The 54,857-nt window shown below is 38.6% G+C and carries 62 protein-coding genes and 2 tRNA genes (2 of these 64 cut by a window edge); 28 read left to right on the forward strand and 36 right to left on the reverse strand.

Annotated elements, in window-relative coordinates:
• The 3 genes in view from LEP1GSC202_RS00690 to LEP1GSC202_RS00700 are tightly spaced (at most 57 nt apart) and all read right to left on the reverse strand, a layout consistent with a single transcriptional unit that may run on beyond the window.
• Nucleotides 1–618 carry the 5' portion of a PilZ domain-containing protein gene (locus LEP1GSC202_RS00690; RefSeq protein WP_015676024.1) on the reverse strand. The gene continues 477 nt to the left of window position 1, outside the view, so 618 of the gene's 1,095 nt are visible here — the first part of the coding sequence; it begins with the start codon at nt 616–618; its stop codon lies off the left edge, out of view.
• Between the two features lie 57 nt (nt 619–675).
• Nucleotides 676–1,221 (reverse strand): Crp/Fnr family transcriptional regulator, encoded by a 546-nt coding sequence (locus tag LEP1GSC202_RS00695; RefSeq protein WP_015676003.1) that lies wholly within the window; start codon nt 1,219–1,221, stop codon nt 676–678.
• Nucleotides 1,218–1,640: a cyclic nucleotide-binding domain-containing protein gene (locus LEP1GSC202_RS00700; protein ID WP_015676026.1), complete on the reverse strand. Its 423-nt coding sequence runs from the start codon at nt 1,638–1,640 to the stop codon at nt 1,218–1,220. Before LEP1GSC202_RS00700 ends, LEP1GSC202_RS00695 begins: the two co-directional genes overlap by 4 nt.
• Nucleotides 1,641–1,758: 118 nt before the next feature.
• Here LEP1GSC202_RS00700 and LEP1GSC202_RS00705 point away from each other — a divergent pair.
• The 6 genes from LEP1GSC202_RS00705 to LEP1GSC202_RS00740 all read left to right on the forward strand — a co-directional run bounded on the left by LEP1GSC202_RS00705 (nt 1,759) and on the right by LEP1GSC202_RS00740 (nt 7,406).
• Nucleotides 1,759–1,840: transfer RNA gene (locus LEP1GSC202_RS00705), tRNA-Leu, on the forward strand.
• Nucleotides 1,841–2,534: 694 nt separating this feature from the next.
• Entirely contained in the window at nt 2,535–2,771 is a 237-nt protein-coding gene (locus LEP1GSC202_RS20100; protein WP_039927776.1) for a hypothetical protein, read from the forward strand.
• Nucleotides 2,772–3,113: 342 nt separating this feature from the next.
• A complete protein-coding gene (locus LEP1GSC202_RS00720; RefSeq protein ID WP_015675982.1) occupies nt 3,114–4,829 on the forward strand; it encodes a S41 family peptidase in 1,716 nt (571 codons plus the stop codon).
• Between the two features lie 344 nt (nt 4,830–5,173).
• Nucleotides 5,174–5,836, forward strand: coding sequence for a hypothetical protein (locus tag LEP1GSC202_RS00730; protein ID WP_244147600.1), 663 nt, complete (start codon nt 5,174–5,176; stop codon nt 5,834–5,836).
• Nucleotides 5,837–5,999: 163 nt separating this feature from the next.
• Nucleotides 6,000–6,821, forward strand: a complete 822-nt coding sequence (locus LEP1GSC202_RS00735; RefSeq protein ID WP_015675881.1) for an AraC family transcriptional regulator — start codon at nt 6,000–6,002, stop codon at nt 6,819–6,821.
• 69 nt (nt 6,822–6,890) lie between these two features.
• Nucleotides 6,891–7,406: a VOC family protein gene (locus LEP1GSC202_RS00740; protein ID WP_015675750.1), complete on the forward strand. Its 516-nt coding sequence runs from the start codon at nt 6,891–6,893 to the stop codon at nt 7,404–7,406.
• Here the strand turns inward: LEP1GSC202_RS00740 and LEP1GSC202_RS00745 are convergent.
• Nucleotides 7,395–7,748, reverse strand: a complete 354-nt coding sequence (locus LEP1GSC202_RS00745; RefSeq protein ID WP_156825320.1) for a hypothetical protein — start codon at nt 7,746–7,748, stop codon at nt 7,395–7,397. The genes LEP1GSC202_RS00740 and LEP1GSC202_RS00745 overlap by 12 nt on opposite strands.
• 257 nt (nt 7,749–8,005) lie before the next feature.
• Here LEP1GSC202_RS00745 and LEP1GSC202_RS00750 point away from each other — a divergent pair, with 257 nt between their 5' ends.
• On the forward strand, nt 8,006–8,407 hold the full coding sequence (locus LEP1GSC202_RS00750; RefSeq protein WP_015675872.1) for a YidB family protein: 402 nt from the start codon (nt 8,006–8,008) through the stop codon (nt 8,405–8,407).
• A gap of 106 nt (nt 8,408–8,513) precedes the next feature.
• On the forward strand, nt 8,514–9,272 hold the full coding sequence (locus tag LEP1GSC202_RS00755) for an SH3 domain-containing protein (RefSeq protein ID WP_015675981.1): 759 nt from the start codon (nt 8,514–8,516) through the stop codon (nt 9,270–9,272).
• Here the strand turns inward: LEP1GSC202_RS00755 and LEP1GSC202_RS00760 are convergent.
• From LEP1GSC202_RS00760 to LEP1GSC202_RS00785, 6 genes are all read right to left on the reverse strand, one after another.
• Nucleotides 9,247–10,713 (reverse strand): hypothetical protein, encoded by a 1,467-nt coding sequence (locus LEP1GSC202_RS00760; protein WP_015675847.1) that lies wholly within the window; start codon nt 10,711–10,713, stop codon nt 9,247–9,249. The genes LEP1GSC202_RS00755 and LEP1GSC202_RS00760 overlap by 26 nt on opposite strands.
• Nucleotides 10,697–11,407, reverse strand: a complete 711-nt coding sequence (locus LEP1GSC202_RS00765; RefSeq protein WP_015675906.1) for a VanW family protein — start codon at nt 11,405–11,407, stop codon at nt 10,697–10,699. Before LEP1GSC202_RS00765 ends, LEP1GSC202_RS00760 begins: the two co-directional genes overlap by 17 nt.
• Nucleotides 11,404–11,826, reverse strand: a complete 423-nt coding sequence (locus LEP1GSC202_RS00770) for a DUF2452 domain-containing protein (RefSeq protein ID WP_039927782.1) — start codon at nt 11,824–11,826, stop codon at nt 11,404–11,406. The genes LEP1GSC202_RS00765 and LEP1GSC202_RS00770 overlap by 4 nt, the downstream gene beginning before the upstream one ends.
• 100 nt (nt 11,827–11,926) lie before the next feature.
• On the reverse strand, nt 11,927–12,727 hold the full coding sequence (locus tag LEP1GSC202_RS00775) for an SPOR domain-containing protein (RefSeq protein WP_015675742.1): 801 nt from the start codon (nt 12,725–12,727) through the stop codon (nt 11,927–11,929).
• Complete coding sequence (gene coaE / locus LEP1GSC202_RS00780; protein WP_015675997.1) at nt 12,724–13,365, reverse strand: dephospho-CoA kinase; 642 nt, start codon at nt 13,363–13,365, stop codon at nt 12,724–12,726. Before coaE ends, LEP1GSC202_RS00775 begins: the two co-directional genes overlap by 4 nt.
• Before the next feature lie 64 nt (nt 13,366–13,429).
• Nucleotides 13,430–14,362 carry an alpha/beta fold hydrolase gene (locus LEP1GSC202_RS00785; RefSeq protein ID WP_015675935.1) on the reverse strand — a complete coding sequence of 311 codons (933 nt, stop codon included), beginning with the start codon at nt 14,360–14,362 and terminating at the stop codon, nt 13,430–13,432.
• A 70-nt stretch (nt 14,363–14,432) separates the two neighbouring features.
• Between LEP1GSC202_RS00785 and LEP1GSC202_RS00790 the strand changes: the two genes are divergently transcribed.
• A tRNA-Phe gene (locus LEP1GSC202_RS00790) sits at nt 14,433–14,505 on the forward strand.
• A gap of 7 nt (nt 14,506–14,512) precedes the next feature.
• Here LEP1GSC202_RS00790 and LEP1GSC202_RS00795 read toward each other — a convergent pair.
• Together LEP1GSC202_RS00795 and LEP1GSC202_RS00800 are read right to left on the reverse strand one after the other, a co-directional pair.
• Entirely contained in the window at nt 14,513–14,770 is a 258-nt protein-coding gene (locus LEP1GSC202_RS00795; protein ID WP_015675987.1) for a hypothetical protein, read from the reverse strand.
• Between the two features lie 35 nt (nt 14,771–14,805).
• Complete coding sequence (locus tag LEP1GSC202_RS00800; protein ID WP_015675854.1) at nt 14,806–16,230, reverse strand: aminotransferase-like domain-containing protein; 1,425 nt, start codon at nt 16,228–16,230, stop codon at nt 14,806–14,808.
• A 66-nt stretch (nt 16,231–16,296) separates the two neighbouring features.
• On the opposite strand from LEP1GSC202_RS00800, the gene LEP1GSC202_RS00805 reads away from it, so the two are divergent.
• The 3 genes from LEP1GSC202_RS00805 to LEP1GSC202_RS00810 are packed head-to-tail and all read left to right on the forward strand — an operon-like array spanning nt 16,297 to nt 18,180.
• A complete protein-coding gene (locus LEP1GSC202_RS00805) occupies nt 16,297–17,490 on the forward strand; it encodes an aminotransferase-like domain-containing protein (protein ID WP_015675951.1) in 1,194 nt (397 codons plus the stop codon).
• 56 nt (nt 17,491–17,546) lie between these two features.
• Nucleotides 17,547–17,702: a hypothetical protein gene (locus LEP1GSC202_RS19990; protein ID WP_167321688.1), complete on the forward strand. Its 156-nt coding sequence runs from the start codon at nt 17,547–17,549 to the stop codon at nt 17,700–17,702.
• 49 nt (nt 17,703–17,751) lie between these two features.
• Complete coding sequence (locus LEP1GSC202_RS00810; protein WP_015675945.1) at nt 17,752–18,180, forward strand: hypothetical protein; 429 nt, start codon at nt 17,752–17,754, stop codon at nt 18,178–18,180.
• A 49-nt stretch (nt 18,181–18,229) separates the two neighbouring features.
• Here LEP1GSC202_RS00810 and LEP1GSC202_RS00815 read toward each other — a convergent pair whose 3' ends face one another.
• Both LEP1GSC202_RS00815 and LEP1GSC202_RS00820 read right to left on the reverse strand, forming a co-directional pair.
• Nucleotides 18,230–20,305 (reverse strand): PP2C family protein-serine/threonine phosphatase, encoded by a 2,076-nt coding sequence (locus tag LEP1GSC202_RS00815; RefSeq protein WP_039927785.1) that lies wholly within the window; start codon nt 20,303–20,305, stop codon nt 18,230–18,232.
• Between the two features lie 36 nt (nt 20,306–20,341).
• The gene (locus LEP1GSC202_RS00820; protein ID WP_015675775.1) at nt 20,342–21,664 is read right to left on the reverse strand and encodes a radical SAM protein; all 1,323 of its coding nucleotides are present in this window, start codon (nt 21,662–21,664) and stop codon (nt 20,342–20,344) included.
• A 258-nt stretch (nt 21,665–21,922) separates the two neighbouring features.
• Here LEP1GSC202_RS00820 and LEP1GSC202_RS00825 point away from each other — a divergent pair, with 258 nt between their 5' ends.
• Nucleotides 21,923–23,107, forward strand: a complete 1,185-nt coding sequence (locus tag LEP1GSC202_RS00825) for a lipoprotein LipL45 (protein WP_015675830.1) — start codon at nt 21,923–21,925, stop codon at nt 23,105–23,107.
• A 57-nt stretch (nt 23,108–23,164) separates the two neighbouring features.
• On the opposite strand, the gene LEP1GSC202_RS00830 is transcribed toward LEP1GSC202_RS00825, so the two are convergent.
• Both LEP1GSC202_RS00830 and lipA read right to left on the reverse strand, forming a co-directional pair.
• Nucleotides 23,165–23,461: a hypothetical protein gene (locus LEP1GSC202_RS00830; RefSeq protein WP_015675728.1), complete on the reverse strand. Its 297-nt coding sequence runs from the start codon at nt 23,459–23,461 to the stop codon at nt 23,165–23,167.
• Nucleotides 23,462–23,463: 2 nt separating this feature from the next.
• On the reverse strand, nt 23,464–24,384 hold the full coding sequence (lipA, locus tag LEP1GSC202_RS00835; protein ID WP_039927857.1) for a lipoyl synthase: 921 nt from the start codon (nt 24,382–24,384) through the stop codon (nt 23,464–23,466).
• 49 nt (nt 24,385–24,433) lie between these two features.
• On the opposite strand from lipA, the gene LEP1GSC202_RS00840 reads away from it, so the two are divergent.
• The 3 genes from LEP1GSC202_RS00840 (at nt 24,434) to LEP1GSC202_RS00850 (ending at nt 26,773) form a co-directional block, all read left to right on the forward strand.
• On the forward strand, nt 24,434–25,177 hold the full coding sequence (locus tag LEP1GSC202_RS00840) for a pseudouridine synthase (protein WP_015675878.1): 744 nt from the start codon (nt 24,434–24,436) through the stop codon (nt 25,175–25,177).
• 56 nt (nt 25,178–25,233) lie between these two features.
• Entirely contained in the window at nt 25,234–26,259 is a 1,026-nt protein-coding gene (locus LEP1GSC202_RS00845; protein ID WP_015676029.1) for a DUF1574 domain-containing protein, read from the forward strand.
• A gap of 112 nt (nt 26,260–26,371) precedes the next feature.
• Nucleotides 26,372–26,773, forward strand: coding sequence for an HPP family protein (locus LEP1GSC202_RS00850; RefSeq protein WP_425256006.1), 402 nt, complete (start codon nt 26,372–26,374; stop codon nt 26,771–26,773).
• 1 nt (nt 26,774) lies between these two features.
• On the opposite strand, the gene fsa is transcribed toward LEP1GSC202_RS00850, so the two are convergent.
• From fsa to purN, 5 genes are read right to left on the reverse strand one after another with little or no spacing between them, the layout of a single operon-like run.
• Entirely contained in the window at nt 26,775–27,419 is a 645-nt protein-coding gene (fsa, locus tag LEP1GSC202_RS00855) for a fructose-6-phosphate aldolase (protein WP_015675796.1), read from the reverse strand.
• Between the two features lie 50 nt (nt 27,420–27,469).
• Nucleotides 27,470–28,141: a hypothetical protein gene (locus LEP1GSC202_RS00860; RefSeq protein WP_015675740.1), complete on the reverse strand. Its 672-nt coding sequence runs from the start codon at nt 28,139–28,141 to the stop codon at nt 27,470–27,472.
• A 43-nt stretch (nt 28,142–28,184) separates the two neighbouring features.
• Nucleotides 28,185–28,895 (reverse strand): hypothetical protein, encoded by a 711-nt coding sequence (locus LEP1GSC202_RS00865; RefSeq protein WP_015675977.1) that lies wholly within the window; start codon nt 28,893–28,895, stop codon nt 28,185–28,187.
• Nucleotides 28,895–30,436: a bifunctional phosphoribosylaminoimidazolecarboxamide formyltransferase/IMP cyclohydrolase gene (gene purH, locus LEP1GSC202_RS00870; protein WP_015675955.1), complete on the reverse strand. Its 1,542-nt coding sequence runs from the start codon at nt 30,434–30,436 to the stop codon at nt 28,895–28,897. Before purH ends, LEP1GSC202_RS00865 begins: the two co-directional genes overlap by 1 nt.
• Nucleotides 30,433–31,047: a phosphoribosylglycinamide formyltransferase gene (gene purN / locus LEP1GSC202_RS00875; RefSeq protein WP_015675727.1), complete on the reverse strand. Its 615-nt coding sequence runs from the start codon at nt 31,045–31,047 to the stop codon at nt 30,433–30,435. The genes purH and purN overlap by 4 nt, the downstream gene beginning before the upstream one ends.
• Nucleotides 31,048–31,124: 77 nt before the next feature.
• Between purN and fliS the strand changes: the two genes are divergently transcribed.
• From fliS to LEP1GSC202_RS00890, 3 genes are read left to right on the forward strand one after another with little or no spacing between them, the layout of a single operon-like run.
• Complete coding sequence (fliS, locus tag LEP1GSC202_RS00880; protein WP_015675765.1) at nt 31,125–31,571, forward strand: flagellar export chaperone FliS; 447 nt, start codon at nt 31,125–31,127, stop codon at nt 31,569–31,571.
• A 28-nt stretch (nt 31,572–31,599) separates the two neighbouring features.
• Nucleotides 31,600–32,007 carry a flagellar protein FlgN gene (locus tag LEP1GSC202_RS00885; protein ID WP_015675876.1) on the forward strand — a complete coding sequence of 136 codons (408 nt, stop codon included), beginning with the start codon at nt 31,600–31,602 and terminating at the stop codon, nt 32,005–32,007.
• On the forward strand, nt 31,986–32,570 hold the full coding sequence (locus LEP1GSC202_RS00890) for a DnaJ domain-containing protein (RefSeq protein ID WP_015675961.1): 585 nt from the start codon (nt 31,986–31,988) through the stop codon (nt 32,568–32,570). Before LEP1GSC202_RS00885 ends, LEP1GSC202_RS00890 begins: the two co-directional genes overlap by 22 nt.
• Before the next feature lie 120 nt (nt 32,571–32,690).
• Here the strand turns inward: LEP1GSC202_RS00890 and LEP1GSC202_RS00895 are convergent, their stop codons facing one another.
• The 6 genes from LEP1GSC202_RS00895 to LEP1GSC202_RS00920 form a co-directional block, all read right to left on the reverse strand.
• On the reverse strand, nt 32,691–33,992 hold the full coding sequence (locus LEP1GSC202_RS00895; RefSeq protein ID WP_015675979.1) for a TRAP transporter large permease: 1,302 nt from the start codon (nt 33,990–33,992) through the stop codon (nt 32,691–32,693).
• Nucleotides 33,992–34,687: a TRAP transporter small permease gene (locus LEP1GSC202_RS00900; RefSeq protein ID WP_015675948.1), complete on the reverse strand. Its 696-nt coding sequence runs from the start codon at nt 34,685–34,687 to the stop codon at nt 33,992–33,994. Before LEP1GSC202_RS00900 ends, LEP1GSC202_RS00895 begins: the two co-directional genes overlap by 1 nt.
• Nucleotides 34,688–34,708: 21 nt before the next feature.
• A complete protein-coding gene (dctP, locus tag LEP1GSC202_RS00905) occupies nt 34,709–35,716 on the reverse strand; it encodes a TRAP transporter substrate-binding protein DctP (RefSeq protein ID WP_015675791.1) in 1,008 nt (335 codons plus the stop codon).
• 20 nt (nt 35,717–35,736) lie between these two features.
• Nucleotides 35,737–36,639, reverse strand: coding sequence for a TRAP transporter TatT component family protein (locus tag LEP1GSC202_RS00910; protein WP_015676007.1), 903 nt, complete (start codon nt 36,637–36,639; stop codon nt 35,737–35,739).
• A 167-nt stretch (nt 36,640–36,806) separates the two neighbouring features.
• Complete coding sequence (locus LEP1GSC202_RS00915) at nt 36,807–37,292, reverse strand: LIC11661 family lipoprotein (RefSeq protein ID WP_015675877.1); 486 nt, start codon at nt 37,290–37,292, stop codon at nt 36,807–36,809.
• Entirely contained in the window at nt 37,289–37,909 is a 621-nt protein-coding gene (locus LEP1GSC202_RS00920; protein WP_015675780.1) for a DedA family protein, read from the reverse strand. The genes LEP1GSC202_RS00915 and LEP1GSC202_RS00920 overlap by 4 nt, the downstream gene beginning before the upstream one ends.
• 49 nt (nt 37,910–37,958) lie before the next feature.
• Here LEP1GSC202_RS00920 and LEP1GSC202_RS00925 point away from each other — a divergent pair, with 49 nt between their 5' ends.
• Both LEP1GSC202_RS00925 and LEP1GSC202_RS00930 read left to right on the forward strand, forming a co-directional pair.
• On the forward strand, nt 37,959–39,128 hold the full coding sequence (locus LEP1GSC202_RS00925; protein ID WP_015675795.1) for a deoxyguanosinetriphosphate triphosphohydrolase: 1,170 nt from the start codon (nt 37,959–37,961) through the stop codon (nt 39,126–39,128).
• A 74-nt stretch (nt 39,129–39,202) separates the two neighbouring features.
• The gene (locus tag LEP1GSC202_RS00930; protein ID WP_015675744.1) at nt 39,203–39,811 is read left to right on the forward strand and encodes a glutathione S-transferase family protein; all 609 of its coding nucleotides are present in this window, start codon (nt 39,203–39,205) and stop codon (nt 39,809–39,811) included.
• Nucleotides 39,812–39,832: 21 nt separating this feature from the next.
• Here the strand turns inward: LEP1GSC202_RS00930 and LEP1GSC202_RS00935 are convergent, their stop codons facing one another.
• Together LEP1GSC202_RS00935 and argC are read right to left on the reverse strand one after the other, a co-directional pair.
• Entirely contained in the window at nt 39,833–40,432 is a 600-nt protein-coding gene (locus tag LEP1GSC202_RS00935) for a hypothetical protein (RefSeq protein WP_015675789.1), read from the reverse strand.
• Nucleotides 40,425–41,441, reverse strand: coding sequence for an N-acetyl-gamma-glutamyl-phosphate reductase (gene argC, locus LEP1GSC202_RS00940; RefSeq protein ID WP_015676028.1), 1,017 nt, complete (start codon nt 41,439–41,441; stop codon nt 40,425–40,427). Before argC ends, LEP1GSC202_RS00935 begins: the two co-directional genes overlap by 8 nt.
• Nucleotides 41,442–41,549: 108 nt before the next feature.
• Between argC and LEP1GSC202_RS00945 the strand changes: the two genes are divergently transcribed.
• Genes LEP1GSC202_RS00945 through LEP1GSC202_RS00955 form a run of 3 tightly spaced genes read left to right on the forward strand, consistent with a single transcriptional unit; the run spans nt 41,550 to nt 46,111 of the window.
• Complete coding sequence (locus LEP1GSC202_RS00945) at nt 41,550–43,163, forward strand: sensor histidine kinase (RefSeq protein ID WP_015675784.1); 1,614 nt, start codon at nt 41,550–41,552, stop codon at nt 43,161–43,163.
• A gap of 7 nt (nt 43,164–43,170) precedes the next feature.
• Nucleotides 43,171–43,716, forward strand: a complete 546-nt coding sequence (locus tag LEP1GSC202_RS00950; RefSeq protein ID WP_015675719.1) for a Tll0287-like domain-containing protein — start codon at nt 43,171–43,173, stop codon at nt 43,714–43,716.
• Between the two features lie 13 nt (nt 43,717–43,729).
• Nucleotides 43,730–46,111, forward strand: coding sequence for a hybrid sensor histidine kinase/response regulator (locus LEP1GSC202_RS00955; protein WP_015675958.1), 2,382 nt, complete (start codon nt 43,730–43,732; stop codon nt 46,109–46,111).
• Here LEP1GSC202_RS00955 and LEP1GSC202_RS00960 read toward each other — a convergent pair.
• On the reverse strand, nt 46,082–47,662 hold the full coding sequence (locus tag LEP1GSC202_RS00960; RefSeq protein WP_015675957.1) for a hypothetical protein: 1,581 nt from the start codon (nt 47,660–47,662) through the stop codon (nt 46,082–46,084). The genes LEP1GSC202_RS00955 and LEP1GSC202_RS00960 overlap by 30 nt on opposite strands.
• Nucleotides 47,663–47,772: 110 nt before the next feature.
• Between LEP1GSC202_RS00960 and LEP1GSC202_RS00965 the strand changes: the two genes are divergently transcribed.
• Entirely contained in the window at nt 47,773–49,818 is a 2,046-nt protein-coding gene (locus LEP1GSC202_RS00965; RefSeq protein ID WP_015676001.1) for a methyl-accepting chemotaxis protein, read from the forward strand.
• A 359-nt stretch (nt 49,819–50,177) separates the two neighbouring features.
• Nucleotides 50,178–50,666, forward strand: coding sequence for a YbjN domain-containing protein (locus LEP1GSC202_RS00970; RefSeq protein ID WP_015675991.1), 489 nt, complete (start codon nt 50,178–50,180; stop codon nt 50,664–50,666).
• 246 nt (nt 50,667–50,912) lie between these two features.
• Here the strand turns inward: LEP1GSC202_RS00970 and LEP1GSC202_RS00975 are convergent, their stop codons facing one another.
• The 4 genes from LEP1GSC202_RS00975 to LEP1GSC202_RS00990 form a co-directional block, all read right to left on the reverse strand.
• On the reverse strand, nt 50,913–51,248 hold the full coding sequence (locus LEP1GSC202_RS00975; RefSeq protein WP_039927795.1) for a TRL domain-containing protein: 336 nt from the start codon (nt 51,246–51,248) through the stop codon (nt 50,913–50,915).
• Entirely contained in the window at nt 51,248–51,565 is a 318-nt protein-coding gene (locus LEP1GSC202_RS00980) for a TRL-like family protein (RefSeq protein ID WP_015675723.1), read from the reverse strand. Before LEP1GSC202_RS00980 ends, LEP1GSC202_RS00975 begins: the two co-directional genes overlap by 1 nt.
• A gap of 12 nt (nt 51,566–51,577) precedes the next feature.
• On the reverse strand, nt 51,578–51,967 hold the full coding sequence (gene lsa14 / locus LEP1GSC202_RS00985; protein WP_015675899.1) for an adhesin Lsa14: 390 nt from the start codon (nt 51,965–51,967) through the stop codon (nt 51,578–51,580).
• Nucleotides 51,968–52,086: 119 nt separating this feature from the next.
• Nucleotides 52,087–52,341 carry a hypothetical protein gene (locus tag LEP1GSC202_RS00990; protein ID WP_039927797.1) on the reverse strand — a complete coding sequence of 85 codons (255 nt, stop codon included), beginning with the start codon at nt 52,339–52,341 and terminating at the stop codon, nt 52,087–52,089.
• Nucleotides 52,342–52,558: 217 nt separating this feature from the next.
• Between LEP1GSC202_RS00990 and LEP1GSC202_RS00995 the strand changes: the two genes are divergently transcribed.
• Together LEP1GSC202_RS00995 and LEP1GSC202_RS01000 are read left to right on the forward strand one after the other, a co-directional pair.
• Entirely contained in the window at nt 52,559–52,978 is a 420-nt protein-coding gene (locus LEP1GSC202_RS00995; RefSeq protein WP_167321689.1) for a hypothetical protein, read from the forward strand.
• A gap of 62 nt (nt 52,979–53,040) precedes the next feature.
• On the forward strand, nt 53,041–53,502 hold the full coding sequence (locus tag LEP1GSC202_RS01000; RefSeq protein WP_015675927.1) for a VOC family protein: 462 nt from the start codon (nt 53,041–53,043) through the stop codon (nt 53,500–53,502).
• A gap of 11 nt (nt 53,503–53,513) precedes the next feature.
• On the opposite strand, the gene LEP1GSC202_RS01005 is transcribed toward LEP1GSC202_RS01000, so the two are convergent.
• Complete coding sequence (locus LEP1GSC202_RS01005; protein WP_015675856.1) at nt 53,514–54,131, reverse strand: lipocalin family protein; 618 nt, start codon at nt 54,129–54,131, stop codon at nt 53,514–53,516.
• A gap of 46 nt (nt 54,132–54,177) precedes the next feature.
• Nucleotides 54,178–54,857, reverse strand: partial view of a lysylphosphatidylglycerol synthase transmembrane domain-containing protein gene (locus LEP1GSC202_RS01010; RefSeq protein ID WP_015675909.1) — the 3' portion only. The gene runs 280 nt beyond the window's last position; 680 of the gene's 960 nt are visible here — the last part of the coding sequence; its start codon lies beyond the right edge, outside the window; it ends in the stop codon at nt 54,178–54,180.

Consider the following 54,857-nt stretch of genomic DNA (forward strand, 5'->3'; position numbering starts at 1 on the left):
TTTTTCTAATTTTAGGAGCAAATTGATAGGGTCACCAGGTTTTAAAAAATGGTGTTTGGTGAGTGGGAGTAAGACTCCATTCTTCGATATATTGATGGTGAGACCATCTCCTTCTCGTTCCCCATCGGCATTGGTCCAATGGAAGGGAATGGGGTGTGTTTCCCTGTATTTTGTACGCCAACCTCTGCGTGTAGGACTCAAGTAGGGAGCTGCAATCTCTCGTCTTAAAAAGTAAAATGCAATTCCAAGTAAAACCGTTGTGATCGCCATATTCCAAACGATGTCTGTGGTTTTGATCCGAATCCCTGCGAGGAAAAATTTTTTGCCGAGGGATACTGAAAACACCATCCAGATATTATAGGTGAGGATGAGAAATGTGAAACATAAAAAGAGATAATAACCAAACTTCCTTTTGGTGATTAGGCTATAGGCAATGATGGCACTGAGGAAGGAAAAAACATACTGCCATGGTTGGATCCGAGTGAGGATCATCCCAACATGGTTGAAATCCAAATCATAAAGAGAAGCAATGGCAAAGAAGACAACAAATGGTACGGCTAAAAAACCAAGTGTTACGAGTAAGACTGGAATAGGGTAGTTGAAGAACCGAAAAGTCACCCGAAAATCAAACTGCTTTTTTGGCCTTTAGTCAACTTATTTTTGAAAGTTCTAAAGTTAAACCTGGGAACTCGGTTCTTTTTCTGATTCCGGATCTGATTCTTGGTTGCCTGTACCTTGTGTGTTCTCCTCACTCTTTGTGACAGATTCTGTGTTGGATGAGTCACCTGATTTTTCGTGGATCTCATTGATTAGAATATGCAATAGTTTTTGTTTTTCCGAAATTTGATCTTCTACGGCTGTTAGGCGGTTTATGATGCTATGCAAAATTGCAGATAAAAAGCCAGGGCTTTCTTTCCCCATTCCTAAAAAAATATCTTTGGTGATGATCCCCACTTTTGTATCTTCTGAATTGGCAATGACGGTGGCTGCCCTCGGAGAAGGGAAAACTAATGCCATTTCTCCAAAAAATTCGCCTGGTTTGATATCCCTTACATATTGGTCTTCCCCCGTAGCTTTTCGTTTGAAGACTTGTAAGTTTCCTGAAAAAACAAAGTACATTTTCCCATTACACTCTTCTCCTTCGGAGAATACCTTGGTCCCTTGGGCAAAATGGTCGATGCGAACTTCCGTAATGTATTTTTTAAGGTGTTCTACATTCATTTGGTTTCTTCCTTCTGGATTTCTTCGATCATTTTGTCGAGTTCGGCTAACCTTGCTTCTGCTCTATGGAGTTTTTCCACCGTACTTTTGGTGAGTTGGAATAAAAAATGGGTATTGATACGAGCTAATTTTTCAAATTGGTCATGCCTTAAAATACCAACTCGAGCATTGGCAGACACAACACTGATGGTCATGGCACGTGGCCTTCTTGTGATGAGGGAAAGTTCACCAAAAAATTCTCCAGGTCCTAACCCTTTGATCACTTCTTGAGTACCGTCTGGCATCCGTTTGGTGACAGCAAACATTCCACTCATGATACAGTACATACTTCCATCATGAGAATCACCTTCTTTAAAAATCACATCTCCCCTAAGGTACACTTGTGTGGAGATGTTTTGCATGAATTCCAGTATGTTCATCGGACTTATCCTATTGGTATCTGACATTCATATAAAATTCCAAAACAATGGCAAGTGAATCATAAAATCTCACTAGACAGAATTCCCTAGTACAAAAACCTGCTTATACAACCACAATGCGGGCGTGGCGAAATTGGCAGACGCACCAGATTTAGGTTCTGGCGCCGTGAGGCGTGGGGGTTCAAGTCCCTCCGCCCGCAAAACAAAACTTTCTTACTCATCCCAAACATTCAAATGGAGCACCAAACCCGGAGGGGCTTGAACAGTTCCCTGAGCCGAAATGGTTGCGACCCATAGGGAGCAATCAATTCGGACGAGCATGCCTGGATGGCATGCGACGAAGGGAACCGTGCCTCGAAGCGTAGCAAACACACGAAGTGTTTGCAGCGGAGAGGTCAAGTCCCGAAGCAGAACCGTTTGTCAATAGAGCTTGGTTGATCACGAGAAATAAAACTAACTCTAGTTAATAATTATTTAATAAAAAATCAATCAAAGTGACCCCATAGGGAGTCATAGTTTCTGCAAGTTTGCCAGGAAGGCAAACGTCGAGCGACGCCGTGCCTCGAAGCGGGCAAACACAGGAAGTGTTTGCAGCGAAAGAGGTCAAGTCCCGAAGCAGAACTGATTTCACAAAAGAGTCCTATCGTAAGCCAATAAACTAATCCTAGTTAAATATAAAATCCTTGGAAATAATTCCAATAAAACAAAACGCCAAGGGAATAATCCTTTCGGACAAACATGCCAGGAAGGCAAACGTCGAGCGACGCCGTGCCTCGAAGCGTAGCAAACACACGAAGTGTTTGCAGCGAAAGAGACAAGTCCCGAAGCAGAACTGATTTCACAAAAGAGTCCTATCGTAAGCCAATAAACTAATCCTAGTTAAATATAAAATCCTTGGAAATAATTCCAATAAAACAAAACGCCAAGGGAATAATCCTTTCGGACAAACATGCCTGGAAAGCAAATGTCGATCGACGCCGTGCCTCGAGCGGGCAAACACAGGAAGTGTTTGCAGCGAAAGAGGCAAGTCCGACAGCAGGGTCAATTGACAATTTAGCTTGGATGATCTCGAGAAATCAAAGTAAGTCTAGTTTACCATTCTTTCTTAAAAAAATGCCAACACCTCTCTGAACCATTGGAACATTGATTTTTTCCAGTTAAAACCCAATCGCCATACACCAACCGTAACGAAGTCGTCAAACGGACAAAGTGACGAGTAACGAAAAAAGTAAAATTGACTGTTTTGGAAGGCCTAAGAGAAAGAAAGATTCTTATTTGTCTGAGAGTCTTCGCAATCATAAAATAACTCTCTGGGTTTCAAATTAGGAATGCATAAAAAAGGGTTTCGTTCAATTTCTTGTTCGGCCGTAGAAATAAAAAAGTTTGAACTTGTTCATCCAGTTTTTGTATTTGATCGACGATCTAGAAAACTGACAAAACATATGGCTAATGAAGTGGAAACCTCTACGGATAATGATTCTTTTCATTTGTTTATCCTTGTCATTGGATTCTGAAACAAATATTTTTAATGTAAAAAAGGATCTTTTCTCATTTTCCGATTATTTGGAATTGGTAAACAATGTAAAACAATCCTACTTATATCGTAATCAATTTAATGAATCCAACGGTTACGTTTATTCAGCTTTTTTTGCATGTCAATTTTTAGACAATAAATTGTTTCTTATGCCAGAAACATATTTTGATAGCCATCAAATAGAATTTTTGAAAATTAAGAAAGTCTACAAGCTTTTACCAAATGATCCTTTCGTGATCGTATTATTTGACAAAAATTTACAGAATACGACCGATCGGAATCAATATTTGGAAATAAAGAATTGGTATTCGAAGAAAAGAAGGGAAGTGATGGATGCTCTTTGGAATGGTAAATTCAATTTAGAAGATTATAAACGTGTTTTGTCATTCATTGAAGAGAATTTAGATTGGTATATCTTGCAGCAAAGTAAAGAAATTACAATGTCAGATTTGCATTTTACGGCAGCTATGGGTTTTATGTATTCATTAGACGGTAATTCTAAAATATATAAAAAGAGGAAGTTCGAAGTCCAAATTGAAGTAAATGAACATCAAATTGCAGGTGTCGGAATGATTTTAAGGTTAGGTCCAAATCAGGAAGTGATCGTAGAGAATCCTCTGGAAGCAAGTCCGGCAATGAAGGCTGGATTATTAAGTGGTGATATTATAGTAAAGATCAACGATATTGATGTTCGTGATATGGAATTCGAGGAAGTAATACGACATCAAAAAGGGAAACCTGGATCAATAGTTCAATTTGAGATCAAAAGGGGACGGAATCGTAAAAGCATACCGATACTTGTAAAACGAGAAATCCTTTCGTTTGATACAGTAAAAGGTGAATTCATTCGTTTTGATCCCGATCTTGCTTTGATTCGAGTATTTAGATGGGATGATCAAAATATCTCGGTTGCAAAAGAAATAAATTCTGAGTATGTACGGCTTAGCAAACTAGCGAAGGATCAAAATAAAAAACTAAAAGGTTTACTTTTAGATTTCCGTTATCTTCGTGGTGGTACAATGGATTCGATTGCGGAAACGATAAATTTATTTATGAAAAAGGGTTTATTGTTCAGTATTCAGAATGGAAAAGGAGAGGTTACCGAAAGATATGCGAAAGCGAATGAACCTATAGAATTGCCAGTTGCCATTTTAGTGGATCGTTATACATCTTCTGGCGGTGAGGTGATTGCAGGTAGTTTACAATTTCACAAACGAGCCATTGTAATTGGAGAAAGAACTTCTGGAAATGCTGCTTTGGTTTCAACATTTCACTTTTCAAATAATGAAAATTATGGAATGGAAATTCTGGATTCACTCTACTTTTTACCTTCTAAAAAGTCCTTTCAAGAAAAAGGAATCATTCCAGACATCCAATTCACCTCTGAATTTGACGGAGGTAATCTTTTTTTTAAGAAAGAAAATTATGATCTCAATCATTTTCCTTTCGTGGAGGAAGCAGAAAACAAGAATTCTCAATTTCCGATTGGCGAAATTCAAAGTTGGGTGAAAGAGAATGGTAAAGCGAATGTGGAAATTGAAAGAAGAAAAAATGATCCTATTCGTCCTGATGTTTTTTTGTTTCACGCAGTAGATGCATTCAATGGGTATTTACAAACTCATACCTCTGGGAAATCGAATGGAGAAATCAAATGAAAAGGAATTGAAGTTTATTTTTTTTCGTAACCAAGGGAACAAATCCCACCCCGCGCCAGCGATTGTAGCGGAAATCCTTTCCGAAAGGAAAGATTGGAGCGAAAAGCGCGTTCGTATATCAATTCTATCAACATCATCTAACGAATTCGAGGCGCCCCATTTCTTGATCAATAAAAATTGATACCTTAGTTCATAAAAATGTTTCGACATTCTTTTGTAAGGTGATTCCAATAGGAAATTATGCGATCTATCAGGCACTACAACAGTAACAACCAGTGGAGTGGAGTCGTTTATTCGTGTGGGATGATGTGAGTCAATTTCCAAGGTTTCTAAATGGTGTTGGAATGCGATGGTTTCCATTGGTTTTGGGACTTAGTATATTTACCTGTACCTCACCTTACTATTTGACATTGGTTTCCCCAGGGATCACATCCGAAACCAGGCTCACCAAACAAACAGATGTTAGAATGGAAGAAGCGTCCTTTTATGGATTATGGGCTTATTCCCATACAGCATTTTATATCGACAAATCAGAATTGCCGAAAGTATTGGAGGATCCTAACAACACTGTTTTCCAACCCCAGGAGATGTTTCATTCCAAAAACAATCATGACTCACATTTGCACATCTTATTTGAATATTGTTATGACAAAACGAAACAGATCAATATTGAGAGTGATTTGAGTCAGTATCAGTTTCAATTGAATGGAAGGGATTCCGTCGATACATTAGTATTCCTTTATCCCTATTCATATAGCAAAAAAGGCAAACTATTTCGGAAACGATTTCCTTTTTACGAAAGATTAACCTATCCAAATGAAAAGATTCTGATTACAACTGGCTTTGACCAACTTTTTTGTGTAAGGACTCTTTTAAGTTTTGATCAAACAATAGAAAATCAAGGTCTCAATCGATTTACTGTCACCACACCTCGAAATCAGCATTTATTTTATGTATACGAGATGAGAGAAAAATTTGTGAAATTTAAAGAAGAGGAGATCAATTGAATCAGTTCAAGTCTATTTGTTTGGACCTATTTTTATGTTTTAAGATAAGCATCTTTTTTTTGGAGGTGAGGGAGTGATCCGCGGTGAAAAAGAAATCCGATTTCCAGAAAATGCAAATTCGGATTACAGAGATCATGTGATCGTCCGTGAATTACCTTAAACGATGAAATACCAAACCTATCCACCTCATCAAGATTTGAGTTCTATGATTCAGTGTTATTGGACATTGGAAGTGGAATCATCAGAAAGCAAGGAAAAACAACAAATTGTGCCCGATGGTTGTATGGAGATGGCATTTTTGTTAGGAGATGGAATCAAACGATATGTGAGTGAAACTGAATTTGTAATGCAACCAGATGCAATGGTCATTGGGCAAATTACAAAACCATATACAATTGAACCGGAAGGTTATGTAAATACTATCGCTGTACGATTTTATCCATATGGATTTTCCATGATACACAATGTACCAATGTTCGAATTGTCTGATCGGGAAACCGATTTGAGAATTTTATTTGGTGAAGAGAAAGTGGCAAACATTTTGAAGGACCTAAAAAACTCCAAATCAACTGAAGATAGGATTCAATGTATCGAATCCTTTTTGTTTTCAGTTTTAAAGCAAAAGTCCAATTTGGAACGAGTGGTTCATTTGGTGATAGAGAGTTTGACAGAAACACGTGGTTCCACTTCAATTGTATCTTTTTTGGATCACGATCCTGCGAAAATCCGAGACTTGGAACGTAAGTTTTTAAAACGAGTTGGTGTTTCTCCCAAAACTTTGGGAAAAGTGATTCGCTTGCAAACGGCATTAAAATTGATGTTGGAGGATGAGCCTAACTCACTTACACAAATTGCATACGATTCTAATTATTATGACCAATCTCATTTCATCAAAGATTTCCGTAGTCTTACCGGACTGAATCCAAAACAATTTTGGCAGGACAAACGATTTCAGTTATCAACTTTATTTTATCAAAAAAAGTGATTTGTCGAATTTTTACAATGCAAGTAGGTCAAAATGATTTATGATTGTTACCAATGAAAGGAGTGATTTATGAAAAGGTTTCTTAGTCAAATTCGTTTAAAACGAATTTTTTATATCATTCCATTACTTGTTTTGTCTTTGGTCGTAGTCTGCAAAGATAAAGAAGAGGAGAAATTGACTAACCTAACATTGAATTCAGTAGGAGAGGGCAACCCCATGAACCCAACCATATCGATCGTTGAGATTCCGATGACGCAAGTCGAAAAATCGATTTTGTTTTATGAGAAAACCTTCCAAGTAAAAATAGAGCGAATGCGAATGGGGGAAACCGAACTTGGAGTGTTTCCATCCGATGGTAAATCAGTAAGCATCGTTTTGACAAAAGGTACGGGATACAAACCAAACCGAGAGGGCGTTTTAATTTACTTCAGTGCAGGTGAGGATTTACAACCAATCCTTAGTTTGGTGGAGAAAAATGGTGGGAAGGTTGTATTAGAAAAAACAGAAATTAGCCCTGATATGGGATATTTTGCTTTGTTTGTTGATCCAGAAGGAAATCGCATTGGGCTTCATTCATCGAAGTAAAATGGATTGATTGAAATCCTCTCCATTGAATGTCTCCAAAACTGAAATAGGAACCAAGTTGGTTCCTTTCCGTACGAGGATTACAGCTTTTGCCTGTAGAGGGGCGCGCCAACTGCCGTTGATAACGGGAACTTGAAAAGGTAAATCAGAATCAAATCCAAAGTTCACATAACTCATATCAGATGGATCTGTTCCAACTACAAAACCAGTTTCCATAATGGAATGGTTTGTTACATTGGATTTGGTAACCCATGAATCTTGTAAAAGGAGTAAATAAATGCCTGGTGAATATTGATTGAGTAAGTTACCTTCGGGACAAAGAAAGTTATTCAATTGCATCATACATTCGAGAGGAAGGTGAGTGAGGGGATTGGTCCAACAATGAGCAAATCATGACAATATCATGAGAGTCAATGAAAAATGAATTAAATAGTTTCCCAGTAGATGATTCTTCTTGATTTTTGCAACTAACAATGAGTTGGTGTTTTGATTTGGAGATGAGAAAGGCAATGAAATATTGCTTTTTTGAAATTAAAATTTAAAGAAAAAAAGCAAAAAATACCTTTCCTTTTCCTTTCACTCCAGGCAAAATAACTGCCATGAGTTTTTTTGAAAGTTTAAAGGCCGTCGCAGCTCAGGCAGTAGAGCTAGTCCAAAACAATCCACAAGTGGTTTCCGGGATCCAAAAGATCATCGAAGAAAATGGTGGGGTTTCAGGAATTGTTGCAAAATTTAAGGAAAAAGGTTTTGCCGAAGCCGCTTCTTCTTGGGTGGGCACTGGGGAAAATGTAAACATCGGTGCAGATGATGTATTAAAAGTATTAGGAAATGACTCGGTAAAGGAACTTGCCAGTAAAGTTGGTCTTGATACAAATGCTACGGCAGGTCTCGTCGGAAATTTATTGCCTATTGTCATTGATAAACTTTCACCAGATGGAAAAGAACCAGGTGGAGACATTACATCCCAACTTTCTTCCCTAGCTTCATTGTTTACAAAATAGAATTTCGAGATGAAAGCACCACCTATGTAAAATTAGGTGGTATTTTCTGGCAGTTTTCTGTTAATTTGTCTTGCCAAAAATTCTTAAAGTTCACATTCTTCCTTCCATGAAACAATTATTCCTAATCTCTTTTGTTTTTCTGTTTTTCTTGGGCTGTAAAAAAACTCCTGTCATCGAAGTTGGTCAATCTGTTTACATTTCAGCAACTGTGCTAAACGCGCGAAAATCTCCAAACCTTGATGGAGAAAAAGTGGGAAAGGTAAAACTAGGAGATGTGGTCAAAGTTTTAGAACGATCCGAAAAAGAAATGGAAATCGATGGAATTTCTAATTATTGGTTTCGCATACAATCTCCAACCGTAACAGGTTGGGTGTTTGGTGGTTATTTATCCATTAACAAAGTAGAATCAAGGGATGCAATGATTGCAGCTTTACAAGGTGATTTTGTGTATTGTACATTACCCGAACGATTGGACTGTAGCAATACGTTTAGCTTTGATGGAGAAAGTTTTGTTTTCCGTGCCTATGATCAGTATACAGGGATCACAGAAAAATTAGAAGGAAAATACGATGTGTTTTCCGATCATTTGGTACTCGACACAAAAGTTCGTTTGGTACGTCCTTCAGTTTTCATCCTCTACCCACAAACAGATGAAGAAAGAACTGCTTATTACAGTGCATATTTTGGATATTCAAATTCCGACGAACATCTGACTTCTCTAAGCACATTTCCTGTCGAAGGAAAAAGGGATTTATTTTTCTTTGTTTGTAATGACAAACTTTTGTTAATGGATAAAAAGCAGGAATTAGAAGAAGCGTGTAAGACAAGTTATGCGTATACTAAATCGAGTTATTCTTCGCCTTAAATGTTTCATTCCGTAACATCGTCTCTGTGCGGTGTTTATTCGGATTTCTCCAATCTAAGATTCGGTCCTTCGAATCATCTGGCAGGTTTTGTAAAAATTCCTGCCATGTTTTCTCTTCTAATACAGAATAAAAACCAGGTAAATATTGGATTTTTCTTTCTTTCGGCAAATACAAATTGTATTCAGTTGCGGAAACTCCATATGCAATTCGATAAATTGGTCTATCTTTATGTTTCTCTTCTGGTAAAAAGTGAAATGCATCACCAGCTTTGTTGAAACAAATAAAATAATCAAAACCTTGGTGGACAATGATCAGTGTATTTTTTGGAAATTGGAAAAGGGGAAGGATTATGGAATAGAGTTTGTAGTCTTGGTTATTGAATTCTTTCCCCCGCACCATTGTATAAATTTGATATGGAAATAACAACAAACAGAGGAAACTTAACTTCCATTGGGATTGTATTTTAGAGACAAAAGGAAGGTAAAGGAAACATCCTGGGATAAAAATTAATAGGAAAATGCGAAAGGGAAAACTAAAAGCAGTATAAGAAAAAATCGGAAGGGATAAAAAGATATAAAGAACCAACATCTGATCATAAAAAGTTTTTTGTTTTTGATTTAAATCGTTTCGATTGATTAAATAACAAATGGGTGAAAGGAAAAATAAGAATTGTTCTATTAGAAATTCTGGATACAGTTTGGAGTATTGGTAAAATGGAGATAGGAATTGAAATTCTAAATTTTCTCCGATCACAACTTTTAGATCATTCCAGTGTAAGGTATTGGGAAATAAGAAACTGAAACCAATGATCGTAACTAGAGTCCCAAAAGCTAAGAAAAAACTCAAATATTGATTCCAATGGATTTGTTTCAGAATCCACGGAATCAAAAAGCAGATGGCGATTCCCGCCGTGATTTTATGACTAAAAAAAACCAAAACAAAGAAGACAAAAATTCTGAGGTACTGTTTCCACTTCCTTTTTGTATCCAAAGGATCAAACGTAAACAATTCGGTAAGAAATAATATAAAAAAGAATAAACCTCCCAAATTTTTAATAAAATTAAAACTAAAGTGTGGGATATACGAAGAAGAAACGAAAAGGACACCAAAACAAATAGATAAAACAAATTGATTGGTCAAATGGTATGCCAACCTTGTTGCCACAAGAAACAAGGAACCCACTAAGATAGAAACAAAGATTTTATTTGTGAGTACAATATCGGATCCAAACTTAGAAAAGGCTACGAGTCCATACAAAATGGGTGAGGAATCTGGACTAAAAAACCTACCTTTCGTTATGTAAGAATTTACTTGCGCCGCATAATAATACCCATCTGCTCCAAATGCAAATCGAGAGCTCATTTGAACACTGAGTTGTATACCAACGATAAAAATAAAAAATAAAATGAGTGTGATGGATTTTTTAGAATTGGTATTCATCGGAAGAACAAAGTTTGAGCTCACCATGTACGTCCGATTCTAAGTATACGGATACTTTCGAATATCCATTTTTTATTTCCTTTTGGAAATGTAATTTGTGCCTTTGCAAAGGTTTTGGACTTAGGATTTGAAATGTGAGCATATCGTCTGTTAACTCAAATGAAAATTGTAAAGGGAAGGATAAATTGTTTCGGATTCGTAAGTCTTTCGAAGGAAAAACAACGGATGCATCTGTACCAAGTGGAGTGAAACGAGTTTCCTCCGTATACAAATCACGTGTGTGAGGAAACCTTTCTAAAATTTCTAATCCTAGTTCCAATGAAAGATAATATATGATACCCGAAAGTTGGCAAAGCCCACCGGCGATTTCACTTGCCACAACACCATTCCGGATCACTCTCCCTTCCGTATAACCTTTTTTTACTGTTGGATTTCCTATTTCCGTCCAAAAAGAAAAAATCTTTCCAGGGAGTAACACTTGTTCATTGATCTTTTCGATCGCAATCTTTAAATTTTGCATTTTGCCAGTTTTTAAGGGAGAAGGTAAAATAGGAAGGGAAAGTGAGGTTTTACATGTATCCTGGGTTTTGAAAAGAGTTTGTTTCACCAAACCGTATTGAAAGTATGCACCACTTGTGATCGCAGCGACCAAACGAATCATATACTTCAATTTTAATTTCAAATTTGAAATCAATGGGAATTTGAATCCTTCATTTCAAATGGAATTTCCGTAAAACTTCGATCCGGATTCATCGTATAAGCCCCTTTGAATGGATGTGGTGGATTGCCTCCCCATTCTTTTGGTGAGAGGAGTGAAAAATATTCACCACTATCCTTTGCATATAGATAGATGGTTTGCCCTGCCTTTTTTTCGAATTGGCATTTGGCTTTGTGGAGTTCTATATCTTTTTCAGCTTGTTGTAAAATGAGTTCTGCTTCTTCTTTTAAAGCACGAATTTGTTTTGCGATGACTTCTAATTTTCCATGCACATGGAGTTTTACAGACTCTTCCGCCAATTCAATTTCTTTGGCTCTGTCAACTAAACTGATTGCTGGCGCTAAACGGCTTGTACCGTACGTGAGGCTATGGTGGGGGATAACCGATTCTTCCATATTACTCATTAAACAAACTGAAATTCCTAAGTTAAACAAGAAAAAAGGCTCTCCTTTCAGAAAGGAAAGCCAAGTTGCCAAGGATAGACGATTTTTATGTTTAGGACAATGGTTGGTATTGGATGATCATTGCTTTGGCTTTGATTTCTTTAGGCATTACCGTTTTTGATAACAATTTTTGAAGAGAGTCTTTGTCTTTAGTTTTACCAAGTTGGACCACAAAGAATCCATTTTTTACCATAATGAAAGCCTTTGTTCCTAATTTGCCTGGGTTATCGGATTGCAACTGCGACAAAAATGTTTCGGCAGATTTGCGATTGGTAAAGGCGGCTAATTGGATCGTAAATTGTTTTCCTTCAGTTGTATGTACTGATTTTGAAATAGAAGGAGCAGTGGTTTTCTGTTTCCCTTGTCTTTGTGTTTTGGTTATGTTTTTTAACTTTTCTTCTTTTGGAACATAGGTTGTTCTATGTTCTTTCGATTTTGTTAAGTCCACAACTTGTTGTTTTCTTTCTTCTTCTTCATCTTTGGCAGTAGAAGTTTCATTATAGTAGGGATGGTTACCGATATCGGCCATTGGGATTTCTTGGGAAGAAATTGAATCCTTTGGTTTTGTCCCTTGGACCAGTGAAGAAGCAACTTGGGATCCACTTGGGTTGGATTGGCCAGGTACTTCTTCTGCCGTTTTGGTTGCAACATCAGCTGTTGGACTTGGGAGTCTGCCTTCTGTTTCGGGAGAAGCTAAGGTTGGATTGACACGATTTTGTGTTTCCTCTGACTTTCCTTTCCCAACCGAAACTCCCAAAAAGAAAATGGAAAAGAATAATGCAAAAAGAAAGAGTGATAAAACTCCAATCCTTTGTTTGTCTAAATTGATTACGTAAAATACTCTTTCTTTCATATTTGAATCCTTTTTTGAATTTCCTTATAAATGATAACGATTTGTTCTTTTAACCCTTCTCTATCAGTATCGTTCGTTACGACAAAATCGGAGAGGAACTTTTTTTTCTCTATATCCATTTGGGCTGCAGTCCTTCTTTCGAAATCAGCCAATTCCATTCCTCCTCTTGCCTTGACACGTTCCCAGTTTTGTTCTTTGGGAAGGTAAATTGTGACTGTGAAATCACAAATGGTATGGGCATCGGTTTCAAATAACAAAGGAACTTCCCAAGCAACGATGCTGTTTGGGTTTTGTGATTCGAAAAATGAGAGGAATGCCTGTCTCACGAGAGGGTGGAGGAGGTCGTTTAATGCCTTAAGTTTTGTTTCGTCACTAAAAGCAATTTCTGCGATCTTCGAACGGAGGATGGTTCCATCGTTTGCAAGGATCTTTGTCCCAAAAAGGTTTACTAAATCTCCTTTGACGGGACTATTTGGCTCTGTGAAGGTACGAGCAATTGCATCAGAGCTAATCGTCACAGCACCTAATTCTCCGAAGATGGAAAGTGCAGTGGATTTCCCTGATCCAATGGAACCAGTGATGCCAATCAGAGTTTTGTTAGGAGCGAGTGCCACGGGTTTATAACATAAAAAACCCATGAAAGTACAAGTATTTTTTTATCTCATTTTAGAAAAAAATGACTAAAGTTTTTTTATCTTTCCTTCACTTCACAGTTCCATTTAATATCCAGTCTTGTACCAGTTTGGCGGACAATTTCGGATCTTCGATCATGGGCGCATGGCCCATATTTTCTAAGAGAACTGTTTCTAATTTGGTTTTTAGTTTCTTTTGCAAAACTTCCATCACGGAATAATGGATCACTTTGTCTTCTTTGCCCCAAATGGTAAGACAAGGAGACTGGATTTTCGACAATTGGGATTCCAAAAAGTACCCTTCTTTTCTGATTTGATCTAAAATTTGTGCATTCCAATTCCTATTGGCGACAGATTTCTCAGCAAAGTATGTTTTTAAAAATCCAGGGAGGTAAGGTGGATTTACAAACGTGAAACGAAGTAAACGATCAAAATCTTCTTCGTCTTTGACTAGGAGTGGACTTTCTTTTCCCGAGAGTACGATGGTTTGCATTTCGCTAGGGACTGGGCTTTTGATCCCAGCATTGTCAAAAAGGATAAGAGACTTTACTTGTTTGGGAAATTTTGCTGCAAAGATCCCCGCAATTCCACCTCCCATGGAATTCCCCGCAAGATGGAATTCCTTTAGTCCCAAAGATTCTGTAAATTTTTGTAAACGGATGGATTGGGCTTCTTGGGTATAGTCGAATCCTTCTGGTTTACTGGATTCTCCAAAACCAGGTAAGTCTGGGGCAATCACTCGGATGTTTTTTGGTAGATGCCTTGAAAATCTAGTCCAATGATCTTTGTCACCACCAAATCCATGTACGACGAGAAGTGTTTCACCGTTTCCCATTTTTTCAGTATACTTCCACTCTAAATCTTCAACCACAATGGACTTCGTTTCTAAATCAGAACGGTACCTTTCGAGGTTAATGCCTGTTTTGTGAAGTTGGGAGGCACATCCTAAAATGGAGAAAATTGTGAATAAGAAGAATCGTTTGTGTAACAGATTTGATTTCATTGGGGTCCTTACAAAAAATTCAAAGGTTCGTTGACAGAGGGCTATGAAAAAATACTTTGGTCGTAACCGAGGCCCTGTAGCTCAGTCGGTAGAGCAGAGGACTGAAAATCCTCGTGTCGGCAGTTCGATTCTGTCCGGGGCCAAGGTTACCTATTTTCCTGCCTTTCGTTCCTCTCCCATCGTCCAAAGTCCTAAAAATTCGTTCTCTTCTACCTTTTTACAAAGTTCAGGTTTATAAAGTTTTTTGACCGGTGGTTTCGGGTAAATATGAATTTCGTCATTATCGGGAATGAAGGTGAGCATTCGTAAAATTGTATCCTGGCCTTCGATTTCATACATGGTATAGGACATACCTTTCGAAGGAATGATTTGGGAAGTTTCCAAAAACTTGCGAGTGGTTTCTGACATATCCTAACGGTGTTAAAGGATTCTTTTCATAGCAACTAAAAAGTTCTTTTTGAATTTCCATTTTTTTGGAATCGTTTTGCAAAGAGAATCAGTTTCTCTCTAATTTTGGGAGAAAGTCCAACGGAAACATTCATTCGAAAAAAATATTTCCAATGTTTCGATAAACCAAATAAAGAACCAGGTGCAATGGCCATTCCTAATTTTTTTGCTTCCATTAAAATTTTTTCACCATCTAACTTTGATTCTATCCAGAGTACGAATCCACCATCTGGTTTTGTGATATGAAGGTTTCCGTCGCTTTCTTCTGTAAGTAAGATGTTATAGTCATCACATAGTTTTTTATACTCAATGCGTAAACTTTTCAGATGTTTTTCGTAGGATTGACGTTTTAAATATTCAAGAACAGAAAGTTGTGTTGGATGGTTTTCTGAAATTTTAAAGGCTCTTGCAATTTTGGAAATTGAATGGATACCTGTTTTGGATACTACCCATCCCAAACGAAGCCCAGGTGATAGAGTTTTCGAAAACGAAGAACACAAAAAAGATTTTGGTCCATCCATACTTTGTGAGAAATAACTGACAAGTGGTTTTGGTCTAGTACCTGAATGATATAAATCTCCATAAATGTCATCTTCGATGAGATGGATTCCATATTGAAAACAGATATTTGATAATCCAATTTTGTTTTCCTCAGGAAATAAAACTCCATTAGGATTATTAAAATTAGCAGAAAATAAAAAAACTTTCGGTTTGTGACGTTTGATGAGTTTCTCAAATTCATTTATATGGATTCCTTCCTTTGTTCGATAAGGAATTTCCACTACTTTCAATTTCAAAGTTTCGAGAATTTGAAATAAACCTACATAAATAGGGGATGGCACAATTACTGTATCACTTGGCTCTGTGACAGCAAACAAGGAGTAGGTGATTGCTTCCGTACAACCTGTTGTCATTTGGATTTGTTTGGCACTCACTCGGTATCCATTCATAGATGAACGTTTAGCCAACCACTCTCTAAGTTGCGGATTTCCTTGTAAGTCGCCATAACTGAACGTATCTTTATAAAGGAGAGCTTTTTTGTATGCGGAAACTAATTCTGAAATCGGTAAATACCGATCTGCTGGAATGGCAGCTCCAAACGAAATGAGTTTTGGATCCATAACAGTATTCATGATTTGTTGGATACGGTCGTCAGCTTCAACGGTTTCAAAATATTCGTTTTGTGGTCCAAGAATCACTGAACCTATGTTTTTATGAACATAATAACCAGATTTATTTAATACATAAATATAACCTTCTTCTTCTAAAATTCGATACGCTTCTTTTGCAGTTGTCAAACTACATGATTTTAAAGTTTGGATTTCTCGGAGTGATGGTATTTTTTCATTTTCAGAGTAAAAACCCGATTGAATTTCCATTTTTAAATCTGATGCAAGTTTCTGATATTTTGTTTTTTCCATCTGTATACCTATAGATATATTCATCTGTATATGGACAGATTTGATAATATTTGGTAATTTATTGACATGGAAACAAATTTTGCAAATCTATTTTTTGCAGAAAGGACAAGTGGTATACGTTCTTCTGCCATCCGTGAAATATTAAAAATCACTGTCTCTGATTCAGAATTTTTATCTTTTGCTGGGGGGCTTCCAAATCCAAGTTTACTCCCTTCTGATTTATTGGAAAATGCGACTGAAAAAACCATTCGTTCGATGCGAGATGTTGCATTTCAATATGGGGAATCGGCAGGATACAAAGCCTTACGAGAAATGATACTGGAACATTTTATATGTGATGAAGGATTGGATGTTGGGTCAATCTGCATCACAAGTGGCTCCCAACAAGGTTTAGATATTCTTGGAAAACTTTTGATGGACCAAAAAACCAATGTTTTACTAGAAAACCCAGTGTATTTGGGTGCATTGCAGGCTTTTTCACCTTATCGACCAAATTTTATTTCACTCCCTATGGAAGTCGATGGCCCAAATCTAAATGCGCTTGGACAAATTTTATCTGAGAAAATGGTCCATTGTTTTTATGCCAATCCAAGTTATCAAAATCCATCCACATGCACTTGGTCAATCGCCAAACGAAAAGAAGTTGCTTTGCTGTTGGATGAACATGGGGTAATTCTTTTAGAAGACGAAGCCTATCGGCATTTAGATTTTATGGGAAACTTGTATCCCTCTATCGCCTCGTTTCGAAGAAACGGGGACCTAACCTTTGTTTTGGGAAGTTTTTCTAAAATGATCTCACCAGGATTTCGATTGGGATGGGTAACCGTTCCAAAACCGTATCAAAAAATCTTTACTGCTATAAAACAAGGCAATGATCTCAATTCGAATCAATTTTCGCAAATTGTATTGTATCACCTTCTTTTGAATCTGGACATACAAAAACACCTACGATTGATCCAATCCTACTACTTACATCAAAAAAATTATTTGATTCATTTGTTAAATGAATATTTACCTGAATTGATATTTCAAGATCCACTTGGTGGGTTATTTTTATGGGTGGAGTATCCAAATGTTTCCGAGAAAAAGATGATGGAAAAGATTTTGGAAAAAAAAGTTGTGATGGTTCCTGGAAATGAATTTCGTTTGGAACCTTCACCTAAGGCATTTTTTAGAATGAATTATAGTTTTTTAAAGGAAGCGGAGATGGAAGAAGGGGTGAGGCGTATCAATGCAGTGTATCGCGACATAATTACGTAACATGCGTTTAGTAAAAATTGTTTGACAATTACTAATCGTATGTTTACTTATTGGGTATGAAGCCTGCTGTCACCAAAGCTTTACATCCTAAGTTTTCTGTTCTCAGTTTGGAAGAAAAATTGGAAATCCTTAAGGAAGACCCAAGTTTTCGTATGTTAGTGGAACAAATGTACCAAAACTATAAGGAAAATAGGTCTACTGTGATTCTTTGATTTGCTTCTCTTCGCATAGAGTGTTTCTATGGAAGGAAAGCAGGTAATTATGAATTTAGATCTCACTCCTCAAGAAACAAAACAACTTTTGGATGCGTTAACCGTATTCGAATGGGTGAGCAATTCTCCCCATGAAGAATCTGATCCAAGCATAGACAATTTTCTCCAATCACTTTTAAAAAAACTTTCCAATGGAATGGAAAATAATCCAATTTCCGAAGAAAACGGAATGTACACTGTCGCAGAAGAATACTTCCAGGAAGTATTTGAATCTTATATCGAACCTTATAATGATGATGTGTTTTGGACAGAACTCACAACAGAACTTGCACAAAGAGATTTAGAACTCTCTATGTCTGAAAAAGAACTGGAAGCAATGTCTCCTGAAGCATACGAAACAAAAGTAGCAAAAGAAGCTGAAAAATATGATGCTGAATTTGAAAAAAACGGTGTCGATCGATTGTTCCTAAAAAAATAAAATACACTGTCTGAAGGGAGAAGGTTTAAAACGATAACACCTATTTGGGTTATGGTTCCTTTTCCCATTCAATTAAAATCACGGTTTGGTCATCTTCTTGTTCTTCTTTTCCTTGGAACAAAAACAATTGGATCACAAGCTCTGCAAGCACTCGTTCCGATTCTTTTGATTCAAAATCTGAAACAATTTTTTGCATTCGATCCATACCGAATTCTTCTCTTGTCTCATTTTTTTGTTCTAACATTCCATCCGTGAACAACAAAAACCGATCCCCAAAGGCAATTGGAAATTGTTTTTGTGTATAAGGTTGGTCTTTTCTCAGGCCAATGATATTTCCTGTTCGGTTTAAAATGATTTGAGATCCCTTGGACTGGAAAATTTGGTTTGGGTGACCAGCTGACGAATAGTATGCGGTCTTTGTCCTTGTATCAATATCCAATAAAAAACCAGAAAATACAATTTTTAATCCAGAAAATTTGTTTTGTATTTTTTGGTTTAAGTGGTTCATTAAGTCATCTGTTTTCGTAATGAATCGTTTGATGGCTTCGTATTCGGACTTAATGGCCATTGTATAAAGAGCAGCTTGGATACCATGGCCAGTCGCATCTGCAATAAAAAAACGAACAATTCCATTATCTAATTCAAAGATATCATAAAAGTCTCCACCCACTTCCTCTTGCGGTTGGAAGTAGAGATGGATTTTTAAAGGAGAAAACTTGATCCCATCTTCGGGGAGGATCTTTTGTTGGATCTTTTTGGCAAGGAGTAGGTCTTTTTTGATCCTGCCAAGTGTTGCATTTAATTGGTATGTCCTTTCCGATACAATTTGTTCTAAGTTTTCTGTAACTGCTAGTAAGGATTCATTGCTAATCTTTAAACTTTCTGCAAGTTCTTCCGCACGCACAAAAGCATTGGCAATCCTACTCGATAAGATCAGTGATTGTATAAAAATAAAACAGAGTAGGGCATAAGGTGTAAGGCCAATGCCCCTGCTATTCAAACTATGTTTTAAGATATCAAACGATACTGAAAAGGCAAGTATCAGTAGACCAACCAAAAACAATTTTGAATTAGGCCTACTGGCAATGACTGCTTTCAGATTGATATGGATGACATATCCAATGATGAGAAATGCTAAAATCTGAAATCCATACAACAAAATCGTAAATATAGAAATGGGAAGAAACAAAGTGAAAGCAAAGATCGTACTTGCAACCAAAGCTCGCCTAACATGTTTGATCTTTGATTCTTCTGGAAACAATGAATGTATGAAAAGTAAAAATGTTGGAACTGCAAAGTAATACGAAGCAAATTCAATCCGAAAGGCAGTTGGCCAGTGGAATCTGGGAAAAAGTTCCAGAATATACCTTTCCCCAGTAAACGCCAAACGGATTCCGAGTAACACACAAAAGATGGCAAAGTAAAAAATAGAAGTTTCTTTTCGTTTGTAAAAATACAATCCGAAGTGATACAATCCAATAAGGGAAAGGGCACCAAGTAAAAATAATTCTCTCCCATTGGCGAGCATCTTCTCGCGGTCCATAATGTATTTATTTCCAAGAATGGGTTGGCCCCAAAACCCACCAAAATTGTTTTCATAATTGGCAATATGGAAAACTAATTCGACAACCTCATTATCGGGGATAAGAGTGTAGTATTTTGATTTGATGCGAGGTGTATCATCAAAATGGTTGATGCCTGGTTTTCCTTGTCCACCGATGAGCACACCGTTGGCAAAAAAACGGTAAGAAGAAGCTACATCCGGAATGTAAATCCTTAACTCTTGTCCAACGGTTTGTTCATTGAGATGGATGAACCCACGTAAGGTGGCCTTTCCTGTCCTGGGTAATTCGATCCCACCATATTCTTCGCCTTGCCAAGAATTCGGGATTGCGAGGTAACCAGTCAGTTCCTTTTTCCCGTGGAAAGGTGGGTAATGGAATTCATCAAAGTACAACTCCCACTCACCTTGTAAATCAATGGCCGTTGTTTCTTTAAAATTGATTTCACGTAAATCCAATACCCCTTGCCGGAAACGAAAGCTATCCCCTAAATCAGGATTTAGGCAATTGGTAAAAACAAAGAAACTTGTGGCAGCTGCCACAATGAATGAGAATTTTCGCATGGGTAGAGTTTAGAGGATTCTATTTATGGGAAAGAACTAATTTCGCCCAGAATATCCTATGACATCCATAAAGGCTGAAACGGAAAACACAGCCTTACCAGGACCAGGTTCTCCATACCCGGGAGGGGTAGGCAATCCATAGGATTCAAAGGTTTCTTTCCATGCTCGTAATAATTCACAAAAATAAACAAGTGGTGGGCCCGCTTGTTGGCCAAGTGTGGTGTACGGTTCAGGGCACCATGCTGTAAAACGAGGCACAATCCCTTTGGACATAAAAAAATCTAATCCTTGTTTTGTGGAATTGATGGCTTCTTTTACCGTTTTAAATCCCCAAGGCTCGGAGAGTTCGACTCCACCTACAAAGTTTGGAATTACGTTTTCTGGACCAAACACTTCTGCTGAATCGACCACACGTCGGATCCAATTTTCATACCCAATCCAACTGGCTTTACCAGGGCAAATTTTTTCAAACAAGTCTTTGTCCCATACTTCATAATTGGGATGATAAATTTGAATCCCAGCATCTTTGAATTTTTGGCAGTCTTCTTTTTCAAAGGCTTGTGCTACTAGTTTCCCCATCCAACGTTTTGGAAATCTTGCTTCAATTGCTTCTGGGTATTGCAGATAAAAGTCCACTTCCGATTTTTTCTTTAGGTTGGTGAGAACAGAGCCACCAGTGATGGTATACACTTTTGCAATTTGGTCTTCTGCATCCACCCAAGATAAAACTTCGAGTATATCTTCTACATCCTTCACTCCCGTGTAAGGACGGCCTGCTCCTTTTTGTTGGCGGTAGTTGTGGTTGATATCGCAGTAGGCACATTCTTCATCTTTACCAAAGTACTGGCAGTTACGAAAAACGGTGAGGTACAATAAATAGCCCCATTCAATGACAGGCGCAATTTCTCCAGGAAGTTTTCCCGATTTGGTTTTGTGGCTGTACCAAGATGGAATGGGAGGGTATTCGGCTGTGCCAATTTCGGTTTCCTCTAAATAGAGAGTTGGTTTTCCTTCTTTCAGTTTCATTTTGTACGGTGAATTTGGATTGTTCCGAGTGGAGATCACAGTTTTTAAAAGGCCAAAATGTCCACCACTGATCTTAATTTCTTCGGGGGCCTTGGTATCAGCTCCATCCTTTAAGTCCGCAAGTGGGATATGGTCGAAGGAAAAGATAAAATAGTCTTTGGATTTATAAGGGTCTTTGACTCGGAAGGCCTCTGGGAAAAAATGAATGCCCTGCCTTAAAATGTCCTGTTTGACAATCGCTTCCATGGGAAGGTCTTTGTAATTTCTTTCCATTTCTTCCAATAAGGAAAGGGAGGAGGCAGGTCTTTGGTTCATTGTAGAGGTTTCAGCCATAATGGGAGTTTTTTTCTTCCTATATCTTAGACAAAGCGATTTTCCCGAAAAAACTGCGAAAAAGACCCGAAAATCGTAGGTTTCCTACGAAAAACCTGAATATTCGTTTACAAATCCCCCAACCAAATTATTTTTTTTCCGAACTAATGAAATTTTTTTCAATCTAGAAAAAAATAGAAAAAAACTGGGAATTTTAGATCTCCTGGTTTGTTGATTAGAGAGTAAGGAAATTAGTATTTCACTAAGGGACAGGAAGATATGAAAGCATCGAAACTAACCATCGTAGGTCTAACGATTCTTTTCACTGGTCTTACAGTTTGTAAGAAGCCAGAGGCAGAAGTAACGGAAGCACCTAAAAAACCAGCAGACTTATCTGCGGTTGTCGTATTTGCGGTAGGAGATTCCAAAATCCAACACGCAGACCAAACAGAAGAAAAAGCACAACTTGGTGCTCTTTTGAAAACAGGGGATAACGTAGTCACAGGCGACAATGGAAAAGTAGACATCCAATTTGCAGATGGCTCGAGCATTCGTATCTCTCCAAAGTCCGCGATTGACTTTGCGAAACTATCACAAGACAACGCTGGAACAACAGACACTCAAATTGCTCTTGTTTCCGGAAAAGTTTTTGCGAAAGTAAACAAAGCGAAGAAAGAAGACAACTTCACTGTTGTAACACCAACTGCGATTGCGGGTGTGCGTGGAACTTCTTTCATCGTCGAATCAGCTGATGGAAAACCTGCGAAAGTAAAAGTGGTGGAAGGTGCGGTTGCATTTGCTCCACGAGTTCCTGCTTTGGAAAAACTTTCGGAAGAAGAAATTTCTAAAAATGCTGACCTAAAAAAATTACAAGACTCCATTGCAAAAGCGGAAGTGATCTTAGAAAAAGACCAAGCTTCTACTCAATCTGCAAAATCTGCAGAACTTGCAAAGTCGGCAGACATCCAATCTTTGGATTTGTCAAAAGCATTCAAAACTGCTGAGAAAGAAAAACTCGTAGTAGAAAATGCGAAACTTACCAAAAACGAAGAACAAGAAATCAAAACCATCGTAACTGTTGATAAACAAACAGCACAAGAAATTGTGAAACTCAGTGAATCAGCGCAAACTGATAAACTTGATGACTTGAAAAAACAAGAGATTGATGCTAAGAGACAATCGATTGAAAAAGACGTTGCGAAGCGACAAGAAGAAGAAAAGAAAAAATTCGAAGAAACTTTAGCTAGCCAACCAAAAGAATTCAAATCGAAAAAAGACATCATCAACTACTACGAAAGAATTGAAAAAATCGTATTAACTGATGGGAAAACTGTGATCATTGGAGCAATCATCAACCAAGAAAACGGACAACTGATTGTTCACACTGAAAATGGTGTTAAAAAAATTGATATGGATAAAGTGGAAGAAGTCATTTACGACCTCCAACAAAAATCCAAATTCTAAAATAACCACACCCTTAAGTAGAAAAGAAGCCTGGAGGGATTTCCCTTCGGGCTTTTTTTATGTACTTTGATTTTTGTATTCGTTCCACAGTACCCTAATGGCATTGATAAGCGGGCTCACTTCGATGAGGAGTAAATTGTTTTGGTATCTGACAAGGAGCGTGTTTTGCCCAAACCTGTCCATCTCCCCCCATTCCACTTGTAGTTCCGGATGGTGTGTGAGTGCCTTTTGGATCAGAGCTTTTACTTCATAATCAGAGATGGTATCTTCGATTTCACCCAAGTCCTGTAGGATGGATAAAAAAAAGGTTTTGGTTAGTCCTTTCTGAAACTCCTCTAATTCCTCATCGGTCATATCTACTCTGTCGGTAGATTTTCCAATTTGGTTTCAAAATATTCGTCTGCATGGTACGAAGACCGAACGAGAGGTCCAGAGGCTACCGTTTTGAATCCAATTTGGTAAGCCCTTTCTTTCCAAAAATCGAATGCTTCAGGTGGGACAAAGGACTGAACTGGGTAATGGGTGGGACCAGGTTGTAAGTATTGCCCAATGGTTAACATCCGGACACCATTCGCGTATAAATCTTCTAAACAGGTTTTGATATCGAGTTCTGTTTCTCCAAGCCCTAAGATCAGTCCACTTTTTGTAACAAATCCATGTTTTGCGATATGAGCCAAAACTTCGAGGGATCGTCGGTAGTTTTTTTGAGGAGTAATCGTTGGAAATAGACGTTCTACTGTTTCAATATTATGATTGATGATATGAGGTCTTGCCGCATAGAGAATTTGTAAGGATTCTTCCTTTGCTTTAAAGTCCGGGATCAAAACTTCAATGGTACAGTTTGGTGAGTAGGTTTTGATTTTATGAATGGTCTCTGCAAAATGTTTGGCACCACCATCTTTTAGATCATCTCGATTGACGGCTGTCAGAACCACATGTTTCAGTCCTAAGGCCTCCACGGACCTTGCCACTTTTTCCGGTTCTAAGGGATCTAGGGATTTAGGTTTACCGAAGGCAACATCACAGTACTGGCAACGTCTGGTGCAAATATCACCGGCAAGCATATAGGTCGCTGTTTTTCGGTTCCAACAATGATTGAGGTTGGGGCAACTCGCAGATTCACAAACGGTGTGAAGTTCCCTCGTTTCCACCTCAGCTCGGACCACTGAAAGAGGGTCAGAATCCTTGGGAAAACTCACTCGTACCTTCATCCAGTCTGGTAATGGCTGGGTGGGGTTCATTTGTTTGGAGCGAGGTTTCTTTTTTAATGGATTCATACCTTCTTTAGACTTTTTGAAATGAGGCCTCTTTGTAAAATGGAAAAACATGAGGATCAATGCATTTCTTGCCAAATTAGGTTTAGGTTCCCGACGAAAAGTGGAAGAATTGGTCCTTTCAGGAAGGGTCAAAATCAACGGGAGTACCATCACAGATTTGTCGTTTCAAGTAGAAGATGATGATAGCATCCTGTTTGACGGTAAACCCGTGACAAAACTCGAAGGTGCTGCCAATCGGCCAAAGATCATCGCCTTCAATAAACCTCCAGGTTTCCTCACATCACACGAAGACAAACACCACGAAAATACAATCTTCACCTTATTGCCTGAATCCTTTCAGAAATACAATTATGCGGGTCGACTTGACTTGGATTCGAGGGGACTCATTCTGCTTTCCATTGATGGTAATTTCATCCAAAAGGTCACACATCCCAAACATAAAATTGATAAAGAATATATCATCAGTTTGAAACACCCCGTCAGTTGGAAAAAAATAGCCGAAGAATTCATGTTAGGTGTGAGAGAGGGGGGAGAAACCCTTCGTGCTTTGTCAGTAAAACCTGCCAATGTAATCCCTGAAAATACACAAGCCGGTTTCACAAGTTACTTAAGCATCGTCCTAAAAGAAGGGAAAAAACGCCAGATCAGAAGGATGTTTAAAACAAAAGATTTGGAAGTTCTTGATTTGTACCGAATTCGGATCGGAAAACTGGACTTACGTAATTTCCACTTGGAAGAAGGAAAATACAAAGTTGTCACTGAGGAACAAGTTCTTGGAAATTCCGTTCCTTAAATGAGTTGAAGAATCCACTCGATTCATAAAATGGTGAGGTTAGAGGATTTGTTTTTTTGAAATCAAAACCATTTTTATTTTATCCTTTGGTTCTCTTTTTATTTATCTTTTTGGTAGATAAAATATTTTTATTACCAGTTTTCCATGATGAATTTTTGCAAGCAGGGAATTCCGTATTTTATTTCCAAAGAAAGGTGTTACAAAACCGCCTTGTTTTGGACCCGAATGTAAAGGAAAAAAAATTAGCCCTTGTATTTGGAGATTCTCGTTCTTATCCTTTTGCAGAAATAGGGATCCCAGAACCACAAAGGAAAGATTGGACATTATATAATTTTAGTAGTCCACAAGGAATTCCGATGAATTCCTTCATACAGTTCCAAGAAATATTGGAAAAAGGGATTACTCCTGATTTTATTATTTTATCACTAAGCCCAGAGGCTTTTGATGATTCCAAAGGATTTATCTTATCGCCCTTCCTCCGAATGGGTTGCAACAAAGAATGTATCAATTTGGTTTGGAACGACATTCCACTCAAAGAGAAGTGGTATTATCTATTGGATCATGTTTTTGCGATTCGAAGTGTGGAATTCAATTTGTCTCTTTTTACGTCTCGTCTGAAACAAGGCAAATTAAAGGAATACAAATCGACACATAATAAAGAATTCCAACTCATCAATTACTCAAAAGGTGAATACCTTATGTATGGAGTTCAATCCAATCCAATCGAAAAAATTAAAAACGATACAGTTCGGATAGGCAATTTGTACATGCGTTCCTTTGAAGTTGGTTCGTCCCAATTTCCTTATCTAGAAAAAATCTTAAACATAACGAAAGAGAAAAAAATCAAAACCCTTGTCATCTGGCCAAAGGTTTTTCCTGAATATTATTCATATTATGAAAAGTTTCATGTAAAAGAAGTTTGGTGGGAACCCATTGAAAAACTCGCAGAATCATACGGTGCTTCCACTTTGAATTGGAATGTTCCAGGCACTTGTGATTTATTCAATGATGCGTCTCACCAATCTGCATTTTGTTTTGTGGATCAAATGAAAGAAATTTGGTTAAATTACGCTGAAAAATAGATTCAAAAACATTCCTTATAAAATAAAGGCTCCACTTCGAGCAAAACGGAACAAACTTTCCTTTCGATTTGCCATTTGGAGTTTTGTCAGTAGTACGATCGCCATTTGGTCTATTTTACTCATCACCAATCTATCAGGACATAGCCTACTCATCGGATCTTTTGGTGCCACTGCAGTCCTTCTTTTTGCGGTGCCAGACGCACCTTTGTCACAACCCCGAAATTTAATTGGTGGGCACCTTTTGTCTGCAACGATTGCCGTTATCCTTGTGCAAACCATTGGAACTAATTTTTTCACGTTAGGGCTTTCTGTAGGTCTATCGATTTTTGTGATGTATCTCACACATACCTTACACCCACCAGGTGGCGCAACAGCTCTTATTGGTGTGATTGGAGGAGTGGGAGTGGAGTTTATTTTTTTTCCTGTGATGGTGGGAGTGATTTTATTACTTTTGAACGCACTGGTTGTGAACAACCTAGTGCACCACCGGAAGTATCCGGTGGCTTGGTTTTAAATTACCAATTAAGTTTTTTGGAATCTTCTACAAATTTTGCAAGACCACTGTCAGTGAGTGGGTGTTTGAATAACATTTCAAAAACTGAATATGGTAATGTTACACAATCCGCACCACGTAATGCAACTTCTTTGAAGTGGATTGGGTGGCGAACAGAAGCCGCAAGGATTTGAGTTTCAATACCATAGTTATCATAAATTTCTCTGATTTCTGAAATAAGATCGAGACCATCATAACCAACATCATCCAATCTTCCCACAAATGGAGAAATGAAACTAGCACCAGCTTTTGCAGCGAGTAGGGCTTGGTTTGCAGTAAAACAAAGTGTAACGTTTGTTTGGATGCCTTTTTCGGCAAAGGCATTTACCGCTTTGATTCCTTCTGGAATGAGTGGAACTTTGACGACAACGTTTTCAGCGATTTTGGATAACTCCAATCCTTCTTTGATCATGGTAGGAGCGTCAGTTGCAAGGACTTCCGCACTCACAGGGCCTTTTACGAAACTACAGATTTCTTTGATGACCTCTGTGAACTTGCGACCTGATTTTGCGATGATGGACGGGTTAGTGGTGATACCGTCAAGTAAGCCTAACTCATGGACCTTTTTAATTTCGTCGATATTGGCTGTGTCTAAAAATAAATTCATTTTGCCTCGTCTGCTTGGTTTTAGAATCCAAGCCTCACGAGACAGGCTAACTACGGGATTAAATCCCGCAAGGTTTTTGTTTCTTGAACGCTGAAGAAATCCACGTAATCTTTTGCAATGATCTCGCGGATATTGGCTGAAAAATAATCAATGCGGCGGGTGTAAGGAAGTTTTTTATAACCTTCTCTCCAAACAACTGCAAATCCACCACGGGGAGGATTCTCCCTACGTTCCACAAGTTCCCAAATTGCAGCACCTGAGACCTTATCATCGCCGATGGATTCCTTTCTTGGTTTTCCATATTTAGATTCGAGTTTTTGTTTGATTTTGTCCGAGGGAACCAAATTGAAAGTCACTCCCACGGAAAAAAGAATTCCATTTTCACGAAACTCCGTTTGCCCATCAATTGTAGGGTCGGTTTCTGGTTGTCCTTCCCGTTTGGGACGAACTTCTTTGAGTAGTTCTGGGGTTTTATAAAAGCGGTATAAATAGAGGATTCCATTGCGACGGATGAGTAAACTCACGTCTTTTTTTTCATTTAAGATTTCAATTTTCTCTTTGGAATCGGGATTGGTTGCCATCGAAAGGAATTTTTCGCGAATGGATTCAAATGTCATCCCCCATGAAGCTTCGGCAAATCCATCCAAGGTGTTTGGCATTTCTGTTTGCGAAAATAGATACCCAGGAAAACAAAAAAGGAGGAAAAGCAGATATTTCTTCATACTGTTGTTATCGGCCAGTCTCAAAAAAAAGAGAACTTGTTTCTTACTTAAATTCGTCGGAGAAGGGGTCGTCTCCTAGCCCATATGGCTCGGATTCCTCGGCAAAAGGGTTGTCTTCCTCATTAATTGGGTCCATTGGGAACCTTTCCTCACCTTGCCCCTCAGTTTCATTTTCCCAATCTGTGTTGGATTCATAACTTGGGGTAGGCTCAAAACTCACTCCCAAAATTGATTCTTGGTTCCAAAGGAAAACAAGAACAGGTGCCTGTAAAAAGAAAAGAAGTAGGTAAAATAGAAAGTATAAATCTCGGTCCAATCCATAATGGACAGCGCCACTAGAAAGATTTCCTAGTGCCAGTCCCGATAACGCTGGTTTGGTGAGGCCCAAAATGGATGTTCCTTGGTATGCTTCTTTGATGATGGGATAAGAAAAAAACAAAGCCAAAAAGAAAATGGGGAGGTGGAAGATATGTTCAAAAATTCCAGGACCTTTTTCTCCTAAAACGGATCCTAAAAGAGACCAAACCCAAACGAAAATGGCAGTTCCCAAAAAAGTCAAACTGCCGTACAAAATGTTTCCGTTAGATTCTAAAAGATTCAGGAAGATGCGTAACACATCCCCCCGAATTTCAGTGAGTTCTTCTCGTCTGTAATTGGATTTTGCAGAAAAAAATAATATTTTCATGTAGTAGGTGAAAACCGCTACTACCAATCCAAAAAAAACTAAAAAGAATAGGAAAAGGAACAATTCCATTAGTGGCGAAAATGCCTCATCCCAGTGAAGACCATGATCAGTCCATGTTCATCCGCTGCCTGGATCACTTCCTCATCACGAATGGATCCTCCTGGTTGGATGATTGCCTTTGCACCCACTTTTGCGATGGCATCAATTCCATCTCGGAAAGGGAAAAACGCATCACTACCAACATAGGAACCTACAACGGAAAGCCCCACTTTTTGTGCTTTCATTGCCCCAAGTTCTACTGAATCCACTCGAGACATTTGTCCTGCACCGATTCCTAATGTAGAATTTTGATCCGTATACACGATGGCATTTGATTTGATGAATTTCACACAATTCCATGCAAACATCAAACCTTCCAAATCATCAGCAGTTGGTTGTTTTTTTGAAACTATTTTCAATTTGTCTTTTGTGATCAAATCATAGTCTCTGTTTTGGATGAGAAGTCCATGGTGGAGGGAACGCAAATCAAGTTCATCAAGTGCTTCATCAAATTTTGCGATCGGAATCAAACGGATGTTTGGTTTTTTAGAAAAAATTTCAATCGCTTCATTAGAAAAACTTTCTGCGATCACACCCTCCACAAAGTTTTTTGTGATCTCTTCTGCGGCATCTTTTTCCACACGGCCATGGATTCCAATGATTCCACCAAATGCCGAAATCGGGTCCGTTTTTCTTGCGAGTTCAAATGATTCTAAAACAGTATCACCAAACGCAATCCCACATGGGTTCAAATGTTTCACGATGGAAACTGCATTTTTAGGAAGTAAACTTGCCACATGGAATGCCGCATCAAAATCCAACATATTATTGAACGATAGTTCTTTCCCTTGTAAGGCTTCAAATTGTGACTTTAAAAACTGAGGTTCGTAAAAGGCAGCATCTTGGTGTGGGTTTTCACCATAACGAAGTTTTTGTTTTTTGTTAAAGGCAAATGTAATTTTGTCTGGGTATTTGATGTCCAAACGTTTGTTGAAGTAGGTAGAGATGGCAGAATCGTAAGCTGCAGTTTCTGAAAATACTTTCGCCGCATAACCAAAAGCAGTTTCTCTTGAAATTTTTCCTTGGTTGGCAGTAAATTCATTTTGAAAGGATTCGTAATCCTTTGGATCTGTTAAGACCACAACATTTTTATGGTTTTTCGCCGCAGAACGGAGCATTGACGGTCCACCGATATCAATATTTTCAATTGCATCTTCAAGGCTTACATCTGGTTTCATCACCGTTTTGACAAATGGATATAAGTTCACAATCACAAGGGTAATGGGTACAATTCCATTGGCTTCCATTTGTTTGACATGGTCAGGGTTTGTTGTATCACCGAGTAAACCTCCATGAATTTTTGGATGGAGGGTTTTCACTCTGCCATGTAAAATTTCTGGAAAACCAGTAAACTCATCTACTTTTTTCACTGCGATGCCTGCTTTTGAGAGGGCATCATATGTCCCACCAGTGGATAAAATCTCCACACCATGTTTGGCTAGGAAGGAACAGATTTCAGTGATTCCCGTTTTATCGGAAACGGAAACAAGTGCTCTTTTGATTTGAATCATTTTAGGATTTCTACCTTTCGTTCTTTGATTTTTAATTTATCTTCACAAAACAGTTGTATAGCGAGAGGAAGGATTTTGTGTTCTTCCTTAAGGATTGCCAAGGATAATTCTTTTTCAGTCCATTCAGGTCGAATGGCAATCGCTTTTTGTAAAATGATGGGCCCTGTGTCCACACCTTCCCATACAAAATGGACTGTGCAACCAGCAACCTTAACGCCATAATCCAAAGCTTGTTTTTGGGAATCAAGTCCTGGGAATGCAGGAAGCAGGCTAGGGTGGACATTGATGATTTGATTTGGAAACCTTTGTACAAAATCGGGTTTTAAAATTCTCATATAACCACAGGCCACGATGAGATCCGGGTCATATGCCTCAACTTGGTGCAGTAAATCCCGATGGTAATCCAGTTTGGTGGTGTACGAGCTGTAGGGGATCACTTTGGTGGAAATCCCGAATTTTTTGGCAAGGGGGAGTGCCTTTGCTTCCGGATTGTCTGATACTAGGGCAAGAATGTCCAATTTTAGCTTTTTTTTTCGGATAAACTCCACCGAGGCCGAAAAATTGGACCCTCGTCCAGAAGCCAAAAAAACAACACGTTTTGTTTTTCCCATGTGATATTCTAAGAATATTCGGATCGGTCATTAAGCAAGTATCCTTTTTGGTCGATGGGAATACTCAGGAGAAAAAAATGTCGCTTGCGAGAAAAACCGGTGCCTCTGCTTACAATGAATACAAAGCCAATGAGATATCTACCGTTAGCCAAATCAAATTGATTGTAATGTTATTTGATGGGGCCATTCGTTTCTTAGGTGTCGCAAAAGACAATATGACTCCAAGAAAATATGATGTGGTGAACAACAACATCATCAAAACCCAGGACATCATAACAGAACTGCTTTTATCTCTCAATATGGAAGAGGGAAAAGAAGTAGCAAACAACCTATTGTCATTATACATTTACTTAAAAAAAAGGCTTCTCGAAGCCAATATGAGAAAAGACAAGGCCATCATCGATGAGTGCATTAAAATTCTGGGGGAATTAAAGAACTCTTGGGAGGAACTAGAAAAAAAAGAACCTCAAAGTCCACCACAAAGCGCAGGCCAAAGAACTACTGGAATTTCCATCACAGGTTAATGTTTATCCCATTCGAAAGTTTAAAACCATGAAACAAATATCCTTCCCACAATTACTTCAGAAAAAAATCCAATTGCTTGATTCTTTGATTTTAAATTTAAAGAGGGAAGAGGAATTACTTTCTTACCGTGATGCCGATTCTGCTGTGAAAATTGAATTTAAAAATGAAAGTTTAGTACGGAAGTTAGAAGAGTTGGATGCACAGATATTGGACCACCAAGGAATGGATGTGCATACGGAAGGAGAAATTGCCCTTTCGGAAACTGTATTTTCGAAGTTAGATGAAGCAAGGAACCTCCAACAAAAAGTCCAAGAATTACTTGTATTTGAGATGAATGAGAGTAAAAAAGAGTATTGGGAATTTAGTATCAAACGAAGGTTAAAATCCCATTTGGTCTTCTCCTCTGGCCTTTCATGGACAAAAAATTACTATTAAATGACTCTCTTCAATTTTTAGGATTAACTTCTGGATTTACTGAAGCGGAACTTAGAGATTCCTATCATAGATTAGCAAAAAAATACCATCCCGATACTGGTGAATACACAAGTGATGTGATGTTTGTCGAATTGAACAAACATTATGAATTTTTAAAAGAATACCTTCTCATCCACCCAGAAGAGTCTGAATTTGATCCAAGTTTTGGACAGGTCCAACCAGATCACCAAGGCAAATCAGAAAACAAATCACAAACGGAAGGACAAACCACCAGTCAAACGGAGTCTGGGAAAACCAAACCATCCAAAGATCCCATCTTCCAAGAATACAAAATGGCAAAAGAGAAGGAAACGGAGGCCATCCTTCGTTATTATGAAAAACGAAACCTTCATCCCATCGAACTTTCCAGTTCTTTGAATAAGGAACTAGTCCAATTGCAAAGAGACTTAGAACCAGTTTTGCAAGTGTATTTGAATATTACGAAAGACCATCCAACGAGTTTGTGGGCAGCAGATGCCAAGTCTTCCTTAGAGCGATTGCGAGTTTGGTGGAAGGAAACATAAAAAAAGAGCTGGATTAACTCCAGCTCCTTTCTAAACAAAAATGAAAAGGATCCCATTCTCCCTTCGGCAGTTGATTGGACCGAAGGGTAGGACGGGATTTTGGTTCCCTTACAAATTTTGTTATGGGTTCGGTGTTACTGCATCTCCGCCTACAAGGCCTAATGAAATTTCAGGGATCCAACTGATAAGGATAAGCCCAATGAGGAAAAGTCCTACGATGGGAGCTACCGATTGGATTACCTTACCTAACGGTTGTTTGAAGATCCCTGATGCCACAAATAGGTTTACCCCAACCGGAGGTGTGAGGTAACCAATCTCTAAGTTGACAATCATGATGATTCCAAAATGCACTGGATTGATTCCATAATTGATCGCCATCGGAGCAAGTAGTGGTGCCAGAACTAAAATCGCACTCATGATATCCATAAACATCCCTACAATGAGTAATAGGATATTCACACCAATGAGGAAAGTGACAGGGCTGGAAATAAGCTCAGACATCTTTGCCACAAGGTTTTGAGGGATTTCGTTTTCGATCATAAACTTATTCAAACTCACCGCAAGGATTAGGATGAGAAATAAGATTCCAAGCATCTCAGCACTTTCCGCCATGATCTTTGGTATTTTAGGAAAACTTAATTCTTTGTGGATGAATACCTCAACGAGGATGGCATAAAAAACTGCAATCGCTGCTGATTCTGTTGCTGTGAAAAATCCCGAGTATATCCCACCCAAAATCACGACAGGCATCAGGAGGGCAAGAACCCCTTCCTTCCAAGCAATACGAATTTCTGCCCAGTCCCATTTTCCACGACCAACATTACCTGCGCGGAACACAGAATAAATCATCAGAAGTGACATGAGTAAAATCCCAGGCCCGATCCCTGCTATGAAAAGATCAGTCACAGATACTCCGACCATGATCGCATACACAATCATTGGGATACTAGGAGGGATGATGATCCCAAGGGTTCCTCCGGAAGCAAGTAAACCCATTGAAAATTGAGTTGGGTAACCTGCTTTTGTGAGAGAAGGGTACATAAGTCCACCAATCGCAATCAGTGTGACCGGTGAAGATCCAGAGATGGCTGCAAAGATCCCACAAGAGAAAACGCCAGCAATGGCTAGACCTGCAGGGATTGGAGCTGTCATCGCTTGAGCGATACGGATCAGCCTTCTTGCAATGCTACCATGGGTCATCAAATTCCCTGCGATGATGAAAAGTGGAATCGCAAGTAGGATTTCCTTATCACCTGCAAAAAACAAATCTCCCACAATGCTATTCAGTTCATGAAAGGACTCAAGTGGTGGATCTGGTAAAAAGTAATAACAATACACAGTGATGGCACCCATAAGCACAATCAAAGGTTGTCTAAGTAAAATTAACGCGAGTAAGAGTAGAAGAATTCCCCAAGAACCCATTAGCGATTCCCTCCTGAATTCGATTCGGAAAGTTCTTTTTCCGCAAGTTCCAAGGCTTCCGTCGCCTCATTGATGTCAGATGGGATGAGTGCTGGAAAAATTCCATAACACAAATGTCTGAATCCCATAGAAATAAAAATATAAGGGAAAATCAATTGGACTTTCCATAAGTGGATCTCTGTTACAGGATTCACTTCATCCAAACTAATACTTTCTAAAACATAAATGACTGATAAGTAAGCCAAAAATAAAAAGAAAATCGCAATCACCCATTGTTCGATGATTTTTACATAATGTAATACTGCTTTAGGTAAAACTTTATCAGCAATTTCTGGTCGTAGGTGAGAACCTTTGGCACTCGCAAGTGCAGAACCAAACAAACCACCCCATAACATAAAATAAAGGGACAATTTTTGTGCCCAAATGATCCCACCAAGGCCAAGCCACTCTAAAAAAGAAGAGGTTCCACCATGAATGGATTCTGCGATGTAGATACTCCAATCCCCAATGAAGCCAGCGACTCCAGTATTTGGATAGGCTTCCGAGATTTCTAATGTCCAACTTAAAACTTTATCGATGACCTCTCTTTTGGAAACGTCAGCAATCATGAGAAGAGTGAGCAGAAGGAAACAAATTCCTCCTGCCCATTTCTCGCCGAAACTCAAAGTATTTAGAATTCGTTCGACGAATTTCATTTATCTGTATCCTACCTTACTCTAACCGCCACAAGCTGCTTTTGCTTTTTGGATTTTATCGTAAATCTGTTTTGATTGACCACCAATTTTTCCAACAACTTGAGTTGCAACGGCATTTCCCGCTGCTTTGAACCCTGCAAGGTCAGATGCCGAAGGTTCATACACTTGTACATCTGCTTTTTTCAGAGTCGCAATCATGTTCTTTTCGATGGAACGAACCGCTTGTCTAGCACCTGGAGCAAGTTTATTCCCTTCGCCCATAAGTGTTTTCTTTTGTTCGTCGTTTAATGTGTCCCAATACTTTTTAGAGTAAAGGATGGCAGCAGGTTGGTAGATGTGGCGGGTCAAAGTAAAATACTTAATCGCTGTTTGCCACTCTGCCGCTAGAGTGAAGAGCGGAGTGTTATCAAATCCTTCTACCACGCCCGTTTGTAAAGAAGGTAATACTTCTGGAATGGCAATGGGAATTCCACTCACTCCTAATTGTTTCCAATAGGCAATGTGAACAGGGGACTCTTGGATTCTGATTTTAATTCCTTTCAAATCTTCAGGTTTTTTAACAGGAGCTGACTTCGTTCCAATGGATCGATAACCGTTTTCTGCCCAAGTTACAAAAATGAGACCTTTTGATTCAAAAAGTTTTCTAAAATCTTCTAATAAATGTTCGTCGAGAACACAGTCTGCCTGTGCATAAGAATTGAAGAGATATGGAATCTCAAGAACGTTCAATTCTTTTACAGTGTTTGCAAGTGCCCCGGCTGTAAGACCTGCACCTTGTAGTTTTCCTCGAATGACTTGTTGGAGGATTTCGTTTTCTCCACCCATTTGTCCACCAGGATAAATTTTGAATTTGATTTGTCCTTGGGACTCACTTTCGATTTTCTTTTTGATTTTTGCTAACTCGTTTGCCCAAGGTGAACCTTCGGGAGCTACGGTAGCTAGTTTAACAGTTGTTTGGGCAAAAAGACCCCCACTGATCGTGAGGGTGATACTTACACAAACTAAATATTTTAGCTGTTTTAAAAACATCTAGTTCTCCTAGTGATGGTTTATAGTTCGTCGAGAAGTTTTTTCGCTTTTCGTTGTTCTACGATTTGGTCTGCTTCAATTTCAGGTAAAGAAGCTGGTTTTCCTTTGAGAACAAATTCCAATTGTTTTTTGAATTTGTCTTCGTTTCCTTTTAAGCGGCTTTCTGCATAAAGGACTCGAACTGCAAAATAGTTAGGGTGTTTTGCAATGGCTTCTTCAAAGTATTTGTCGGCCAATTTTTTATCACCTGTTGGAGAGAGAGCATTACTTGCTGCATCATAACGTAATGTTGCTGCATAGAAATATTCTTTGCCCATTGCCTTTTCGATTTCTTTGACGCGATTGATCATCGCAGAGAATTTAGAACGGTTTGATAATAGAGTTGTGAATCCAACCAATCGAGACCATTTTCCAAGAGATGCATATCTCCAATACAATGCGTCGATATCTTCAGGTCCTAAAACATCGAGAGACTTCTCAATTTCTAAACCGTCTTTTACCACTTTGTCTCTAAATTTAGGATTCATTGCGAGAGCTGCTTCACACCAGTTTACAGCCGCATCATAAAATTGAATGGATTCTTCTTTTACTTTTGCATCTTCATCAGCATCACCAGTGAGTTTTAACCAGAGGTGTCCATCACCCATTAGATAATTTCCACGGCATAACATCACTTTTACGTCAGTGTACTGAGGGTTTTCGATTGCAAATTTTTCTAAACTAACAAGTGCTTGGCGAAGGTCTTGTTCGTTGTGTCTGTTTTTCCAAAGTTTTTCAATTTCAGCAGGAAGTTTCGCAGGCGTCGCCGATCGCGTTACGTCCGATGCAGAGATTTTCACTTGTCTTGATTTTCCACAAGCAACCACAGAAACGAGCACTAGTGTTGCGAGTGCGATTTTTGACCAATTTTTTGTTTGGTTCATTTTTTCATCATCCTCCAAAAATGTTTGGGATTTCTCCCTTTCTATTTGTAGCATCTAAAGGAAGTTTTGGGGCAAAATTTTAGAGAAATTCTAAAAAAAGCACAAAGAAATCCCATGATTCCGGAAAAAAATACACGCATTTGACTTAAATGCAAGAAAGTTTTATTTTATGGGACAATAAGCGTGTTAGAAGGTGGGGATACTCGGTAGGAACTCGTGCTATTGGCTAAATCCACCGCAAGCCCCAAAGTGCGAAAGGAAATATGGTTTCCAGGGGTCAATGTGGCAAAAATCCGACAGGAAACGCCTGCCGTGTTGGCATTTGAAGAAGGATCCACCTCGAAGGTGTATTCTATGGGTTGGACAATGGCGGTTTGGGCAAGGAGGCATTGGGCACCCTGGTTCAAATCGTTTGGATTCTGGGCCAGAGCTTCGCTTGGGGCCTCATAAAGCCTGTATCCTTGGAAAATCAACTCAGGATTTTGGGCCCTCACTTTGATGGTGAAGTTCGCATTTCCGTTATTTGTGATGGAAATGAGGGTGGGAGGGGCCTGCACCGAGGAAGTTGTGGAATAATTGGTACAGGTTCCAAAAAACAATACGATCCAAAAAAAAACAGAAAACCGGTAAAAAGGAAAGGTATGTCTGATCATGTTTGATTTTGTCCTTCGCGGCGTTTTTTCCTCCAAAAGAAGAATCCGAACAGTAAAAGTAGAAGGGCCACGAGCACTAAAATGATGGTTTGCCCACTGCGAACCCAGGTCATGAGTTCATCAAAGTTATGGGCAAAATAATACCCTAAATAGACCCAGATGGGAACGGAAATCAGGGCGGCAAATCCATCGGTAAGGAGGAATAAAAGAAAACTAATTTGTTTAGAAGTTCCTGCGGTAAAAAAGATGGGCATCCGCAGTCCCGGCATAAAACGGCCTACAAATACAACCCAACGTCCATACTTTTTAAATTGTTCTCGGACTTTATCGAAACGTTCTGGATGGAGGACGGTGCGAAGGACTGGTAGTGTCAATGCCCTTTCTCCGTAATAACTCCCAAGCCAAAATACAAAACTATCACCAATCAAAACTCCTGCCATACCAACAAAGAACATGACATGAACATTGGCATACCCAAGCCCAGAGATGACTCCACCTGCTGTGAGAGAAATGTCTTCTGGAACGGGAAGCCCAAACCCACAGAGGATCAGAATTCCGAAAACGGCAAAATAACCGTATTGCATAAAAAGGGAAACTAAGGTTTGTAGAAAGTCCATGAGGGATTTATACTGATTTTATGGTTTCGTCGAAAAAGGAAAGAGATTTATGAAGAAAGGGAGAAATGAACTCCTAGCGGATGAAGAAAAAATCCTTGCTTCCTATGCAGTGAGTAGCCGGAATTCAGGCGCTCGTGCGTATAACGAACCGGAACATCCTTACCGGTTACCATTCCAAAGAGACAAAGACCGTATCATTCACTCTCACGCGTTCAAACGATTGGAATACAAAACCCAGGTGTTTGTGTATTCGGAAGGGGACCATTTTCGAAATCGGCTTACCCATACCTTGGAAGTAGCTGGGATTTCCAAAACCATTTCAAAAGTGTTAGGCCTCAACGAAGACCTAAGTGAAACCATCGCACTTGCACATGATCTGGGACATTCCCCATTTGGTCATGCAGGCCAAGAAGCCCTTGCGGAACTCATGAAAGACAAGGGAGGGTTTGAGCACAATAAACAATCGCTGAGAGTGGTACAAAAATTGGAGCGTCGGTATCCTGATTTTCCTGGATTGAACTTATGTGAAGAAACGTTACTTGGGATCATGAAACATGGGGGAGGATACGAATCAACCCATCTACTCGAAATTAGACGAAGTTATGGGCCATCTCTTGAGGCACTTGTTGTGGATGTGTCGGATGAAATCACCTATAGTGCTCACGACATAGAAGATGGATTGGAGAGTGGACTTCTCATGTTAGATGATGTGAAACATCTCTCGATTTGGAAACGAATTGAAGATAGTTTGCCGAACTCAGAAAAAAAATCAGATTTAAATTCCCACTCAATTTCGAGGTCCATTGGAAGGGTGTTACTCAATTTAATGGTTTCGGATTTGGTTGATACCATCGATCTTAGCTTATCAAAACACAAAATTGTATCTAGAGAATCAATTGCAAATGCTTACCAAAATAAAATTAAGTTAGTTCATTTTTCAGAGGAATTTCAAAACGAGTTTTCTGAATTAAAACAATATTTATTCCAAAATTTATACAGGCATCCGGAAGTTTCGAGAATGAGTGAAAGAGGAAAGGAAACAATTTATTTACTCTTCAAACATTTTGAATCCCATCCCGAGTCTATTCCTGAATCGTATCGGAAGAGGGAAGAAGAAGATGGGCGTATGAGAATCATTTGTGATTACATTGCAGGAATGACGGATCGGTATGCGATCGAAAAATTAAAACGTGAGGGGATCTTGTGGTTTCCGTATTGAGTTTTTTCAGATTACTTTTGGAATGTAAATTTAAAATAAACAAAGAAATAGAGTATTGAAAGATCGAGGTTATGATGTACGAACTTTATTCCCATCCCAATTCAACATATAGCAAACGTGTTCATATTTATTTAAAGTTTCGAAATTTGGAATATGAAACGATCCATGTTGCGCTCGACAAATTGGAAAACCGAAAAAAACCATTTTTAGCGATCAATCCTTACGGAAAGGTTCCTGTCTTAAAAGATGGAGAATTTCTCTTGGCTGAATCATCGGCAATCATTCGTTATTTGGAAGAAAAACATCAATTTCCAAATCCATTGTTTCCAGAAGAACTCCAAAAAAAAGCAATTTTAAACCAAATGATCAATCAATGTGAATCTGAGTTTTGTTTTCCAGGCAGTGTCATTTACTTTGCTAAAAAATTTGTTCCAGAAGAAAATTGGGAAACCAAACGAATGAAGGATTCTTCCAAACGCATTGGAAGGCACTTTGATATTATCGAAACCATTTTAGCGAAAGAAAATTATTTGTTCGGAAACCAATTTGGTATATTGGAAATTTTATACGCACCCTTCATTGAAAACGTGGCAATGATGGAAACAAAAATTCCAAAACCCATGGAAGATTGGATCATAAGGGTGTTAGACGAACCAACAGTGAAACAAGTTTTAAAACCGTAATCTAAGTTTGGAAAACAATTCCTAAACTTGGTGTGCGAGAAACGATTTCTGTAATTGATTTGATGCCTCTCGCCAATTGGTTTGCCATTCCATTGATCCATTTGGTCCTACCACATTGGTGATCACTAAATACGCAGTGACCGGGATTTGGAATCGTTCTGCCACTTTTGTAAGCCCAAACAATTCCAAATTTTCCACCTGGAAATGTTCCCAAACATTTTGAAATCCTTCACTAAACGTTTGCAAGGTGATGGTCGCCGGGGCGTTACAATTGGTTTTTGGAAAGTAAGGATCGGATTTCAGAAAGTGGAAGGGTGGGTTTGTTGGGAGTTGTTTTCCAAGACCAAACAAATCGCTGATTTCTTTGCAATGCACTTCTTTTGGGGAAACGATGGTTCCGATTGGGAAAGGGGACCAAGGATACACCCCACAAGATCCTAAAAACACAATTTGTTTCACATCTGGATTTTGGAAAAGATAGTTGGATACTTGTATGGCTTGCTCTAAATTCCCAATTCCCATAGGTTCCAAATGTGGGAATTTTGATTCCTTTCGAAGCAGGTCAATTTCTCCTTCGAAAGCGGATGTAATCAGTGTTTGTTTGTGAAAAAACTTAAACAAGACCTTCTGTTTCCGGATACCCAAACATTAAATTTAAATTCTGAAGGGCCTGTCCTGCTGCTCCTTTTTGTAAATTGTCTAAAGCGGAGACTATGGCAAGTGTATTCCCTTTTACTCTGAATCCAATATCCAAAAAGTTTGTATTTTGGACTTTTTTTAATTCAACCTCTTCTGGTGTTTTGTACAAACGTAGGAAAGGTTCTTTTTCGGCTACTGATTGTAATTTTTCTTGGATCTCGGAACTTTCCACCGGTTTTGCAAATGGAATGTAAATGGCGGATAGAATTCCTCGGTAAACAGGGAGTAGGTGGGGAGTAAAATGAATTTCTTTTTGGTCACTTCCGACAAAGGCATACTCTTCCATTTCTGGTTCGTGTTGGTGGCTTAATATCTTGTATGCTCTAAAGTTTTCATAGACATGAGTGTATGCAAATTGGATCTCTTCCGTCCTTCCACCAGCTCCACTCACACCTGACTTTGCATCCACAATGACTGGGCCACTAATCTGGTTTCGTAGGTTTCCAAGGATGGCAATCGGCAAAATAGCAGAAGTTGCAAAACAACCTGGATTCGAAACAAAGTTTGCCTGTTTGATTTTTTCTCGGAAAAGTTCTGGTAACCCAAATACCACTTTGTCCATCCATTCAAATTTTGTGTGTTTGAATTTGTAAGCAGCTTCGAATTTGGATTGGTTTCGCAAACGAAACGTTCCTGATAAATCGATTACCTTTCTGTTTTGGTTTAGAAATTCCGGTGCCTTTTCCAAAGAAACTTCGTTTGGTGTGGCAAGTACGATATGAGTGTCCGCAGGAACCGGTGTGTCATGTTTTTGGAAGACAAGGTCTGGCAAATGGCTCTGGTCTGGGAAAACTTCACGGATGTGTTTTCCATCCACTTGATTCGAAGTGATGTGTACGAGTTGGAAATACGGGTGGTGGGCCAGTAAACGAGTCAGTTCTTTGCCGGTAAGTCCACCAGCACCAATGATCGCGAGTTTAGTTTGTTTCATAAGCGGAACCAAGGTCAAGGATTTGGAATGATCCTAGGTTGTCAAACGGGTCTGCAAACAAAATGCTTGCTTTTCCATGGCCTTCGAATCGAATGATCGGACTTCTTTATGGTCACCTCCTCGAGTTTATTACTCCAGTTCTCTAACCAAATGAAATCAAAAGGACTTTTGATTTTGATTTCAATTCGTATGGTGATTGGTTGGATTGGTGTCGTTGCTTCCGTATTGAATTTTGGCAAACCACCGTTTTACATCGCGTTTGGCTTTACATTGTATTTCTTTATTACTTCTTTTTTAGGGAAACATTTCCTACAAAACAAACAAACAAATCCAATTGGAAACCGATGGATTATGTTGTTTTTGGGAATTGATTTTATTGTTTTACTTTTTGGATTTTGTCTGTCGATTTTTGCCCATCCCGAAGGGATGAAGGCTTTACCCATCCAGAATTCTATCTTCTTTTCTTTATTTTTTTTATACCAACTTACCATTTCCTTTTTTTTACATAGAACATTTTCCATTGTCATGGGGATCATCGTGAGCTGTGGGTATTTAAGTGGGATTTTTTTTGCACACCAGTTAGGTGTAGAAATTGATTATGGATACCAATTGTCCCCTCAAGGACCAAATCGGGTGGTTTTTGTTTTAGAGATTTTAAAAGTAATTTTGTTGATCGCGAAAACCATTTGTATTGTAAAATTGGTTTCGTTTTTACTCGATATATTAGAAAACAATAATCAAAAATTGGCCAATGAATTGAACGAAAGGGAATCGAGTCTGATCCAGACTGATCGTTTGGTAACACTTGGTTCGCTTGCTTCCAATGTTGCCCATGAAATCAAAAATCCATTGGCCGGTATATTATCCATGGTAAATTTTTTATTGGAAGAAGAGAGACGTTACCTGACCAATCGAGAACCTCTCTGGAAAGAAAAAGAAGAACGGATTATTTGGAAACATCGAACGAAAAAACAAAAGAGAGAGGAGTTGGATGTGATCTTACAACTCTTCTCTTTCCTTCCTAGGAATGATGCATTTTACTTGGCGGATCGTTGCATTGATTTAGGAATCGATTATAAAAGTTTTGAAGGAATGGGTGCAGAGGAAGGTCGAGATTGGGAGTTTGTTTTTGCATGGTTAAAATACAAAACCATGGAAAATGCAAATTTGTTGATTTCCAATTCGATCCACCGAACAGAAAAAGTCATTTCTACTTTCCAACAATTTTCAAAACCATTTCAGAATACGGAAAAAGAAGTCGTTCGTATTGGAGATGGTTTGCGAGATATATTAATCCTGTACAGTCAGTATCTTGCAATGAATCGGAATTTGAGTACAGAAATTGATGATCGTTTAGAGGCATATGTGAATGAACCTGCAATCAAATTGGTTTGGTCACATTTGATTTATAATGCAATCCAAGCAACACCCCACAAATCAGGGGAAATCCATGTGAAAGTATTCCGCAATGACGAAAACCAAATTGAAGTGAATTTTATGGATAACGGAATTGGAATTCCCTCCCATTTACAGAGTTCGATTTTCCAACCGTTTTTTACGACCAAAGAAAAAGGGGAAGGGATTGGCCTTGGGCTTTTCATTTGTAAAAACATCATCAATGACCAAGCTGGAACAATTCATTTTCATTCGGAACCAGGGAAAACCATATTTTGTGTCTGTTTGCCTGAAACAAAACGGATGGATCATGGATTGGATGAATGAGGGGTAAATGATGAAAGTATGGTGTTTGGTATTCTGTTTGGTCTTCACCTTCCATTGCCAAAATGAGAAAAAAGATTATGAGTTTTTGGCTCTTCGTTTGACCACTCAGGCAAAAACAAACCTTTCACAGAATTTGATGGAGGCGATGAAAGAAGGAGGGATAAAAAAAGCGATTCCCTTTTGCAATGAAAATGCTCTATCATTCACCGAATCCATCGGGAATCAAGCAAACGTACAATTGAAACGGATCACAAACAGACCTAGAAATCCAAAGAATGCACTCACAAAGGAAGAAACCGAAATTTTTTCTAAGATTCAAAATGCAAAAGGAAAAGACGGAGTATTTCCAAACCATCTTGTTTCGTCGGATGAAACAGTGACGGTTTATGTGCCCATAACCATCCAAGGCCAATGCATTCAGTGCCATGGAAAAACAGAGGAAGTTCAAAATGAGACAAAAGAAATTCTATCAAAATTATACCCAGATGACAAAGCCTTTGGATACAATGTAGGTGAGCTAAGAGGGCTATTTTCCGTTACATTTAAAAAATAATTTATAGATGAACATGATCCATCCTATTTCCTTTATCAAAAACAAACCAGATTTATGTGCATTTGTCCTGGAACATGGTTTGTTTGGATTTTTAATTTGGGATACAAATGTAGGAATGGTATATCCAAGTGAAATTGCAACAAAGTCAATGGGAATTATTCCCCACCAATCCTTTCCTTCTGAATGTTTATTAAACCATTCCGGGTATAAATTAGATCCAAAGTACAAACCAAATGATTCTTTTTTCGGAAGGATTTGTTTTGATCCGAATGAAAGTGCTGGGTTTCCCTTTCATTTTCACTCAAAAGAAATACCGGTGGATGGAAAATCATACCGTATCCTTGCGTTAGATGCTGCTTTAAAAAAAAATGATGAGAACCAAATTCCCATCATACAATCAGAGATGGAACTTAAGTCTGTGTCAAGGTTACTCGACCAAATGGCAAATTTGGCGAAAATTGGTGGATGGGATTTGGATTTGCGTACGGGTAAAGCCAATTGGACAAATGTGACCAAACGCATTCATGAAGTTGATGATGATTTTAATCCCAGTGTCGAATCAGGACTTCAGTTTTACCATTCAGAAGAGAGTCGAACCAAAATCACAAATGCAGTGAATGCCTTACTTGAGATGGGCACCGAATATGATTTAGAATTGGAAATGGTTACCGCAAAAGGGAACCAAACATGGGTGAGAACCATCGGACGTGCCGAATATGAAAATGAAAAAATCATAAAAATATATGGAATCATCCAAGATATCAATGATCGAAAAAAATGGGAGATGGCTCTAGCCTCTCAAACTGCCATCTTATGGTCGTTTGTTGAACATGCACCAGCCGCTGTTGCCATGCTTGACCAAGAGATGCGTTACATTGCACTCAGCCAAAGATGGATTGAAGATTATAAAATACCTATGTCCAAGGAAGAAATCATTGGAAAATGCCATTATGAAATTTTCCCGAACATAGATGAGGATTGGAAAAAGATCCATTCACGGGGCTTAAGTGGAGAAATTTTAAAATGTGATGAAGACATTTGGCGACCACCTGGTTGGGAAAAAGACCAAGTGATCCAATGGGAGATTCGTCCCTGGAATTTATTATCGGGAGGGGTCGGTGGGATTTTAATGTTCACCCGGGACATCACGGAATCCTATGAAACTAAATTAGAATTAAAACATGCCAAGGAAGTTGCGGAAAAATCGTACAATGCAAAATCGGAATTTTTAGCCAATATGAGCCATGAAATTCGAACACCTTTGAATGGAATCATTGGGTATTCCGACTTACTGGCAGAAACTTTAGTTGATACAGCATTTAATGAATACGCTCAAATCGTCAAACAGTCCGCACATACATTATTGAATATCGTAAATGATATATTGGATTTTTCAAAAGCAGAGGCAGGCAAACTGCAGTTAGCGGAAGAACCAAATGATCTAAAAAAAGTAATATTAGAATCGATTCGAATTATGGACATTCAAGCAATTGCAAAGGGACTTGATATCCGTATGGAATTGGATGGAAATATTCCCAAAACACTGATGTTTGATGCCAATCGTTTGCGGCAAGTTATGTTAAACTTAATTGGGAATGCATTAAAATTTACAGAAATTGGTTTTATCGAATGTAAATTAGAAAGATTGGATTCAGGAAAAAATGATGAAGTATTCGTTCGGATCTCTGTAAAAGATACTGGAATCGGAATTGCTTTGGAAAATCAGAAAAAGATATTTGATTCATTTACACAAGAAGACTTTTCCACAACACGAAAGTTTGGTGGAACAGGGCTTGGGCTTGCCATTTGTAGGCAATTATTGAATTTAATGAAGTCTGAATTACAAGTGAGTAGTACGCTTGGAGAGGGAAGTGAATTTTATTTTATCATTCCGTTTCGAATCCCTGAGATTGATTCAAATTTAGAGTCGAAATTTTCTTCTCCTGCAAGGGAGGATTCCGTTTCGATGGAAAGGAATTCCAATCCCAAAGGAACCAAAGTGTTAGTTGTAGAAGACAATCTTGTGAATATGGGTCTTATGAAAAATTTTATCAAAAGGATCGTATCGGATGTCATTATTTTGGAAGCAGAAAATGGGGAAGAGGCCATTTCGGTTTTCCAAAAAGAGAATCCCAATATTATCCTGATGGACATTCAAATGCCAGTGAAAAATGGATATGATGCCACGGTTGCCATTCGTTCTTTACCTGAAGGAAACAAAGTGCCGATCATCGCTGTGACTGCTGGTATCATTGCTGGAGAAAAAGAAAAATGTTTTGCGGTGGGAATGAACGATTATTTGAGTAAACCGGTCCAAAAAGAAAACCTGAAACAAATCCTATTCAAATGGTTATTGGATCAGGACTCAAGAGTCAAACCGAAACAACCCTCCTAAACGCACCATTAATGATTCCGATACGGCACTCGAACGAGTGTTAGGATTTCCCGGATCTCTCAGATCACCTGTTTGCAAAATTGGATCATAATGATTGATGTGAGCAGATAACCCTGTATAACGGTCCACATCTTTGTAATATGTGCGAAACACATCTGTTTGCAGGAAAAATCGTACTCTTTCTTCTGGATCATAATTCATTCGAAAGCCATAATTTAAATTCTCGCGTATCGAACCCATTACCTTCGGATTTGAGGTCCATTGGAAGCTATCGGGACGACTGATGGTGAGTAAATTTGGGTCAGCACCTACTAACACCTCTGGGTTTGTGATTTTGGATGCACCGGCATGGAGACCGATTCCAAATTCTTTGGAAAAATCATAATTCAAACTTAAAAACCCTGTGACTTCCTTGGGAGATTCAAATTTCCGTTTGGTATTCACCTTTGCATCCGTAGCATAACTACCCGTTAAATACCCGAATTGGCTATTTGCGAATTCTTCGCCATAGGTTGTGGTTTGAAAAGGGGCGATTCCTGAAGAAGTAATTGATGTTAGGTTTGTTCCGTAGGATACTTCACTCCTTGATTCGAATTTTCCAAGTTTCCAAACAAATCCAATCGAAACCCCTCCCGAATTTAAAGTGGCCCTTTCTTGGTTTTCTTTTTGGTTGAGTGCAGATATTACCGTTTGGTTAGTGTTTGGTGACTGGTCTGGATATAAGGTTTGTCCATCTCTTGTCGAATCCGTTTTTGGATCACTCACTTTCAGTTTTGTTCCAATGGCAGAAGTAGTAAAAAGAAAATTGGAATTTGGGATCCAATCAATACGAAAGGCAACGGTGGGCATAGAGTTACGTTCGATATTTGTTTTTACATTGGGATCATTATGAAATCCTGTTGTTCCGATTGCAGAGCCTAATTTCAGTTCACCTAATTTATACCAGATGCCAATTTGTTCCCTTTGCCAGCCGATATTCCCTGAAGCGGACATAAAGGCACTGGCGTTGTACGATTGGGGGTATACTCCTGCAAAAAGATCCCAAGTTCTCCCTAAAAAAATCTGCAACTTTGCACTCGGGTTGTATTGGAAATACATTTGCCTGACCCTTGGTTTTGTTTCCGCTCCTACTGAACTTTTGGTTACATCCACAAAGTCAGCTTCAAAAATAGCTTTGGCTTTATTCCCATACCCAATCTCTGCTCCAAGTAACGAGCTTGTTGGGTATATCCCAGAGCGAGGTTCTGCATCTCTTGCTTGCACTTCACGTTTTGCAACTGTTGGTCCCACTAAATTATCAAACCCAAATGACAAAACCGATCGATTGGCATAAGCAAAATCAGTTTTGAGCATGCCGGTTACTTTGAATTGTAACTCGGATGTTTGGTTGGATTTTGAGTCAGCATTTGCATCTTTGGCAATCCCTTGCGGAGGGTAGAGTGTTGTGCCGTCTTTGGAAAGTGATTTCTCGTCTTTTTCCGATTGTGCATGAAGGGATTGGGATATGCTAATCAACAGAAGAAGGAAAAGCATCGGAAATAGTGGTTTCATGAAAAATTTCCTTGTCTGTTATCTAGTAAAAATGTTAGAACACTCTATACTTTGCGTGAACATTTTGCAAGAAAACATTTTCAAACAGCTTAGGAAAGGATTCGAAATTTATGAAATTTAAATGGGAACCCAACTCACTCCGAACCAAACTCATCGGACTCACGATCCTTTCTGTCACCCTTGCTTGTGGCCTCACTGGTTTATTCAGTTTTTATGTTGGGAGAAGTACGATCATTTCAAAATTAGAGAGTTTTGATATGGTGAAAATCCTAGAATCTAAATCAGCGACCATCGATTCTATCTTGGAACGAGCAAAGGAAACGGCTGTGCTCATTGCCACCGACCACAATACAGTCCGATGGGCAAAAGCGGGAGAACCGAAAGGAGCCGAGGGGGATACTGTTTTTAAAAATCTAACATCATACAAATCAAAGTTAGGTTATATTACTTATTTAGGGATCATCAATCCGTTAACCAAAAACTATTGGAATGAATCTGCGAAAAAAATTGACACTCTAAACGACAAAGATCCCGACGATAATTGGTTTTACGAGCTAATGGAATCAAAAAAAGAATTAGTGACCAATATGGATTATACAGCCGAATACAAATCCTACGCGATTTTTGTGAATGCAGTCACTATGGAAAATGGGATTCCAGTCCTTGTCAGTTCCATTGGAATTGATGTTTCCGTAGCTTCTAAACAGTTCACACAAATCGATCAGTTTGGAGGGGAAAGTTGGCTTGTGGATAACCAAGGATTCATCCAACTTGCTTTGGATAGTAGTTTGATCGATCAAAGTATCAGTAAAACTTTCCCTGAAGAGGTTGTATCAAAACTTAAAAATATTAAGGAAGAAGTGATTATTTTTTCAGGAAATGATTTCGAAGGAAAACGTTGCCTTTATGGAAGTTTTAAACTTCATTCTGTTCCATGGAGGGTGATTTACCGAGTTCCAGTTTCGAGTATGACAAAATCATTGGATTTTATCGCTTTGTTAACTTTATTAAGCATTCTATTTTCAGTTGTGATCGTTTCCATTGGGATGGGATATGTATTAACAAAGGTTACTCATGCGATAAGAGAGGCTTCTATGCTTATGAATCGGATCTCACATAATGAATTATCATTTGAAGTACCTAAAATTCAATTAGATCGTAAAGATGAGATTGGTGGTATGGCAAAAAGTTTAGAAAAGATGCGCCAAAACTTAATGGTCATCGTACAAAAAATCCAAAAACTTTCTGAATCCATCACTGGGAAAAGTTCCCATCTTTCATCTCTTGCATCAGATTCATCTGCGACCATCGAAGAAATTGCTTCCTCTGTACAAGAATTGTCTGCGAGTGCAGAGAATGTATCAGCATCCGCTGAGGAAATTTCCTCTCAATCCAATTCAATGATAGAAACTTTAAATTTATTGGGAAGTGAAATGGAACTTGTTTCCAAAGGTGCAGAAAAGATTGAAGGGAAAGCAAGTGAATTGGAATTGTTTGTTGGTAAATCACTGCTAGATGCGAAGTCACTATTTGAAGCGATCAATTCCAAAATACAAAACGCTGTAAAAGATGCAGAAGCGATCAAAGAAATTCGTGAATTGGCGAGTATGATTGCAGAAATTGGAGACCAAACCAACTTACTTTCTTTAAATGCTGCCATTGAAGCGGCGAGAGCCGGTGAACATGGAAGGGGATTTGCTGTGGTTGCAACAGAAGTTTCCAACTTGGCTGGTAAGTCCCAGGACACTGTAAAAAAAATTGTGGAACTCAACCACAAGTTAGAGAAAGCCATGTTGGAAATGGTTGATTCTGTAAAAGAACTCCTTGGAATGATCACAGGAAAAGTGATTCCGGATTACGAAGGTGTGGTTGCTTCCGGAAAGGAATACCGTATCCAATCCGAAGAAATCAATTCATTAGCGAAACGTACCTTTTCATTGGCAAAGGAAATTAGTTCAAGTATTAGTGAAGTCCACCATGCCATCATTTCCGTATCCGAGGCGATGAACCAAAATGCATTGGCACTGGGTGAGATCAGTTCCGGGACCAACCAAATGAGTGAAGTTTCGATGCAAACAGCTGATAGTTCCGCCGAACTCAACCAAACGGCGATTGATATGAAAGAGATCGCGTATCAATTTAAAATTGATGCCTAAATTGGTTACGGAACCTTTGTTGGTTCCATTTCAAACAGTATCCGAATTAGTTTGTGGACATTGATGTTGATAAAGAACTTCTGTTATGATTTCATAAATTTAGATTGAAGTTTTTTTCGCAAAATCTTAAATGATTCGCAAAGATATGGGTTGGAATATGCATTTCAGGTTTGTTCCATCCTTTTTATTCGTTCTTATTTTCTCATTTAAAAATCGAATGGGAAATAAATGTTTTATCGTTCCTTAATCAATTGGATATCAGTTTTTCAAAATTTGAGGGATTGATTATTTTTTATTGTTTCGAAAATAGTTTAATATCGTATTGAATTAGAAAGAGTAGGCAGAGAGGTATTTTTTTGGTGCATTCAATTTGTAAGTTGTTTTTATCATTTTTTTTCCTTATTTTGACATTTGGGACCTATGCGGATCCAATCAAATCAAAGGAAGGGGAAGTTTCTTTAAAGTCATCTACCTTGCAATACAAAGTTGATAAGGTACTTTTGAAACGGTTGTTATTGGATATAGGCTACAAAATTTTAAGTGATGAAGACAAACTTTTAATCCTCTCCTACCAAGATTTTAAAGTGGGTCTTATGTCTGGGAATGATACATCCATCCAATTTTATTCTTCATTCACAACAGATAAAAAAAATAAAATGGAACTCGCCAACCGATGGAACCAGAAGATGCGGTATTCGCGAAGTTATACGGATGCAGAAGGCAGGTTGATTTTAGAAAGTGATTTTGATTATTCAGGTGGGGTGACAGAAGAAGGGATCAAAGAATTTTTGCAAAAGTTTCAGATTTTGAATTCTCAGTTTAGTACGTTACTCATACTTGCTGAATGAGTCTGATGGCATTCCATCATACCATTTTCCTTTTTTCAATTCTCTGCTTCTCTAAATTTCAATTGGATGCAAAGGAAGGTTTTTCCTCGGAAGCATCCGATATGCTGGGATTGGTTTTGAGTCGTTGGAATCAAAGGATATTGATTTTGTAGAATTGTTGTTTCGGATGATGAAACAAAACGGAAGTATCCTTCCGTTTTGTTACTTTGAAAAAAGAGTAAATATGTTTCTTAATTCCGAAACAGATCATTCACCCCAAACGACAACACATTCTTGGTAAAAAATTGATCCCAAAATTGAAACAGACGATCGATCAACCACAGCAATTTTCTTTATGTTTCCACTTTTTGCTGCGTCTTCAATCGATTGGCCAACTCCGTAATAGAAATAATTCGCGATAAAAAATGAAAAACTGCAGGATCTACCTGATTTTTCAACTTTCGCAGAGGTGATTGCATTTCCATTGGAACCAGCATTTAGGTGTTGGCTCGTAACAGTAACTAAAGCACCAGGCATTGGTGTTGTTAAACAGTTTGTAAAAAACACCAAACTAAAAATTGAAAGTAAAATATATTTCATCATTATTCTCCAGAGACAATTGTACAATAGTTACGGAATAAACCGGTCAAAAGGGAAAAGGAAGAATGGTCAATCGTTGCGATTTTGCTGATTCCATTTTTGTTTGCAATGAGACCTGCTCCAGCATCACCCACACTCACTAAATAAAGAATGGTTAATTGGCATCCTTTTGCTTCTTTCACTGCTTTCACGTTATTTTCTGGATTGATGGTCCCAGCAAATTTTGTGGAATTGTAAAGAAATCCATGCGTTGGTCCAATTGCACAATTGGCAAACAGAAATACTGATAAAAGAGAAATAAATACGATTTTCATTTTCATAGGGAGCTCCAATTATGATCCTTTGACGATTGTACAAACTCTGTGGTATAAGAAACCAGCAAAAATGCCCAATTGTTCATACTCAACAAACGCAACTTTTGTGATGTTCGCTGATTTTTTTGCAGTTTCAATCGAAGAATCTCCAAATGAAAAGAGTGCCAAGATCGCGTGGTTACAACCTTTTCCTTGGTTTACGGCTTCTGCATTGCTCCCGATAGCGCCAGGATACGTAGCCTTATGGAATAATGCTCCACCTCTATAATATGCAGCAGGGGTTGCATAGTCAGTCGCTGGGTTCGTGTTTGTGCTAGGTGCGTACAAAGTGAGTAATGAACCACCTGTACAATTTTGAGTGAATAGTATGATCGTTAGTGAGATTGCAAAAAGAATGCTCTTTTTCACATGATCCTCCTCTTTAATTTTGGACAGTTCTCTTTCTTTTTACGATCTCTGTCAACACTGTTTGCATGAATTCAAATAAAACGAACTGTTGTTAGAATCGGTGTAGCGAATTTCACGTGTTACGAGGTGATGCATTGGTTGAGGTTTTGGATCCAACCTAACCAATTCCAATTGGGATTTGATTTATTGCAATGATCCGTATTTTTTAAAAAAAAATTTGGTATGAAAAAATAATGAATTTCGTTCGTATTGTGACGTTTGGTTTTCTCACTAACGGAAGCGATTGCAGACTTTTGTTTGGTGGACGTTTCAGTGGTTGCCTTCAGAGGATTCTGATTGGATTGCCAAAAAGAAAACGCATGGATGGAAATCATAGGCAATCACAAATCACATGAAAACTTCCGAATTCAGGATCAACATTCAACAAATGCTTGTATAGACGAATTCAAATCAATTATTTCGCTAAATAACTCTACGAGTGAGCCATTTGAATTGGGTATCCCATGGTAATACCAAATTTCCTAACCTTAACGCGACCATTTTCTTTACTGGTCTGCTTCTCAAATTTTGATTTAAGTTCTCGTGGATCGTTTGGCAATCTTCAGAGTTTCTGTTTCCGCCAATAAATACAGATTGGGATACAGGCATGGCGGAATTACTTCATCAATTTATAGAAGTTTGAAGTCTGATGGAACTCAAGTTGGAAGCTTGGCTAGTAACATTACCATCAAAGGCCATCTATCCTTCTATGAATTTCATCCTTTGACAACAACTGGTTATGCCAGAAAGCATTTAAAGATAATCCATGTGTTCTCAAGAGATAGGTGGAGTAAGGATGGAGTGAACTCCAATGCAGTGGAAGGTTCGAATGGTATCCTAAAGAAAGCAATGAGGCACGACTCGATGTTCAAACCACAGGATTCGACTCTCTATCTGAATGAATATGCATCTGCTAAAAATATAAAATACTTTGGTGTGGTGAAAAAAATAGTATTCGAAGAGGAACTGTGACAGGACATTGAAGGAGAAGTCATACTCGATTGATGCAGAAAGAAGAGAGGGGAGTTTAAAACATGTCACGTCCATTTAAAGTATTAGGGATCCAACAAGTTGCCATCGGAGGCGAGTCGAAGGAAAAATTATCTAAGTTTTGGGTTGAAGTGATGGGCCTTACCAAGGTTTCCGATTACAAAAGTGAAAAAGAAAATGTCGATGAAGACATCCTTTCTATGGGCAATGGGCCTTATAAAGTCGAAATTGATTTGATGCAACCCATCGATCCAAATAAAAGTCCAAAAGTTCATGATCCGAAACTCAATCACATTGGCCTCTGGATTGATAAATTGGAAGAATGTGTGGAATACCTGACGAAACAAGGGGTTCGTTTCACACCGGGTGGGATCCGCAAAGGTGCTGCCGGGTATAACGTCTGTTTCATCCATCCTAAAGGGAATGAGGAATTCCCCCTTTGTAGCGAAGGTGTCCTTGTCGAACTTGTCCAAGCGCCAGAAGACGTCATCAAAGCATTAAGCTAAATCAATTCAACTCAATAGGATAACAAACGATTGGTGTCATAACCAATCGTTTTTGCATATTCTATGTATTCTGTTTCCACTTGCTGTGGGATGGTTTTTTCTCTTGAAAACACCCATAAAAAATTGGGATCAGGTCCTCCAATGAGGGCAGTTCGGTATCCCGTTCGATCGATTCGTAAAATCAAATAGTCTCCAAAGAAAAACGGAAAGAAAAAACTTACCTTTAGTTTTCCCACTGGCGGATTGGGAATGAGAGCCACCCCATCCAAACGAGTTTCCCCTGAAGCACTCAGGCCTTCGTTTGTCACTCGGATGGTTCCGTCTCCTTGTAAGGAGTATGTGGCCGATACTTCCGTAAGACCAGATTGGAAGGAATTGTCGATTCGTTTGATTTCATTCCAGGTTCCTAAAAATGAATTCCAATCTACATTGGTTTCAGCATAAGAATCAAAAGGAGAAGTGGAAAGGTAGGAAACAGCACCTATTTTAAGTAAATCAACAATAGGGGATTCATCGGTTTCTTTCTTTGTTGCAATGGAAATACTCTTTGTGGAACATTTGTTAAACAAAATAAATCCAATTAACAAATAACTTGTAAACAGCTTTGATACGTTGGACAGATCAATCATCCCCATTTCTTTTTAGATCGGGGATGGAAATGTTTTGGTTTAAAATTTATATCGATATTTCTTTTTTTTGGTGTGCCCACCGCCAGTAGGCGTACGCAAATAAAGCAAGTACTGTCGTGATGAGAAATTGTGTTAAATGAACAACCGTCGCATACACGAGTCCTTCTCCCGGATCCCTTCCTAAAATGATAAAACCAGAAATGATGGCAGCATGGAAAACTCCAATCCCAGAAGGAGCAGAAGGGATCGCCACACCCATTCCTCCGAGGAACATAAAGAGTAAAGCTTCCGGAAATCGAATCGGCATTCCGATGAGCATCCCGGCCAAATAATACGAAACAGCGTAACCTAAAACCCATGTAGGTAAGGAATAAGCCAAAGGTTTCACCAATTTATCACCTTGTAAAAATTCCGAGAATTCGATTAAGTGGTGGTCGAGTTTGGTTTCATACAATGCTTTTTTGCCGACAATTGAAAACGTTTTCATAAGGAGTGTCCGCAGTACTGGTAAAAAATACTTAACTAGCACAAGACCAACTAACATTCCGACGATGACTAAACTAGAAATTAGGAGTAAACTTAGGTTTTTGGATTGCCCAAGGCCCATATAAAATAGGGCTGTAGCTCCAATCACAACAACAGCTCCTAAATCCATTACTTTCTCCAAAAAAATTCGGCTTAACAAATGAGTAAGAGGTAAATCCGAATCTCGTTTGTTCATGAGAA

The sequence above is a fragment of the Leptospira yanagawae serovar Saopaulo str. Sao Paulo = ATCC 700523 genome, from assembly GCF_000332475.2.
In the GTDB taxonomy this organism is placed as follows: Bacteria; Spirochaetota; Leptospiria; order Leptospirales; family Leptospiraceae; genus Leptospira_A; species Leptospira_A yanagawae.

Coding starts and splice junctions, on each gene's coding strand:
- LEP1GSC202_RS00695 (WP_015676003.1), bottom strand. CDS start 1,221: ATGAATGTAGAACACCTTAAAAAATACATTACGGAAGTTCGCATCGAC.
- LEP1GSC202_RS00700 (WP_015676026.1), bottom strand. CDS start 1,640: ATGAACATACTGGAATTCATGCAAAACATCTCCACACAAGTGTACCTT.
- LEP1GSC202_RS00720 (WP_015675982.1), top strand. CDS start 3,114: ATGATTCTTTTCATTTGTTTATCCTTGTCATTGGATTCTGAAACAAAT.
- LEP1GSC202_RS00730 (WP_244147600.1), top strand. CDS start 5,174: ATGCGATGGTTTCCATTGGTTTTGGGACTTAGTATATTTACCTGTACC.
- LEP1GSC202_RS00735 (WP_015675881.1), top strand. CDS start 6,000: ATGAAATACCAAACCTATCCACCTCATCAAGATTTGAGTTCTATGATT.
- LEP1GSC202_RS00740 (WP_015675750.1), top strand. CDS start 6,891: ATGAAAAGGTTTCTTAGTCAAATTCGTTTAAAACGAATTTTTTATATC.
- LEP1GSC202_RS00745 (WP_156825320.1), bottom strand. CDS start 7,748: ATGATGCAATTGAATAACTTTCTTTGTCCCGAAGGTAACTTACTCAAT.
- LEP1GSC202_RS00750 (WP_015675872.1), top strand. CDS start 8,006: ATGAGTTTTTTTGAAAGTTTAAAGGCCGTCGCAGCTCAGGCAGTAGAG.
- LEP1GSC202_RS00755 (WP_015675981.1), top strand. CDS start 8,514: ATGAAACAATTATTCCTAATCTCTTTTGTTTTTCTGTTTTTCTTGGGC.
- LEP1GSC202_RS00760 (WP_015675847.1), bottom strand. CDS start 10,713: ATGAATACCAATTCTAAAAAATCCATCACACTCATTTTATTTTTTATT.
- LEP1GSC202_RS00770 (WP_039927782.1), bottom strand. CDS start 11,826: ATGGAAGAATCGGTTATCCCCCACCATAGCCTCACGTACGGTACAAGC.
- LEP1GSC202_RS00775 (WP_015675742.1), bottom strand. CDS start 12,727: ATGAAAGAAAGAGTATTTTACGTAATCAATTTAGACAAACAAAGGATT.
- coaE (WP_015675997.1), bottom strand. CDS start 13,365: ATGGGTTTTTTATGTTATAAACCCGTGGCACTCGCTCCTAACAAAACT.
- LEP1GSC202_RS00785 (WP_015675935.1), bottom strand. CDS start 14,362: ATGAAATCAAATCTGTTACACAAACGATTCTTCTTATTCACAATTTTC.
- LEP1GSC202_RS00795 (WP_015675987.1), bottom strand. CDS start 14,770: ATGTCAGAAACCACTCGCAAGTTTTTGGAAACTTCCCAAATCATTCCT.
- LEP1GSC202_RS00800 (WP_015675854.1), bottom strand. CDS start 16,230: ATGGAAAAAACAAAATATCAGAAACTTGCATCAGATTTAAAAATGGAA.
- LEP1GSC202_RS00805 (WP_015675951.1), top strand. CDS start 16,297: ATGGAAACAAATTTTGCAAATCTATTTTTTGCAGAAAGGACAAGTGGT.
- LEP1GSC202_RS19990 (WP_167321688.1), top strand. CDS start 17,547: ATGAAGCCTGCTGTCACCAAAGCTTTACATCCTAAGTTTTCTGTTCTC.
- LEP1GSC202_RS00810 (WP_015675945.1), top strand. CDS start 17,752: ATGAATTTAGATCTCACTCCTCAAGAAACAAAACAACTTTTGGATGCG.
- LEP1GSC202_RS00815 (WP_039927785.1), bottom strand. CDS start 20,305: ATGCGAAAATTCTCATTCATTGTGGCAGCTGCCACAAGTTTCTTTGTT.
- LEP1GSC202_RS00820 (WP_015675775.1), bottom strand. CDS start 21,664: ATGGCTGAAACCTCTACAATGAACCAAAGACCTGCCTCCTCCCTTTCC.
- LEP1GSC202_RS00825 (WP_015675830.1), top strand. CDS start 21,923: ATGAAAGCATCGAAACTAACCATCGTAGGTCTAACGATTCTTTTCACT.
- LEP1GSC202_RS00830 (WP_015675728.1), bottom strand. CDS start 23,461: ATGACCGATGAGGAATTAGAGGAGTTTCAGAAAGGACTAACCAAAACC.
- lipA (WP_039927857.1), bottom strand. CDS start 24,384: ATGAATCCATTAAAAAAGAAACCTCGCTCCAAACAAATGAACCCCACC.
- LEP1GSC202_RS00840 (WP_015675878.1), top strand. CDS start 24,434: ATGAGGATCAATGCATTTCTTGCCAAATTAGGTTTAGGTTCCCGACGA.
- fsa (WP_015675796.1), bottom strand. CDS start 27,419: ATGAATTTATTTTTAGACACAGCCAATATCGACGAAATTAAAAAGGTC.
- LEP1GSC202_RS00860 (WP_015675740.1), bottom strand. CDS start 28,141: ATGAAGAAATATCTGCTTTTCCTCCTTTTTTGTTTTCCTGGGTATCTA.
- LEP1GSC202_RS00865 (WP_015675977.1), bottom strand. CDS start 28,895: ATGGAATTGTTCCTTTTCCTATTCTTTTTAGTTTTTTTTGGATTGGTA.
- purH (WP_015675955.1), bottom strand. CDS start 30,436: ATGATTCAAATCAAAAGAGCACTTGTTTCCGTTTCCGATAAAACGGGA.
- purN (WP_015675727.1), bottom strand. CDS start 31,047: ATGGGAAAAACAAAACGTGTTGTTTTTTTGGCTTCTGGACGAGGGTCC.
- fliS (WP_015675765.1), top strand. CDS start 31,125: ATGTCGCTTGCGAGAAAAACCGGTGCCTCTGCTTACAATGAATACAAA.
- LEP1GSC202_RS00885 (WP_015675876.1), top strand. CDS start 31,600: ATGAAACAAATATCCTTCCCACAATTACTTCAGAAAAAAATCCAATTG.
- LEP1GSC202_RS00890 (WP_015675961.1), top strand. CDS start 31,986: ATGGACAAAAAATTACTATTAAATGACTCTCTTCAATTTTTAGGATTA.
- LEP1GSC202_RS00895 (WP_015675979.1), bottom strand. CDS start 33,992: ATGGGTTCTTGGGGAATTCTTCTACTCTTACTCGCGTTAATTTTACTT.
- LEP1GSC202_RS00900 (WP_015675948.1), bottom strand. CDS start 34,687: ATGAAATTCGTCGAACGAATTCTAAATACTTTGAGTTTCGGCGAGAAA.
- dctP (WP_015675791.1), bottom strand. CDS start 35,716: ATGTTTTTAAAACAGCTAAAATATTTAGTTTGTGTAAGTATCACCCTC.
- LEP1GSC202_RS00910 (WP_015676007.1), bottom strand. CDS start 36,639: ATGAACCAAACAAAAAATTGGTCAAAAATCGCACTCGCAACACTAGTG.
- LEP1GSC202_RS00915 (WP_015675877.1), bottom strand. CDS start 37,292: ATGATCAGACATACCTTTCCTTTTTACCGGTTTTCTGTTTTTTTTTGG.
- LEP1GSC202_RS00920 (WP_015675780.1), bottom strand. CDS start 37,909: ATGGACTTTCTACAAACCTTAGTTTCCCTTTTTATGCAATACGGTTAT.
- LEP1GSC202_RS00925 (WP_015675795.1), top strand. CDS start 37,959: ATGAAGAAAGGGAGAAATGAACTCCTAGCGGATGAAGAAAAAATCCTT.
- LEP1GSC202_RS00930 (WP_015675744.1), top strand. CDS start 39,203: ATGTACGAACTTTATTCCCATCCCAATTCAACATATAGCAAACGTGTT.
- argC (WP_015676028.1), bottom strand. CDS start 41,441: ATGAAACAAACTAAACTCGCGATCATTGGTGCTGGTGGACTTACCGGC.
- LEP1GSC202_RS00945 (WP_015675784.1), top strand. CDS start 41,550: ATGGTCACCTCCTCGAGTTTATTACTCCAGTTCTCTAACCAAATGAAA.
- LEP1GSC202_RS00950 (WP_015675719.1), top strand. CDS start 43,171: ATGATGAAAGTATGGTGTTTGGTATTCTGTTTGGTCTTCACCTTCCAT.
- LEP1GSC202_RS00955 (WP_015675958.1), top strand. CDS start 43,730: ATGATCCATCCTATTTCCTTTATCAAAAACAAACCAGATTTATGTGCA.
- LEP1GSC202_RS00960 (WP_015675957.1), bottom strand. CDS start 47,662: ATGAAACCACTATTTCCGATGCTTTTCCTTCTTCTGTTGATTAGCATA.
- LEP1GSC202_RS00965 (WP_015676001.1), top strand. CDS start 47,773: ATGAAATTTAAATGGGAACCCAACTCACTCCGAACCAAACTCATCGGA.
- LEP1GSC202_RS00975 (WP_039927795.1), bottom strand. CDS start 51,248: ATGATGAAATATATTTTACTTTCAATTTTTAGTTTGGTGTTTTTTACA.
- LEP1GSC202_RS00980 (WP_015675723.1), bottom strand. CDS start 51,565: ATGAAAATGAAAATCGTATTTATTTCTCTTTTATCAGTATTTCTGTTT.
- LEP1GSC202_RS00990 (WP_039927797.1), bottom strand. CDS start 52,341: ATGATTTCCATCCATGCGTTTTCTTTTTGGCAATCCAATCAGAATCCT.
- LEP1GSC202_RS01000 (WP_015675927.1), top strand. CDS start 53,041: ATGTCACGTCCATTTAAAGTATTAGGGATCCAACAAGTTGCCATCGGA.
- LEP1GSC202_RS01005 (WP_015675856.1), bottom strand. CDS start 54,131: ATGATTGATCTGTCCAACGTATCAAAGCTGTTTACAAGTTATTTGTTA.